The sequence below is a fragment of the Kosakonia sp. SOY2 genome (assembly GCF_027109175.1).
In the GTDB taxonomy this organism is placed as follows: domain Bacteria; phylum Pseudomonadota; class Gammaproteobacteria; order Enterobacterales; family Enterobacteriaceae; genus Kosakonia.
The window spans coordinates 1-56,309 of record NZ_JAPVXH010000003.1; the positions used below are offsets into that span (position 1 = coordinate 1).

Sequence of the window (56,309 nt, forward strand, 5' to 3'; positions counted from 1 at the left end):
AGTGGGAATATCCCGGCGGTCCCGTTTCGCAATACCAGGATCTTGTCTGTTTTCCAGCGGCGTATTAATAATGGCAGGGGTTAATGGATTAATTTTCATTGTAGGGCTCCTTCACGATCTTTGAGCGAGGTTATTTCTGTGCTTCGTTCTTTCTGGCGATATAAACTTCGATATAAGCACCAGGTGATATAGGTGCGTTGGGGTAAGGGACGATCATGATATTTTCATCGTTATCACAATCGGTATCATGAAATACTACCGACTGCTGACCTGCGTTTTTTATTAATGATGAAGAGATAGTATATTCCTGCGTTGCCAGCGATTTAACGTTTCCAGCCAGCACGGTCAGTGGCCAGTCAATATCGCACACATCTTCGATGGTTATATCATCGATAGCTGGCAATGTAGCGGGTGAAATAGTGCCACTGGATAACCTGGTAATATCATCGAAGATCTGCTTATACATTTTTTTGGAAAACGAACCGCCATATTCTGATGTGGTTTTCTTTGCGCTGGCTTTTTCTTTATTCGCATCTTTTTGAATTATCTTCGGCGTAATGATAATAAACCGTTGCCGATTTTTACTTTCCCGCAAGTTGAAGGTGGTATTCTTTTTTTCATGGACCGATAAACCGCCAATAATTAACGAATCACCCTCATCGACCGTTACCAGTGTGCTGAGATTGCCCGTCTTGTTATTATCTTCAGGCGCTGGCGTTGTCCCTTTGTTATACATATTGACTTTAATCTGCAACGCTTGCTGTTTGTCACTGGCGATAACACGGGGCGTGATTTGCAACACCGTACCGTTGGACGCAGTAGAGAGCGGATCATCTTTTGTCGCTGGTCGGTTTTGATTACTAAAATTAAAGACTGCGGGAAAATTCTCCATTGTTATCAGTGAAGGGCGAGCAGTTAACGACGCGCCGCCTCGTTCGACAATCCTTTGAATTTCAGCCTGAAATTTTTTCATCTCCTGGGCGTTAAGAACAGATTTGTTGCCGTTAATAACCTCATCGTAAACGCTGCCTCGGCGGCTTAAACGTTTTTCCTGCATGCCGGTGTTAAGAGCCTGGCGGTTATCCACGTCGATAACCAGGGTATCGATGGCGACCGATCTCAGCGGAACATCGAGCTTTTCAATGAGCTGCGCATACTCACTCCTTTTGGCGGGGTTGTCCTGAATGAGGATGGCATTGCTGCGTGTACTGACCACGATTTTCGGTTTGTCATCGCTGGATGCAGGCAGTGCAGGTGCCAGTGAAATGCGGTCAGTCAGCGCTGAAAATGAAGCGCCTAAGCGGTTATTAAATGGGGTTTTGCTTTCACCCGCCTCAAGCGCTGCCGGGTAATTGTAGCGCTGAAGCTGGGGCGAGGATTTGTTTGCATCTAATAGCTCCGATAATATTGTGCCAACCCCCGGAATGGTGATCAGTTCATTTTGATATTCAACCCGGATATCGGCCGCTTCAGCGAAACGCAAAGGAAAGAACATGGTTTCAAACGCGCCCCCTTTGTTTTTACTGGCATCAGGCTGTTCGGCAAACATTTTTATGAGGTTCACATATTCGGTTGGGCCACTTACCAATATTTCAGCGCTCTCCGGCAGTTCTCCCCAGCCAAATCGCTTATCCAGCAGACCTATATCCGTTAACGCTTTTTTAAGACTATCAATCGACTCGCCAGACACTTTAATCTTTAGCGAGTGCTGATCTGTTTTACTGCTGACGTATAATTTATCCTCGAAAATAAACCACTGTAAATTATATTCAAGCGCCAGGCGTTCAATAAACTGCTGAGCCGTATTAGCGCGTAGTTTATTCTTTACCGCTGCCGAAATTTTTGGATCTATAACCAGGCGTAGCGAAAATGCATGAGCAAAATCCTCCAGCACTTTATTTAACGGCGCTGGGGTGTTTTGATACGAGAATTCACTACTGTTTAATATGGCGGGCACAGCCGCCACGGCGTATTGATGTATAAAAGCTGTTAATAATATCAGGGTTAGTGTTGCGCAGCGTTTAAATAATCTGGCGCAATGCGAAAGAGGTGAATAAAAAATACGCCAGTAGAATTTCATACATGTCACCTGTTAGCTTATCGACCATCGTTAATAATTGAGCGAGCCAGGTTGTGATTGAGCGTCACTTCCTGGTTTGCAGCCCAGGTGGCAGAAGAATATTGTTTCATATGTTGATGAAACGTGAGCCAGTCGCCCATTGACATACCGTTCATATTTTTGGCAGAGGTCTGAAAATCACTGCTGGCTTGTTTTAATTTACTATCTAACTGGCTACGCACAGAATCCATTTTTAGCATATCGATTATCCCTGTTTTATTTATAAAGACGCAGATCCGGCCGGAAACCAAACAGCATGACGCTGGCGCGTTGTTCACCGAAACGGGCAATTCTGGGTAAGAAAGCCCATTGTTCTCCGCCGAGATATTTGGCAATTCGTTGGCTGGCAAGGTTAGATGCCATAATCCAGGCGACCATGGTTTCAAACCCATATTCACGGCCAAGCAGCAGCGCCGCCAGCCCAAGATGCACGCCAAGCCCGCTGCCGCAGCGATCCGCGCGCACATATAAGGCAATTTCCCCGGTTTGCCGGCAAGCTAACGTTCCCCAGCTAAAGCGGTTGATTGACAGCCAGGCGATAATTTCCCCTTTGCGCTCCAGTACGTACACCGGCAATTTATCTTGTTGATAAAGCTCGATATAAAACCCCAGTTCTTTCTCGGTGATCGGCCTTGTTACGGGAGAATTCGCACCGGTATTCGCTGTCTCATTAAAAATCATGGTCATGGCTTCAATATCGCTTTTTTGCGCCACCCTGAGCCCGCGGGGCAGCCGTTTTAAGATTCGCTCATCTAATTTCATTTCCATTAATTACCCTTCTTCCTGATTATTTTTCAGTATTTTTCGAACTCTGGAGAGCCTGGAACGTATTGTTCCAATCGGAATACCTAATTGCTCGGCGGCGTCGTTATAACTGGTGTCTGAATCCATAATATGGTAGATGACATTTTGCATTTTGAGCGGCAATTTATCGACCATAGCAATGGTTTCAGAAAGTTGTATTTTATGTTCGTTAATATAGTCAGGATTGAATATCTGATCGGAAATTAAAAAATTAACATCATCCAGCGCCACCATCTCAGGTTTATTAAATGTCTTTTTAAAATGATTTCGCACCAGGTTAGACGCAATGCCAAATAACCAGGTTTCTTTACTGGACGCACCAATAAACTTATGTTGATTGCGAAATGCTTCAAGGTAAGTCATTTGTACCAGATCATCTACATCACTTTGATTGTAAACCCGACGGCTGATGAATTTCCTGAGTCTGGTGGTAGTGTTTGCGACTAACTCATCTATATCGAATGCGTTTTTATCCGCTGATTCATTATTAACATTGATGGGTAACTTCCCCATAAAAATTCCCTTTGTATTATCCAGTTATTCCTTGCTCACTTATGAGTGGCAATGAAGTGAAAATCTGCCTGGTTAATTTGCAGAATATTTCAGGTACGTCTTCAGAGTGGTGGTCTGCTTTTATGTGCGCGGGTGGAGGGGAAATGCACGCTCTACATCACGTGATACGCTTTTAGGTATTTTCTTTTGCGCGCATTCCTGTGTTGAGAACACTAACGTAAAGGTGTTGTCTTTTGATTGATTTGAAAAATGTCGATTGCCGACGCGTTAGCTAATACAGAGATGATTATCGATGGTTAATAAAACTTACTTATTCGATCAATGTGAAAATATGTGGCGTTCATGAGACTGTTTTTTACGAAACTGGCCGTTCGAATGGTAAACCAGACTGAACTCATTGGTGCGGTTATTGTCATAACGATTGTCTTTATGATGGTTTTGCCACTGCCGGTTTTTATTATTGATACCGCACTCTCATTGAATATCTGTATTGCCACCTTGCTGGCCATCCAGGCATTATTTATGCAGCACCCGTTGGCATTTTCTACGTTTCCGGCAGTTTTACTGCTGACAACCATGTTCCGCCTCGCGTTATCCGTTGCCACGACGCGCATGATTTTATTGCAGCATGATGCGGGTCATGTTGTTGAAACTTTTGGTAATTTTGTCGCGGGCGGCAACCTGGCTGTAGGGTTGGTTATCTTTTTGATCCTGACGCTGGTTAACTTTCTGGTCATTACAAAGGGGGCTGAACGCGTCGCGGAGGTTTCCGCCCGTTTTAATCTGGATGCGATGCCGGGTAAGCAGATGGCCATTGATAGCGATTTACGCTCGGGCCTGATTGATACGGCAGACGCGAGGGTGCGCCGCGAGCAACTGACCAAAGAGAGCCAGCTTTTTGGCGCCATGGACGGGGCGATGAAATTCGTCAAAGGTGACGCCATTTCCGGGATTATCATCGTTTTTATTAACTTAATCGGCGGTTTTTCCGTCGGCATTTTGCAGCACGGCATGCCCGCCGCCGACGCCATGCATATCTACTCGATTCTGAGCATTGGTGATGGCCTGGTGGCGCAGATCCCGGCGCTGCTGATCTCGCTTGCGGCGGGCATTATTATTACGCGTGTTAATTCCGATAACGCGGCTTCCAGCGTCAATATCGGCGGTGAGATCATCTGGCAATTAACGCGCCACCCCAAAGCCTGGATCTATTGCGGCATCATTATGGCGCTGTTTGCGGTGGTGCCTGGCATGCCAGCAATGCTTTTCTCTACCCTCAGTTTGCTCTGCCTGACGTTAGCCTTCCTGCTTACCCGACAGGAAAAGCCCAGGCTGGAAATGGCGGGGCAACCTACTCCATCGATTGTCGGCGCTGAGCCTGATAATTCAACAGAACTAATGGGTTATGAAAATGTTCGCCGCTTTTTCCCGCTGCGTGCCTACCTGCTGCAATTTCATCCACAGCATCAGCAACAACCGGGGTTTGAACAACTACTCCAGCGCATCTATGCCCTACGTAACGACACTGTTTTTGAATATGGCCTCACGCTGCCCTCTTTCGAGCTTGAGGGTAATGCGCAACTGGCGCCCGATGAGTTTCGTTTCTGCGTGTATGAAGTGCCGGTTATTCGCGCAACGTATGATCCTGCTAAGTGCGCCGTCAACGCCAGACTGGTCGCAGAAGATGAAGGTACGCCCGGGCTTGAAGAGCGCGAAGAGCAAGGCTTGCGGTGGTTTGACGTTGACGATCACCGCTTATCACAGTACGAGACCGAAAAACGCACTTCGGGCGATCTGATCCTCGCCAGAATGCGGCGGGCCATTCTGTCAACGGGGTGGAAATTTGTCGGCTTACAAGAGAGCAAAGCGCTGATTGACTGGCTACGAAGCGAGCAGCCTGAGCTGGCTGATGAACTCGAAAGGTGCTTGCCCATCGCGTGGTTTTCGGCGGTTTTGCAGCGGCTGGCCGCAGAACGTGTCACCCTGCGACCGCTGCGCCTGATTGCCGAAACATTGATTAAACATAGCCGCCATGAATCCAACCTGATGGTGTTAACCGAGCTGGTTCGCCACGCGCTGAGAGAGCAGATTTGTTACCAGTACAGCCAACATGAAACGCTGAATAGCTGGTTACTGGCACCCGCCACGGAAGCGGTGTTCCGCCAGGCATTAAACGCGGCGGGCGCGCAGCCGATGACGCTCTCTGCGGTGATGCATGAAGCGTTACTTGCCCGTTTAGCGCAGTGCTTTCCCACTGATGAAGACGCCCCTTGTGTGCTGCTTGTCGAGCCTGAGTTGCGCGGCCCGCTTTCCGGTCTGCTACGGGAGTCGTCCACGCCTGTTCCGGTACTCGCCTTTTCGGAGCTTATTCCCTCGATAAAAGTCCAGATCCAGGGGCGGATCGATCTTGAAGCAGAAAACCACGAACCCGCAGAACATGCAGCAGATTGAGGAAAAACAGCATGCTCTATGAACTGAGAGTGCTTAGCGGCCTGAATAGCGGCGCACTGTTACCCTTGACCGGTACGCAGTGGTTGATTGGATCATCGCCCGATGCGGACATGGTGTTATACGACGCGGCGATTGCGCAAAACCATTGCCGGCTGCATGCGACGGATAACGGCTGGCAAGTGGAAGCCCTGCAAGGCGCGGTGCTGACGAATGAAGGTCGTCGCGTTGAACACATCGATAACCTCGAACCCGGTACGCCCTTCTCGCTGGCGGGGATTTGGTTATGTGTGGCGCAGTCAGACACGCCGTGGGAAACGGAAAGCGCTCCCGCTGCGCAAGCCGACAGCCAGCCGGGTTCGCACGCTCCGGTGGCTGAAAGACCGCGTGGTCGACTGAATAAAGCCGTGGCTGCGGTTTGTTTTATTCTCGCGATAGCCGCGTTCGGGCTGGGCGGTTTTTCTGGCAAAGACGCGCGGCCGGCGGCGATTTCTGCGCCGGTGCCGAAGCCGCAGAAAACGTTTCTTGAAACTGCCGCGCAAACCCGCGAAATGCTGGCTTCACTGCTTCAGCAGGCCGGTTTAGGGCAACGCGTCGATCTGGAAATAACCGGCAATGACAACATTGTTTTGCATCTGGTCGGCGATGATAAGTTACAGGCTGAAACGCAGGCGCTACTGCAACATTTTGCCCAGCGGTACCAGAGTGCTGCGCAAATCTCTGTGGATATTGTCCAGCCGCCGCCACCGCTGCCTTTTCGCATTGCCCTTGTGGTAAAGGGTGAATCCCCGTATATCGTGACCGACAACGGGCTGCGGGTGTTTATCAATGATGAGATTAGTGGCATCAAACTTCTCGCCATTAACGAAGAAAAGCTGATCTTTCAGGGTAAAACACGGTTTGAGGTGCCCTGGTGAGCGACGGCTGGCAAGAGGAACTTGCCCGCTGGCAGCAGGCCACACAACGCCAGCTTGAACAGACAGAGCCGGTAAACGTTATCGGCTCGGTGACCGGGATTAGCGGCATCGTTTTACAGTGTTATCTTCCGGGCGCGCGCTTAGGAGACTTATGCCTTTTGCCGCGCACGTCGGGCGACCCGATTATGGCTGAAGTAATTGGCTTTGATTCGCAGGAGGTTTCACTTGCCGCCCTGGATACGCTGGAAGGCATTAAGCCCGGTTCAGAGGTCCATCCTTTAGGTTTGCCCCACAGCATACAGGTCTCGCCAGCGCTGAAAGGGTGCGTATTCGATGGGTTTGGTCGGGCTCTTGGTGGGCAGGGGCAGGCCGCTTTTGTCGACACCTTAACCGCGCGATCTGTACCGGTGATGCATAACGCCACGCCGGCGACCGATCGCCTGTGTATTGATACGCCGCTCTACACCGGGCTCAGCAGTATTGACGGTTTGCTGACGCTGGGTGCAGGCCAGCGGGCGGGGATTTTTGCCGGGGCGGGATGCGGTAAAACAACGCTGCTGGCGGAGCTGGCGCGAAATATACCGTGCGACACCATCGTGTTTTGCCTGACGGGTGAGCGCGGGCGCGAGCTGCGTGAGTTTATGGACAGGGAGCTGGATGAAGCGCTACGTCAGCGCACCGTGCTCGTGTGCGCCACCTCGGATCGCAGCAGCATGGAGCGTGTGCGCGCTGCGTTTACGGCCACCGCCATCGCCGAAGGGTTTCGCCTGCAAGGGGAATCCACATTGTTAATTGTTGATTCGCTGACACGTCTTGCCCGCGCACAGCGCGAAATCGGGCTTGCCAACGGCGAACCGCCGGGGCGCAATGGCTTTCCTCCTTCGGTTTACAACCTGCTCTCGCGGCTGGTTGAACGCAGCGGACATACCCGGCAGGGCACTATCACCGCGCTGTATTCGGTACTGGTTGAACAAGATTCGATGCACGACCCGATTGCTGACGAAGTGCGCTCTTTAGTGGACGGGCATATTATCCTTTCGCGCAAACTGGCCGATCAGGGACATTATCCCGCCATTGATGTGGCAGCCAGCCTGAGTCGGGTCATGAATAATATTACGGGAACTGAACAGCAAACTATTGCCACACATATAAGGCAATTAATGACGGCCTATGCCGATATTGAAATGTTAATTCGTCTGGGAGAATACCAGACCGGCAGCGATCCCTTTACCGATTATGCGGTCGCGGTTAAACCGGCACTGGATAATATTCTCAAACAATCATTACGCGCGCCGCGAGCGCCTGAAATAACCTTAAATCAATTACGGGAGATCGTGGCGAATGCTCCGGGTCCGCAAGGTGTTTTATAACGCAGAGGATGAAAACACTGCAGATGAATCGCTAAGGTTAACTTCGCTGCTGCGCCAGTTATTATCGCTTTATCATTACCGGACGATAAAAACGGAACTGGCGTGGTTAAAGCAACAGCGCGAAATGGTAAAAATGGCGCAACAACTTGACGCGCTTAATCGGCACTTACAACATATCGCCCACTATAATCGTGATTACTTTTCCGCGATGAACGACCGTAATACACAGCGCGCGTTATCGTTAATGGATATGCGAAAGTGGCTTGAAAAAGAACAGGGAATGGTGCAGCAACAGCAGGACGCCATTTTGCGGATTAAGCAGCAAGAAACAGATTATCTGCGCCAGTGCGATGAAGTCGCTGCGCACTTTCAGCAGGTTATCGGAAAAAGAAAACGGCAGGAAAAGTTTCGTTTTATCCTTGAACAACTGCATGCCATTTAGTATTGGGCAAAGAGCCATTATTGATGAATAAAGCTGCGCTGTTATTTCCTCCTGTCAGTAAAGATGAGGTCATCGCCCGGCAATATCTGGATCGACAACCGATATTGAATTTTCAATGTAATGGCCAGCAAGGGCAGTTACGACTCTTTCCATTGCAGGCGGGAGAACGATTGCCGGATAAACCGATATGTTTTGCCAGTCAATACGGGAAATTACGCCTTTATAATGCGGAGCCTTTGTTGAACCTGTTATCGCTTTGTCCGTTATTAGCTGAAAATAATAATACCGCGGCGCAGTGGTACTGGGATGTGTATAACGCCGCGCTCAGTCAGGAAATTAAAAATATAGTCGGTTACTTGCAGCCTGCTGAGGAAAGCCATGAACCGGAAATTTATTGTTGGATTGAAATAAAAAATAGCGAGCAATATGAAAGAGGATTAATGGCGCTGTCGCCGTTAACATTAATTCGCCTGCTTCAGCATTCGGCATGGCACTTTTCCCCGACGCGGCAAAATAAGCAGTTTTTACTCTCTTTCCCGTTGATCCTGGCCTCAACGGAGCTTGCGGCAGACGCGTTACGGCATTTACGCGTTGGCGACATTGTGCTGCCAGAAAATCGGCTTTTTAACCCGGCAGGAGCAGGGCAACTGCAAATCGGCACACAGTGTTTCTCTTTACAGCAATGCGCCCCGCTGGCGCATAGATTTACGATTGTTTCCCATAAGGAGATAGAAATGGAATTCACCCCTGTTGATACGGCACTCCCGCAGTCGGGCGCGACGCTTCCCCCGGAGCCTTTATCGCGCGAGATCCAGGCACAGTCCCATGAAATGCCGGATCTTTCCTCTGTTCCCCTGAGGATAACGCTGCGTGCCGGAACGCTAACGTTAACCCTCGACGCGCTGCAGTCGCTACGGGCGGGTTCGATACTGACATTCACGGATTTTACCCCCGGTCAGGCGGCCATTTATTATGGCGAGCGCCCGCTGGCGCAGGGCACTTTGGTGGATGTTGAAGGTGTGCTGGGGCTGCAAATTACCCGCATGGAGCGTTTCTGATGGATATTCAGCAGATCAATCCCGCGGCGCTGGCACTGTTTATCGCGGCGCTGACGTTGTTGCCTTTGCTGATGATTATCTCCACCTCGTTTCTTAAAATTTCCGTTGTTTTGCTGATTGTACGCAACGCGTTGGGCATACAGCAGGTGCCTGGCAATATGGTGATCTACAGCATTTCGCTTGCCGCAACGCTGTTTATTATGGGGCCGGTGTTTAATGACATGACCCAGCGCGTGCGACAAATCTCACCGGATAAAATCGATGTCGCCGCGATTTATGCTCACTACCCGACGGTAATTGCGCCGCTGCAAAGCTTTTTACAGCGCAATATTGATGCAGATACCCATGTTCGTTTAACGGAAGCGGCAAAAAAACTATGGAAAGATCAGGCGAACAATCCCATAACGAGCGATAACCCTGTGCTGATATTAAGCGCGTTTGTCCTTTCGGAATTACAGTCCGGTTTTAAAATTGGTTTTTTAATTTATATTCCCTTTTTAGTGATAGACCTCGTTGTATCGACAGTGCTGATGGCATTGGGAATGCAAATGGTGGCACCGATGTTTATTGCTATTCCGCTTAAATTATTGCTTTTTGTTTTGATTGAGGGGTGGAGTCGTTTGCTTGAAGGGTTATTTTACAGCTACATTTAGCGATGAGAATAAATATGTATATTGTCGAGTTGCTCAAGCAGGGATTAATACTGGCGATGATGATATCGGTTCCGCCAGTAGTGACCGCTGTGGTGGCGGGTATTATCATTGCGCTGCTGCAATCGGTGATGCAATTACAGGATGCAACATTACCTTTTGCGTTGAAAATGGTGGCTGTTGGCGTCATTCTGGCTTTTTCTGGCCACTGGATGCTGCAAAAAACAGTGCAATTGAGTATTAACTGTTTTGACTTAATCAGCCAGATAAGAGCCTGGCAATGACGTTTGTCTCTTTCGACTGGTTAGGTGAGGCGTTAATGGCTCTGGTGAGTGCCTGTGCGCGTATTTACCCCTGCATGGCGATTATTATTGCTTTTTCTTTCCGGGAGATCAGAGGCGCGGTGCTCTACAGTATCGCACTGGTATTTACTTTGCTTCCCGCTACCACCTTTTATGCGCAACCCGATTTTGGCAATATCAAAGGCATCATGTTTATTATCATGATGATAAAAGAGTCGCTGCTGGGTATGTTTTTAGGCTTTCTGTTGGTTGTACCTTTCTGGTTATTCGAAAGCGTCGGGGTTCTGTTTGATAATCAGAGCGGCGGACAAATGGGTGAGCAAATTAACCCGGCGATAACTAATAGCGGATCTTTTTTTGGTTATGTCTTTAAAAGTATTTTTCTGCTGATTTTTATTCATTTTCACGGTTTCGCTTATCTCATTGATATTCTCTGGCGCAGCTACACCTTCTGGCCGATCGATAAACTTTTCTTCACTGACACAGCAGTAACCTTTAAACAGTGGTTAGCTTTTCTCGCAGACATATTCTCTTTTATTGTTATTTACAGCGCGCCTTTTGCTGTGCTGATGCTGATGATCGAATTTAGCGTGGCGATACTGAGCCTTTACAGCCCGAAAATGCAGGTCACCAGCGTGACCATCCCGTTAAAAATTATTATCGGTTTGTCCTTCCTGGTGATGTATATCCCGACATTACTGCATCTTGCGGAGCAGCAATTATTGCAGCCTGAGCGCGTCGTCCCGATGATTTCTTCCACGCTTAATCTGACGGCGGATTAAGCGATGGCGGAAAAAAACGAGCAACCCACGCCGAAAAAAATCCGCGATGAGCGTAAGAAAGGGAATGTTTTTAAAAATGAAGGGGTGCCGCTGCTGCTGCTGATCACGCTGGCGATGGAGTTTATTTTTATCATGATGGAGCGCGGTTTCGATCGTCTGCAACAGCTCTTCATTGTGGCGCTGAGCTTCATTACGCTGCCGTTTATTACAGCGGCAAAGCGGTTAACGCAGTTGCTGGCAGTCGAATTGAGTATTTTCCTGGCGCCTGTTCTGGGCGTGGCGATAGCGGCAAGGTTATTAGGAAACTGGCTGCAATTTGGCTTTCTCATCGCGCCTGAATCGGCGATGCCAAAATTTGAACGCCTAAACCCGCTACAAAAAATTCAGCAAATGTTCTCCTCCAGAGAGCTCGCAGAGTTGGTAAGCAGCCTGCTGAAATTCTTAACTATCGTCTATGCCAGCTACAGTGCGGTTTATCCGCATATCAACGAAATCGTCTTTCTGGCGGCAAGCCCGCTGATGCGCGTAGCGCAGGTGCTGCGTAACCTTGTTAGCGACATCTTTCATCACATGTTGATCCTGCTCGCTGTCTGGACGGCGCTCGATTTCGGCCTGCAAAAATATCTGTTTATCAAGACGCAAAGGATGAGCCTTGAGGAGGTGCGCCGGGAAAACAAAGATACCGAAGGCGATCCGCATATTAAATCGTACCGCAGAAGCCTGATGATGAGTCCGCCGCCGGTGCCCGTCGATGTGCCGCAGCCCGGGGAGGTGTTAAAGCTGGCGGATGTGGTGCTGAATGATGCCGCATCTCGGGTGGTTCTTCTGCGTTACGAACAGCAAAACATCGCGCTACCGCATATTCTTTTTAAACAGCAGGGCAAAGACGCGGTATCCGGGCTTCTTGATCGCGCCCGCGCGTTGAACATTCCGGTTATCGACGCGCCGCAGCTGGTTCATCTGCTGATGCAATACGAGAGTGGGCAGGCCATTCCACGCCAGGCGATTGCCCACACGGCGCATATTTACAACCAGCTACAGCAAATGAAAAAGCGCGAGCCAGAGACAGCGTGAGAGGTGTAAAAGAGGGGCGGTTTCCCGCCCCTCTTTGGTGCGACTTGAACCTGAATTACCGCAAAAACTTCAGGACAGCTTCAAGCAGTTGCAACAAGGCAACAATGAGTTTCAGGATCAGTATAAACATCTCCATTCCGCCCATACGCTTCTCCTCTGGTCAAGGAGCACTGGCTGACGTACCTTTCCGCTACCTGTTGCCAGCCTTATTGTTGGCGTAACGCAGTGTGCTCTTGAGGGGTTAAGGCACTGACGGCACCACCCGTTTCAGCCAGGAATTCTTGCGCCGTTGAACGCGGCCCCTCACGCTGGTTCGCAAGGTCATTATATATTAATACTGTTTATATATACAGTATTTATTGGCGGAATTTTCGACATTGATCCATACTCAATGCGGGAAAAAACGCCTGAAAATTGCGCATCCGCAGGATTCGTCGTATAGTTGCGTGGTTGACGTAACGCAGTGTGTTTTGCGGCCACCAACCGCGAAAATGCTGACAAAAACCTCGCTCCGGCGAGGTTTTTTGTTTTCAGACGCCAGGTAAATAAACGTGATCGGCTGCGCAGTTTTCTGCGGGTGCGTAAAAAGCAGTTGTCGGCGAATGATTCCTGTGCTTGTATAAATCTCGTTAATAACACAACACACAGGCCCCTAATGAACGCTTCCACCAATCCGATGAACCTACTAAAAACCGCGCATAACGCCGCGGTGGTCGTCGTGCGTGTGGTGGTGGTCGTCGGCAATGCGCCGTAGGGTCCGGAACAACACACGATTCCAAAACCCCGCCGGCGCAAACCGGGCGGGGTTTTTCGTTTAAGCCTCTCCTGGAAAGCCGGCTCAGAAGAAAAGGACTGGAGCATGGCAAGTTCGGGCAGCACATCGCAATCCACGCGCTATACAGGCGCGCAGCTGATTGTTCATTTACTGGAACGTCAGGGCATCACCACCGTGACCGGCATCCCCGGCGGTACCGTTTTGCCGTTATACGACGCGCTAAGCCAAAGTAAACAGATTCGCCATGTGCTGGCGCGTCACGAGCAGGGCGCGGGTTTTATCGCGCAGGGCATGGCGCGTACGCAGGGCAAACCGGCGGTTTGTCTGGCGTGTAGCGGGCCAGGGGCAACCAACCTGGTGACCGCCATTGCCGACGCGCGTCTCGATTCGATCCCGCTGATTTGCATCACCGGCCAGGTTCCGGCCTCGATGATTGGCACCGATGCGTTCCAGGAAGTGGACACTTACGGCATCTCTATCCCCATCACAAAACACAACTACCTGGTTCGCGACATCAGCGAACTGCCGCAGGTGATTTGCGATGCGTTTCGCATTGCGCAGTCCGGTCGCCCAGGCCCGGTGTGGATAGATATTCCTAAAGATGTGCAGACGGCGGAAATTACCCTCAGCGAGCTGCCGGAACCGGGTCATAAAGCGCCAGCGCCCGCCTGGAACGCTCAGGATGTTCACGCTGCCGCAGAGATGATCAATGCCGCCGAGCGCCCGGTGCTGTATCTGGGCGGTGGAGTGATTAACGCGCCGCAGCAAATTCGTCACCTGGCGGAAAAAGCCAATATGCCCACCACCATGACGTTAATGGCGCTCGGCATGTTGCCAAAACAGCACCCGCTGTCGCTCGGGATGCTGGGAATGCACGGTGCCCGCAGCACCAACTACATTTTGCAGGAAGCGGATCTGCTGGTGGTGCTTGGCGCACGTTTTGATGACCGGGCGATTGGCAAAACTGAACAGTTCTGCCCGAATGCCAAAATTATTCATGTGGATATCGACCGCGCGGAGCTGGGCAAAGTGAAGCAGGCGCATGTGGCAATCCAGGGCGACGTTGGCGACGTGCTCGATGCGCTGATCCCGCAAGTCGAAGCCCATTCCCGCCACGCCTGGCGCAACACCGTGGAACAGCTGCAAAAAGAGTTTCCCGGCGCGATCCCGCAAGCGGGCGACCCGCTCACCCATTACGGTTTGATCAATGCGGTCGCTGCCTGCGTGGATGACAGTGCGATTATCACCACCGATGTTGGTCAGCATCAGATGTGGACGGCGCAGGCTTACCCGCTGAACCGCCCGCGCCAGTGGCTGACTTCCGGCGGGCTGGGCACCATGGGCTTTGGCCTGCCTGCGGCGATTGGCGCGGCGCTGGCAAATCCGGAGCGTAAGATCATCTGCTTTTCCGGTGATGGTAGCCTGATGATGAACATCCAGGAGATGGCCACCGCCGCGGAAAATAATCTCGATGTGAAAATTATCCTGATGAATAACGAAGCGCTGGGGCTGGTGCATCAGCAACAGAGCCTGTTCTACAAATCCGGCGTGTTTGCCGCAACCTATCCCGGCATGATCAACTTTATGCAGATTGCCGCTGGTTTTGGCCTGCATACCTGCGATTTAAACGCCGAGTCCAACCCGCAGGCTGCGTTGCAGGAGGTTATCTCTCGTCCGGGCCCGGCGCTGGTGCATGTGCGTATCGACCCGCAAGAAAAAGTTTACCCGATGGTGCCGCCGGGCGCGGCGAATACAGAAATGGTGGGGGAATAAGCCATGCAAACAACTGATAATGTCATTCTCGAACTCACCGTGCGCAACCATCCGGGCGTGATGACGCATGTCTGTGGGCTGTTTGCCCGCCGCGCGTTCAACGTGGAAGGCATTCTTTGTCTACCGCTACAAAGCGGCGAGCAGAGCCGCATCTGGCTCCAGGTGGCGAACGACCAGCGGCTGGAACAGATGATAAGCCAGATCGATAAGCTGGAAGATGTGGTGCAAATTATCCGCCACCAGACCGATCCTGGCGTATTCAACAAACTCGGTCTGTTCTTTGAGTAATCGCCGCACTTAACGCTGGCTGATGTCGAACAGCAGATTGCGTAGCCACTGATGCGCCGGATCGCGGTGGCTGCGTTCGTGCCAGGCCAGGGTTTTGGTAAATCCCGGTATCGGCAAGGGCGCTTCACGCATACACATGCCCGGTGTCAGGCTGGCGAGGCGCTGCGGCACCACGGCAATCATATCGCTGACGGTTAACATCTCTGGCAGGATCAGGAAGTTATTCACCGACACGCCCACGCGGCGGCTTTTACCGATTGCGGCCAGCGCGTTATCCGCCACGCCGCGAAAACGTTCTCCATCCCACGATACCAGCGCGTGCTCCAGCGCGCAGAAGCGCTCCAGTGTCAGCGTATCTTGCGCCGCATCCGGGTGGTCGGCGCGCATCATGCAGACAAAACGTTCCTCAAATAGCGCCCGGCTGTGCAGTGCTTCCGGCGTGCTGTGCGGTGTCATTAACGCCGCATCCACTTCGCCGCGCTCAAGCTGGCTTACCAGTCGCTGCGGCTCCACGGGTTCAACGCGGATGCGGATCCCCGGCGCGTGCTTTTTCAGCTCAGCAATAAACGGCACGATCACCACTTTAAGCGCGTAGTCGGTTGCCGCCAGCGTCCAGATAAATGTGGCGCTGAGCGGGTCAAAGGCGGTGGGTTTCAGCAAGCGGTCGATATCGGCAAGGATCTGTTTAACCGGTGCCGCCAGGGCCTGCGCACGCGGCGTGGGCACCATGCCATGCGGCGCGCGGATAAACAGCGGGTCGGCAAAATAATCACGCAGTCGCGTCAACATGCCGCTCACCGCCGGTTGCGTCAGCGAAAGGCGGGCGGCAGCGCGGGTGACATGGCGTTCATCAAGCAAGGCATCGAGCGTTTTCAACAGGTTAAGATCGAGGTTTCTGATATCGTTATTCATGATGATGACCAGCCAGAGCGATAATAAAGATTATCGCATTTACGGCTGTCCGTAGCGGGTAATTTCCCCGTATGATGAGCCTCTTTTGCGCTTCGGGAGCGGTTATGATTTGGTTGATGTTGGCAACGCTGGTGGTGGTTTTTGTGATTGGTTTCAGAGTATTAACTTCTGATTCTCGCCGCGCGATTCGCCGCCTCACCGACCGACTCAACATTCAGCCCGTGCCGGTGGAATCGATGATCGACCAGATGGGCAAAAGCGCCGGTAACGAATATTTAAGCTACCTGACGCGCCCGGACGAAGCGCACCTGCAAAACGCCGCCCAGGTGTTACTGATCTGGCAGGTGTCTATTGTCGATAGCAGCGAGCAGAACCTGGTTTACTGGCACCGGTTGTTGCAAAAAGCGCGGCTGGCAACACCTGTCACCGATGCGCAAATCCGCCTGGCGCAAGGGTTTCTGCGCGAACTGGAACCGGACAGAGCCGATCTCAATAATTTCCAGATGCGCTATAACGCGCTGTTTATGCCCGAAGAGGGCGTTCACTGGCTGCACTGATATCACGCAGCGTGATGATACTCATCAAAGATAGTCATTAGATTTATAACACCGCGCGGCGCAAAGTGGCCTCGTTCATCCATGACGAGGTACACCATGACGCAATCTCTGACGCAAAGCGCCATTGTCTGGCCGCAGGATTACCTGCCAGGCACCACCGATAATTTTGTCTCCAACGAAATCATTGTCGCCGGGCTAACGGCACATGAGATCTGGGCGCAACTGAACGATACTCGCCTGTGGCCGACTTACTACAGCAACGCGCAAGACATCCGTTTTCACGATGGCAGCGGCCCGTTATTAAGCGCCCGTGCCCGTTTTCGTTTCACTACCTTTGGTTTCCCGGTCGAGGCGCAGGTGTGTGAATATGTGCCGCCGGTTGAAGGCCAGGCCGCGCGTATCGCGTGGTATGGCTGGGTGGAAGGGGATGCGCAGTCGCGTCTGGATGCGATTCATGCCTGGTTGTTTGAGGATTTACCCGGTAGCCGCGTGCGCCTCCTGACCCAGGAATCGCAAACCGGTGTTCCGGCGCGGCAACTGGCGAGCGCGGTGCCAAACCCGATGATCAATGCTCACCAGGAGTGGATTGTCGGCCTGGCAACGGCGGCGCGTAACGCGCGGGCTAAAGAGTAAACCGTGCTGGTGTCGCGGCATAAACCTCATCGCAGTCATGCCGCGACTCCATATACACACTGGCGGACACGCTTTGTGCCTGGCGGTTGAATTCATCGCCGCCACAGAGTTGCCAAATTGTTAATTGCGTCACACATTTTGAATGTTACACTGCGCGACTTTCACGAATAAAAACTAAGCAGGTAACCAATGAGTGAGCAATCTGTAACGCAATCTTCTACGGATACGGTAAGTCGCCCGAACTGGTCGGCGGTATTCGCCGTGGCGTTTTGCGTGGCTTGCCTGATAACCGTGGAGTTTTTGCCGGTAAGCCTGCTCACGCCAATGGCACTGGATCTGGGGGTGTCGGAAGGTCTCGCCGGGCAAACCGTCACCGTGACGGCGTTTGTTGCGATGTTTGCCAGCCTGTTTATCACCACGGTTATCCGTGCCGCCGACCGCCGCTATGTGGTGATCGCGTTCGCGGTGCTGCTTACGCTTTCCTGCCTGCTGGTGTCGTTCGCCACCAATTTCACCCTGCTGCTGCTGGGTCGGGCCTGCCTTGGTCTGGCGTTAGGCGGTTTCTGGGCGATGTCGGCGTCGCTAACCATGCGGCTGGTGCCGATGCGCGTTGTGCCAAAAGCGCTGTCGGTGATCTTTGGCGCGGTGTCGATTGCGCTGGTGATCGCGGCTCCGCTCGGTAGTTTTCTTGGTGGCATTATTGGCTGGCGCAATGTGTTTAACGGCGCGGCGCTGATGGGCGCGGCCTGTATCATCTGGGTGTGGCAGGCATTGCCGTCGCTACCGGGGAAAACCGAGCACCATGAGAACATGTTCGGCCTGCTCAAGCGCCCCGGTGTACTGGCCGGGATGATCGCCATTTTTATGGTCTTCGCCGGGCAGTTTTCCTTTTTCACCTATATTCGCCCGGTTTATATGAATCTCGCCGGGTTTGATGTAGACGGGCTGACATTAGTGCTGCTGAGCTTCGGTATCGCCAGCTTTGTCGGCACGTCGTTCTCCTCGGTGGTGATGAAGCGCTCGGTGAAACTGGCGCTGGCGCTGGCACCGTTAACCCTGGCCATTAGCGCCCTGGTGCTAATTCTGTGGGGCAGCGATAAGGTTGTCGCGGCGGGCATCGCCATTATCTGGGGGCTGGGTTTTGCGCTGATCCCGGTGGGCTGGTCAACGTGGATCACCCGCACGCTTGCCGATCAGGCAGAAAAAGCCGGTTCCATTCAGGTGGCGGTGATCCAGCTTGCCAACACCTGCGGCGCGGCGATTGGCGGCTTTGCCCTCGATCACTACGGTTTACTTTCGCCGCTGGTGCTTTCCGGTAGCCTGATGCTGTTAACGGCGCTGCTGGTGGCCGCGAAAGTGCGGGTAAAAGCGTAAACCAGTCGGCTTATGCGGCGCGTATTTTGCGCCGCGAATCCCAGGAAATCAGCAATACCGACGAGACAATCAGCAGCGTGCCGAGCCAGTCCGGCAGCGAAAACGCCACGCCGAGGAGCGCCACTGACAGCAGGGCGCTGCTCAGCGGTTCGGCGCAACTCAGAATGCTGGCTTTCGAGCCGCCAATCATCTGCGCGCCTTTCAGATAGAGGCTAAACGTCAGCGCGGTGCCAATCACCACCAGGTAGAAGAACGCCATCAGCAGGCGGCCATTCACTACAACATCATTTCCCTGCCCGCCAAAGAAGGGCGTCAGCATCAGTCCCGCCAGCAACATACTCCAGCCGACAATCGGCAGCGTGCCGTAACGGGCGATAAGCTGCGAAGGGTAGGTAGTGTAAAACGCGGCGGCAAACGCCGAGACAATGCCCCACAGCAGCGCTTCAGGCGAGATAGAGAGCGACGTCAGATTGCCGTGCGTCACCAGTAAAAATGTACCGATAAGCGAAGTGACAATCGCCGACGCCACGGGGAAGGTGGGGCGCGCTTTGCGCACCAGCGCGAACCACGCCACGATAATCGTCGGCGAGAGAAATTGCAGCACCGTCGCGGTGGCGGCGTTGGATTTTTCAATCGTCAGCAGGAAAGTGAGCTGCACGGTTAGCGCGCCAAACAGCGAGAAGAACAGCAGGCTAAAGGCGTCTTTGCGGTTTTTCAGGATGGCGAAAATTTTGTCACCGTGGACAAACGACAGCGTTAACAAAATCACGCCGGTGAACAGCAGTCGCGTCATCGTCAGCCACGGCGAGGAGATATGACTTTTCTGCATTATGTACTGCGCGCAAACCCCGGAACTGCCCCATAAAACGGCGGCGGCCAGGACGTAAAACATCCCTTTCTTGCTCGAACCCATGTGCTAACCCAACTCTGTGATGCTGATGACTTATCGTAAGGCCGCGCATCATAACACATGTACAGAGTTTAACCGGAGGCGGCATGAGGGGGGACCGCCTCCGGTTTTGTTACCTTACCACCAGGCTTCCCACATCGCGCCGATGTTGAACGAATCGAGCGTCGAGTCGTTGGTGCCGTTCACGCGTGCGGTGCGTTTGTTATCCACTTCGCCGCCGGTCACGTAGAAGCGCAGCATCGGGCGGAACTCCGGTCCCATCGCGATAGAGATGTTCTGCGACAGGGTTGCTTTCCAGCCGTGGTTATCGCCGCCGTCATCATAATCTACGCGTTGATAACCCAGTTCCAGCCAGGTGGAGTGCACATCGTTCCACCAGTGCATCGGGCGGACAATCGCGCCATAGTTGCGGCGGTTATCCGCTTTGTTGGCGCTGTTGTCGTAGTCGTGGTACGCGAGCAGGTAGTCCACCTGCGTCTGCCGGGAGAATTTGTAGCTGCCTTCGAAGCTGGCGTAAATCGCGGTCAGATCGTCGGTTTTGTTAAATACGCTGTTATCCGCGTTATCGGAGTAGCGCGCGATCAGTTTGTTAATGCCGTGGTCGTAGGTGTGGCTCAGCACCGCACCACCTTGCCAGGCTTTCAGACGGGCATCGCTTTCAATCGCTTTCGAATCAAAACCGTAGTTAGCGTAAATTTCCAGATCCAGCGGGCCGACTTTCATGCCATGGATTTTGGAGGTCACCGCATAGTTACCTTTATCGCCGACGTTGGAGCCGCCAGTACAGGTGATGCGTGACGGGTTGGCTTCATCTTCCAGCACTTCCGGGCTACAGGATGCCACCGAACCAACAGCCGCGACATCAAACTGCACGCCGCCGATATCGAAGTTTTTCACCCCGGCGCCCTGGCCGTCGTGGTTCATCCAGAAATAGTCGTTGATGCCCTGTTGTGGACGCTGGTGGAAATCACGCCCTGCCCAGAAGTAGGCGTTCGGGTTGGATGCCAGCAGGTTGGTCACCCCGGCATAGGCTTTTTTCAGGTTAACTTCGTCGCCCCAGTGGTCGAACATCACGTTGACGTCCCAGATTGCGCCGTTGTCGCCTTTAAAGGCTTTGGAGAGCTGGAATTCACCGCCGTTGCCTTCGTTGCCCAGACGACCAATCGCCGACGCGCCGTTATAGGAGCCATCAACGCCAACATATTTCTGATCGCCAGACTGGAAGTGCGCGCCATAACGGGCGTAACCGCTAAATTTCAGGCCGTAAGGCACCGCCAAATCCGGGGTTTGCGCCGCGCTTTGCGGTTCCACCACCACATCCGCTTTTTTATTCACGGCGGCGTCCATTTTCGCCTGGCGTTCCGTCAGCGCTTTATCCACCGCCTTGGCGACGATGGCATCGATTTGCTCTTGCGTGAACTCTTGTGCGAAGACGGAGCCAGAGCAAAGGGTGGCCGCAACCGCCAGCGCCACTGGAAGTTTTTTATTAATTCTCATGGTTATCTCAATTTAGTAAGTTATTCTCAGACAATAACCATCCCGGGTGACCGGGCAGAGATTATTGCCATCACCATTACGAACTGCTTTTATTTTTTAAATGCGGGTACAGCTTAATTAAGATTTACCGTAATCAATTCTCCGTTAATTATTGCCGATATAAAGTGTGAAGCTGAATTATCTCTTCGGATAACTCACGCGCTAATAATGATGTCATTAAATGATCCTGCGCGTGTACCATAATTAATGTCATCGGTTGCCGGGCTTCGCCCGCATCCTGTTCGATTAATTTGGTTTGCATGTGATGCGCCTGGCGCGAGTAGCCATCCGCCTCCTTCAGCAACTGGCGCGCTTCGTCAAGATTGCCTGCCCTTGCCGCGCGCAGCGCTTCAAAGCACAGGCTGCGCGACTGTCCGGCGTTGACGATAATTTCCATTACCGCTTCTTCGAGTTCAATCATTGTCATTTAATCCTGAGTAAAACCATTATTTTCAGCGGTGGCGGCAAACCACTCTCCACTTTTCTTAATGGTACGTTTTTGCGTTGCCAGATCTAATTGCACAAAACCGTAGCGGTTTTTATAGGCATTACACCATGACCAGTTATCAATAAATGTCCACATATGGTAGCCAAGGCAATTACACCCTTCGCTAATTCCTTTATGCAGCCAGATAAGATGATCGCGAACAAACGTAATACGATAGCTATCGTTTATTTGCCCATCTTCAATAAAACGCTGTTCGTTCTCGACGCCCATACCGTTTTCGGAAATAAAACAGCGTGGGTTACCGTAATTGACGCGTAAGTTCGTGAGAATATCGTAAATACCCGGCTCATAAATTTCCCACCCGCGATACGGGTTCATTTTGCGCCCTGGCATTTCGTAATAATCAAACAACCACTCCGGCATAAACGGCGCATCGGGATTGACCGCGCTGTCCCGGCACTTTACCCGCCGTGGCTGGTAATAGTTAATGCCGAGCAGGTCGATTTTCCCTTCTGCAATCAGCGAGATATCGTCCGGCTGGCAGGCGGGCAACTGGTCATACTCTTTGAGCAGCGCCACCAGGTCAGCGGGATACTCGCCGCGCAGTACCGGGTCGAGAAAACTGCGATTGAACAGCAAATCGGCATAGTGCGCCGCTTTCACATCCGCCGGGTGCTGCGAACGTGGATAGGACGGCGTCAGGTTCAACACAATGCCAATCTCACCGGCGTAAAACCCGGCGCGAAATGCTCTCACCGCGCTGGCATGCGCCAGTACCGTGTGGTACGCCACCGTGGCCGCACGTTTAAAATCCACCACGTTCGGGTAATGGAAATCGTACAGATAACCGCCCTCTACCGGCACAATCGGCTCGTTAAAGGTGAACCAGTGATGAACCCGATCACCAAACAGCTCGAAACAGATTTGCGCGTAGCGGCTGAAAGCCTGCACCACTTCCCGGCTTTCCCAGCCGCCTTTTTCCTGCATCACCATCGGCATATCGAAGTGAAACAGCGTGATAAACGGCGTAATACCCTGCGCCAGCAGCTCGTCGATGACCTCGTTATAGAACGCCACCGCCTGCGGATTCACTTCACCATCGCCATCCGGGATCAGCCGTGACCAGCTGATAGAAGTGCGAAAGCTGTTGTGCTTGAGCTGCTTTAACAGCGCGATGTCCTGCCGCCAGTGGCGATAAAACGTCGAGGTCTCTTGCGGCCCAATCTGCTGGTGAAAGCGCCACGGTTGGCTGGCAAACCAGGCATCCCATGTGGTTGCGCTTTTACCGCCTTGCTGGCTTTCCCCTTCGGTTTGCAGCGCAGAGCTGGCGCTGCCCCACCAGAAGTTTGCGGGAAATACGTATTTCATTACCGACTCCTTTTCGTTACTGCGAATGCGTTACGGCTTAGTTACTGCGGACGGTTTCCGTCATCGGCGCGCTGCTCTGCGCTTTTTCTTCTTCTGCTTTCATTAATGAATGCTCGTAAGCACGCAGGAACGGCAGATACATCAGGGCGGACATCACCATACAAATCAGGCACATCACCACCGGGCTAAAGGCCCAGTTCGCCGCCCAGGATGCACCGATAGGCGCAGGCGTTGTCCACGGTGTCAGGGAGACGACTTGCGCCAGCAGACCCATTTTGGTGGCGGTGTAAGCCAGCACGGCGTTCACCAACGGCACACAAACAAACGGCACAAACAGCATCGGGTTCATGATGATCGGCGCGCCGAACAGAATCGGTTCGTTGATGTTAAAGAAGCTCGGTACGACGCCCATTTTGCCGATGGTGCGCAGATGCGCGACGCGGCTACGCAGCAGCAGGAATGCCAGCGGCAGGGTGGAACCGACGCCGCCAATCAGCAAGTAGTGATCCCAGAAACCTTGCAGATAAACGTGCGGCAGCGCAGCGCCCGCAGCCAGTGCGGCCTGGTTGGCGGAGAGGTTTGCCATCCAGAACGGGTTCATGATGCCGGTAACAATCAGCGAACCGTGGATACCGGCGAACCAGAAGATCTGGCACAGCAGCACGGAAAGCAGAATGGCAGGCAGGGAATCGGACGCGGAGACCAGCGGTTCCAGCACGTGCATAATCGCCTGCGGCAGAATCATGCCGGTTTGCGCTTCAATAAACAGGTTCAGCGGGTGCAGCGTACCAATGATCACCAACACCGGAATGAGGATTTCAAACGAACGGGCAACGCCGGTCGGCACCTCTTTTGGCAGACGAATGGTGATGTTGTGCTGCTTAAGCCAGGCGTAAACGCGGGTGGAGTAAATCGATGTCAGCAGCGCGGTGAAAATGCCCTGCCCGGAGAGATACTGGGTAGAAATTTTGCCATCGGCATACGGTGCGGCGACCAGCAAAAACGCCATAAACGCCAGCAGACCGGTCATTACCGGGTCGAGGTTAAACTGGCGACCGAGGCTCGCGCCGATCCCGACGGAGATAAAGAAGGTCATTACTCCCATGCTGAGGTTAAACGGCAGCATCAACTGCGCGCGGTATTCGGTGGAGAAATCGAGCCACGCGCGGGCGAAACCAACGGTGGTGTCGGCGGAAAACGGCGGGAAGATAAACACCAGCATAAACGAGCCGATGATCATAAACGGCAGCGCGGCGGTAAAACCGTCGCGAATAGCGATAACGTACTTCTGTTGCCCGAGGCGACCGGCCAGCGGCGTAATGCTTTGCTCAATAACCGTAATCATTGATTGATATAAGGAACTCATAAGAACACCTTTTTAATGCGCCGCTTCTATGAGCGACAGTGCATAGTCCAGTACCTCATTGCCACGTTGCATTCCGTAGTCCATCGGGTTGATGGGTTGGACCGGAATACCCTGAGCGGCGGCCTTTTCTGACAGCGTGTTTAACATGTATTTGACTTGCGGTCCGAGAAGCACGACCTGGTAACGCGGAAATTGCGTGTCGAACTCCGCGACGCCATACGCGTCGATCTCTACCGGTATATCGCGTTCCTTCGCGGCTTCCAGCATTTTCCTCACCAGTAAGCTGGTGGACATACCGGCTGAACAGCACAACATAATCCTGAACATCGTTAACCATCCTCGAAGTGTAAAAAGTTATTGCGGGATCGATTGGATATCATATGGAAACCGGTTTCCATTTGTTCGCCGCAGAAGTGTGATAGCTGTCAATGTCTATGAATTATCTGATGCCGTAATTGGATTTGCGTCACGGAATTTGGCACTCTGTTGAGAACAAAAAGCGCAAAATGGAAAATCGGTTTCCATCAAAAAGCGAAACCGTTATACTGCGTGTGGCTATATATTAGCCGTTGAAGTATTTAGATTTTGCGGGCGCAATGTGCGTCTGTCAGGGGAGAAAGATGTCTACAATCAACGATGTATCACGTTTAGCTGGGGTGTCGAAAGCCACAGTCTCACGGGTGTTGAGTGGTTCGCGCGGCGTTAAGGAAGCCAGTCGCCTCGCGGTGCTGAAAGCGGTCGAAGAGCTGAATTATCGGCCCAATGTTATCGCGCAGTCATTGCTCAGCCAGTCGACAGGCTGCATCGGTGTTATCTGCGCCCAGGACAATATCAACCAAACCACCGGCTACCTCTACGCGCTGGAAAAGCATTTAAGCCAGAGCCAGAAACATCTGCTGCTGCGCTTCGCCAACACCAAAGCGGAAGTGATGAGCGCGCTGGATGAGCTGACCTGCGGGCTGTGTGACGATGTGCTGATTATCGGCGCGCGTTTTCCGCTCAAAATTGACGACGAAAACGTCATTCTGGTGGATTGCGTTGAGTCTGCCGACGCCACGCCTAACTGTATTCAATTTGATCACGCCTTCGCCGCCGAAACGGCCTGTAACTACCTGATTAGCCAGAGCCGCCGACAAATTGCGCTAATCCACCCGCGCACCGCCGCAGCCGATCAAGTGCTGCACGGCTATAAGCTGGCGCTGGAAAATAATTTCCTGCCGTTTAACCGTAACCTGGTGTTTATGGATGACACTTCGTCCTCTGTTGCGTTGCAGGTGCTGCTCAATAACGCAACTACCCTGAATTTCAACGCGTTGCTGGTGGCGGATGAGCAGGAAGCCCAGCGTGTAATCCCGCAATTGCAGGCGTTTAATAAATCGGTGCCGGGCGACATTATGGTCTTCAGCCTCGCCGGTTCACTGCATTTGCCGGGCATTCCTACTATTCCGGCTATCGAATATTCGATGGACGCGATGGCGGCACGTATTGTCGCCTGGCTAAATGAAAAAACGCAGAGCGTGCTGGGTGCTTACCGGGTGCGCGGGGATTTAATTATTCCCGATGTCAGCAAACGCTAATCGCTATTTTGAAAGCCTCCGGTTGGGGGCTTTTTTATTTCCCGCTTCTAATTTTCGTCCTTAAGTTAAATAAAAAACCGCTTTAAGGTAAATCGCATTTTTACTACAAACAATTCTCTCTCTGTGCTTGTTACTGCCGATAATCCATTAGAACATCGTAAAAACGCGTAATCAAAGTGGGGAGCGGAAGATGAATAGACTGCAGACCATTTCTGTCGCACTGGCACAGAAGATGGATCAGTTGCAAGCGAGAGAGAACATCCAGCTTGCCATCGCTGCCTGCCAGTATGCCTTACACGTTTCGGGCTGGAAGGATGCCAATGTGGATGAAGCGTTCTCAGGGTTGCAACGCAACGGTACCCTGACTGAACCTGAATTGGCGTTCTGCAGAAAGCGCGGCGAGGCACTGGATAACGACTATTTCATTAAGCAAGAAAACGGCGAGACTGATTCTATCATCTCATTTAGCCGCGCCCGGGTAGTATCCGCAATACTGCTTTTGCATGCTGGCGAGTACGCCGAATCTGTATATGAGTCATTGATTTCTTTAGATGATACTGCGCAGTTACTGGCGGTACTCTATGAAAAAGGATAAGTAATGAACAGCTTAAATATTGATTGGGTGCCTGAGTTCGGTACGATCCATACCTGGTTTGCCGCCGATAAACACGGCCGTATTGCCGTGATGGTGAATAACTGTTTTGGCGATCTTCCCAGAGCGTTATTACAAATAACAGATGTTGAATCGCTGCTGGAAAATATGAATGAGTTTATATGGGAAGAGTCGCCCATTTTTGATGCGTACCCAGAGAATAAAAATGGCGCATTTTCCGTGGATTTATTTTCCCATATAAGATTCAGAAGTCACCCTGATAAAGCACATATTACGGAAGAGCTTAAACAGGACTGGCAGCGGTTAGGGTCGCAAAGTGATGTTAATCTGGCTATCAATAAAGGGATGTTTCTTTATTTTGGTGTAGAAGGTTCCAATCCCGGTGAGAATTACCCTGTCGGGTATGAAGGTACGACGCAAATGGGCGATTACTTTCGCTTCTTAGTCCCTACAGTGTTCGCATCGGTTGATGATTTTCCTCAACCGCTTCGCCGGGGTATTGCCGTTTCGACCATTATTGATTTCGAAAAAGACAGGTTACTGGATAATCGTCAAATCAATACCTGGTTTCCCGCCATGTTCGCGAGCCACTAAAATGCGCGGCGACGGTACTATCCCGATGGATGAATCACTCCTGGAATGCGATCTGGACTGGTTTGGCGTTGCGCCGGATGGTTCACTCGCCCATTTAGCTACTGCTGGCGTTGGCCCCGTTCCGGTGGAATTTAGTGGCTCTGTTGCCAACTATGAATTGGTTTTCGACTATTTTGCTTCGCTGCAACCGATGTCAGATATTAAGGTGATTGAGGAAAATCTGGAGACGTTTGCTAATGAGGAGCAGCGCCAGCGCTATCTGGCCTCATTTATTGCCATGTCGCGTAAAGGGTTGTTGAGTTATGATTTTAAAGAGAATGCGTATATATTGGTTGTGCGCCCAATAGTGCCGATGAAATATGACCTTCTGCCTGAAAATATAAAAAACACCCTCCCTTTTATTTAATATATCAATACGTGTGATGGCCTTGCCTATGAAGAAGAATGAAATCTATATTGAAATGCTATCGCTGGCTTTACCCTATATCAGAAATATGCAGTCGCAGGGTGCGGAAATAAAAGCACAGGACACATCCTGTTTTTTTGAGGCGGAATTACTGCATAATCTCATGCCGACACTGCTAATACCCGACGTTGTTGAGCATGACATTTGGTTTTTAAATCACCAGGCGAGGTATTATGTTGTAAACTGCAACGCAGATATTTCTCCGAATTATCATCAGCATCTCAATTCTATTAAGTCTATATTCTCGCTGGTTCCGCCTGAATTGCGGGCAGCGCTACAGTGGCAAGGCCCCTAAGCGAAACCCCGTACACAATGTGCTGTTTCCCCGAGGTTTAGCTCAAGCAGAAAAAATAACCGCTGCCGGGAACGGCTTAAGGCACGCTCTTACATCGCCCGCGCAGCGCGGGTTATCAGCCATTTAGCTAAATCCCACCAATCGTTAGCCATAAGTTTGCTAAGGACGTTTAGCTATAAGCCATACGTTTTCGTTGTTAGACAGGGTGCGGTGCGGCTCTTATCGTTCGTCATTATTTGTAAATTCCACGCAATCATTTGATGAGGGAGCAATTTTGGCCAGCTTCGTGAATAGCTTAAAAACAAAACCCACGCGCTTCACCCTCGCGCTGAAAATCGCGCTACTCAGCAGTGTGGTGGCGTTCTCGTCTGCCTCGTTCGCCGATGAGATCTTGAAAGAAGGTATCACACCGGCGACAGACGCCAGCCAGATCCCGGCGGCGGCGAAGCTGCGCAAAGACACGGTGGTAGCCGGTATTTCGGAGCCGCAGGGGATTTTTAACCCCTACTTCTTCGTCAATGGTTGGGATGAAAACGTCACCAACGTCATCTTCTCGCGCCTGATCGACTGGGATAGCCACGGCAAACTGGTGCCGGGCCTTGCCGAAAGCTGGACGGTTAGCCCGGATAACAAGGTCTACACCATCAAGCTGCGCCCGAACCTGACTTTCAGCGACGGCTCGCCGCTGACCGCCGAAGACGTGGCCTTTACCCTGACGGTGCTTTACGACCCGAAATATGATGGCGACACGGATATCACGCTGGCGAATATCGCGGGCGGCGCGGAATACAAAGCCGGGAAAGCGGACAGCGTCAGCGGTCTTAAAGTGATTGACCCGTTAACGCTACAGGTCACCACCACCCAGCCTGGCGCCACGACGCTGGCGAAAATCGGCGGGCCGGTGCTGTCCAAAGCCTATTACGGCAAGGGCTATCAGCGCGGCAATCTGGATTACCTGCGCACACTGCACGGCAAACCGCTGGGCAACGGGCCGTATGTTTATGAGAAATACATTCCAGGCCAGGAGATACGTTTCCACGCCAACACTCATTTCTACCGTGGTACACCGCCAACGCCGCGCTTTATCTACCGCGTGACCAATCCGTCCACCAATTTCCAGCTGTTCCAGACCGGCGAGACGGACTACGATGCGTTCACCTCGCGCCCGGATGATATTGAACAGCTGAAAATGCTCGGTTTCGCCAATATCAACCTGTACGGCTCCAGCGATTACAGCAAAGTGGAATTCAACGTGCGTCGTCCGGCGTTGCAGGACGTGAAAGTACGCCAGGCGCTGATTTACGGCCTTGATCGCCAGAAGCTGATTGATGTGGTGTATCAGGGGTACGGCAAAGTGGCGATTGAGCCAATTGCGCCGATCTCCTGGGCCTATAACACGGAAGGGGTTAACCCGTACAAATTCGACCCGGCGCAAGCGAAAAAACTGCTGGATGAAGCGGGCTGGAAACCGGGGCCGGACGGCATCCGTGTGAAAGACGGTAAACGTCTGGAACTGACCTTGCTGGTGAGCAAGAAAGTGCTGAACGACGCGCTGATCCCGATTGCCAAAGAGAACTGGCAACAGATTGGCGTGCTGCTGAAACCGCAGGTTGTCGACTTCAACGCCCTGATGGCGCAGCGTAAAGCCGGCAATTATGACCTTGCCTCCTTTAGCACCAGCACGTTAAACGATCCGCATGATGGCGTGTGGGATTACTACAGCACGGAAGCGAAAGAGTCCGGCTATAACAACCCGCAGGTCGATAAGCTGATTAACGAAGGTAACGCGGTGCTGGATGTGGAAAAACGTAAACCGATTTACCACCAGCTCTATAAAGTGCTGGCGGATGATCCGCCGGCGATCCTGCTGGGCAACCGCGAAATTTTGTCGGCCAGCAGCGCCCGTGTCACCGGTTTTAAACCGGATATCTACAACGGCCTGACCGGCAGCCTGCCGGATGTGAAAATCGTTAAGTAACACCATCACAACTGCCGGGGCGTCCCGGCAGTTGCCATGAGAACGCTATGCGAAATTTTATCCTGAGGCGACTGCTGCAAACCGTACCCATGCTGCTGCTCGCTTCGCTGATTATCTTCATGCTGTTTGCCAAAACGCCGGGCGACTTTATCGACGGCAACGTCACGCTGACCGCCGCCCGCGCCGCGGAACTGAAAGCCATTTACGGTCTCGATCAACCGCTGTTCACCCGCTATCTGCACTGGCTCGGCCAGTTGTTACGTGGTGATTTAGGCTTCTCGTTGCAATACCAAATCCCGGTGAGCCAGTTGCTGAACCAGTACATCTGGAACTCGTTCCTGCTGGCAAGCGTGGCGCTGGTGTTTTACTGGGGCATTGGCCTGGCGGTAGGTATCGCCTCGGCGCTGAAACCCAACTCGTTGTTTGATCACCTGGTCAGCGTGGTGGTATTCGCCGCCATGTCTTTTCCGACCTTTTTCCTCTGCCTGCTGCTGATTAAGTGGTTTGCGGTGGATCTGCACTGGCTGCCGGTCGGCGGCATGACCAACACCGGCAGCGACGAAGGCGGCTGGGCGTGGGTGATGCAGGTGGCGGCGCACCTGGTGCTGCCGGTGCTGGCGCTGGTGATGTTGCAGGCGGGCAGCCTGACGCGCTATTTCCGCGCCAGTATGCTTGATGTGGTGAAGATGGATTTTATCCGCACCGCGCGCGCCAAAGGGTTGCGCGAACGGACGGTGATTTTTAAACACGCGCTGCGTAATGCGCTACTGCCCATTATTACCCTGCTCGGGTTTGAACTGCCGGGGCTGTTTTCGGGCGCGATCATCACCGAAAAAGTGTTTAACTGGCCGGGCGCGGGGCATATTCATATCGATTCGCTGGCGGCGCGCGATTACCCGGTGCTGATGGGCTTTACCCTGTTTCTGGCGGTGCTAACCATTCTCGGCAACCTGATTGCCGATGTGCTTTACGCGTGGGCTGATCCGCGTATTCGGGTGAGGTCGTGATGTTCGGTTCGCTTTTTTCAACCAATCGCCGCCTTCGTAAAGCGGAAATCCCGGCGCTGGCGCAGGCCACGCCTTCACCGTGGCGGCAAGCCTGGAAAGCGCTGCGCCATAATCATTTAGCCATGTTGTGCCTGTTTTTGCTGGTGGTGATGACAATCTGGTGCGTGATTGGGCCGCTCTGGTCGCCGTGGAAAAATGACGCCACCGACGCGCTGATGATCAACAAACCACCCGGTGCGGAGCACTGGCTGGGCACCGATTTTCTCGGCCGCGATGTCTATACCCGCCTGCTGCTGGCGGGGCGCATTTCATTGATTATCGGTCTGCTGACCATGCTGCTCTCCGTGGCACTCGGTTATCTGCTGGGCGCGGTTTCGGGCTATGCGGGCGGCTGGACAGACAAACTGATTATGCGGCTGGCGGATCTGGTGATGACCATCCCGAGCTTACCGCTGCTGATTGTCGCCGGTGCGATGCTGTCAGAACTCGATTTCTCCGCAGAATCACGCATCTACATGGTGGTGATCATGCTCAGTTTGCTGGAGTGGCCAAAGCTGGCGCGGCTGGTGCGCGGGCAAATTCTCTCCCTGCGCGAGCGCGATTTTATGCTGGCGACGCAGGTGCTGGGGTTGTCGTCGCGTCGCCGTCTGTTTGGTCACTTATTGCCGAATACCATCCCGATTCTGGTGGTGATGGCGACGATGGCGGTGGCGAACGCCATTCTGATGGAGTCCGCGCTGAGCTACCTCGGGCTTGGCGTGGTGCCGCCCACGCCATCGTGGGGCAACATGATGGACGCCGCCAACAGCCTGATCGATTTTCAGCGCCGCCCGTGGCTGTGGATGCCGCCGGGTATCGCCATTTTTATTACCGTGATTGCGATTAACGTGTTGGGTGACGGCCTGCGTGATGCGCTGGATCCGAAGATGAAACGGAGCGTGAAATGAGCGAACCGCTGGTCACCTTTAATCAATTGTCCCTCTCTTTTGCCGGCGAACAGGGGCGCGTGCGCGCCGTGCAGGACGTGTCGTTCACTATCAACGCCGGGCAAACTATCGGCGTGGTGGGCGAGTCCGGCTGCGGCAAAAGCGTCACCGCCATGTCGCTGATGGGGTTGTTACCACCGCAAGCGGCACGAATCGACAGCGGGCAAATCTTGTTTCAGGGCACCGATCTGCTGCGCCTGAAGCCGTCAAAAATGGCGGATCTGCGCGGCAACCAACTGGCGATGATTTTCCAGGAGCCGATGACCGCGCTTAACCCGGTTCTGACCATTGGCGAGCAGCTTTGCGAACCGTTGATCCGTCATCGCGGTGAAACGCCCAAAGCGGCGTGGGAGCATGCCACGCAGTTAATCACCGAAGTGGGGCTGGCGCGGGCGGAGAGCCTGATGAGCAGCTACCCGCATCAGCTCTCCGGCGGCATGTTGCAACGCATCATGATTGCCATGGCGCTGAGCTGCCAGCCAAAACTGCTGATCGCCGACGAACCGACCACCGCGCTGGATGTTACCGTACAGGCGCAAATCTTGCGGTTGCTGCGCGACCAGGCGCGGGCGCATGAGATGGCGCTGATGCTCATTACCCACGATTTAGGCGTGATCGCGCAAATGGCGGAACATGTGGTGGTGATGTACGCCGGGCGCATCGTTGAACAAGGCCCGACGGCCGATGTGCTGCGTAACCCGCTGCATCCGTACACGAAAGGGCTGATCGCTGCACGTCCCATTCCGGGCGATCGCAGGCGTCGGCTCTACTCCATTCCCGGCCAGGTGCCGGATCTCGCTGCGCTGCCGCCATACTGCGCCTTTTACGATCGCTGCGAGCGGGCGACTGACGCATGCCGGGCGGGGATCCCGCCGCTTATCGGCCAGACGCGGCAAGCCGCGTGTATTCACAGTACGCTTCTGGAGCCAACCGCATGAGCGAGCAATATGTCATTGAAGTGGAAGGGCTGAAAAAGCACTTCCCGTTGCGTGACGGGCTGTTTGGCCAGCAAACCGGAGAGTTACGCGCCGTGGACGGCGTCAGCTTTAAGATTCGCCAGGGGACGATTTTCGGGCTGGTGGGCGAGTCTGGCAGCGGTAAAACCACCGTTGGCCGCACTTTGCTTGGGCTGTACGACAAAACCGCAGGCAGCGTGAAGTATCGCGGCCAGGAGCTGCAGGATCTGAGCGCGAAACAGATGCGCGCGCTGCGCCCGAAAATCCAGCTGGTGTTTCAGGACCCGTACAGTTCGCTGAACCCGCGTATTCGCGTGGGCGATGCTATTGGCGAAGCGATGCTTGAGCATAAGCTGTGCAGCCGGGCGGAGCTGCGCGACAAGGTGCTGGACGTGATGAAGATTTGCGGGCTGGCGCCGCAGCATTACAACCGTTTCCCGCACGAGTTTTCCGGTGGGCAGCGCCAGCGTATTGGCATTGCGCGCGCGTTGATCCTCAACCCGGATTTCATCATCGCCGATGAGCCGATTTCGGCGCTGGATGTCTCCATTCAGGCGCAAATCATTAATCTCTTTGCCGACCTGCGCGACGATCGCGGCGTGACGTTCCTGTTTATCTCCCATGATTTAGGCGTGGTGGAACACCTGTGCGATGACGTCGCGGTGATGTACCTCGGGCAACTGGTGGAAACCGCCAGCCGCGATACGCTGTTTAACCAGCCGCTGCACCCTTACACCCAGGCGCTGCTGGCGGCGGTGCCAACGCTCGACCCGAATAGCGAACCCGTCGCTGTGGTGCAGGGGGAAATTCCCGATCCGTCGCGCCCGCCGTCCGGCTGCCGTTTCTCGTCGCGCTGCCCGCTGGCGACCGCCCAATGCCGCGCTGAAATCCCGGCGCTGCGTGAAGTGGAACCAGGGCATCATGTGGCGTGCCATTTGGTGGAAAGGATTGAGTGACAGCAATCGTGAGGGGTATTATTGAGCACTCTTCGTCAACCTGGCACATGTGATGCAACATCCATTCGACATGATAATAAAGGGGGCGAATCTTCCTGGCCCCCTTTTTACACAGAAATTTTCCCGCTATTTCTTTTTTGATAACGACATCTGTACATCAGATTGGTTGATAACGGCAACGCAGCAAATTATTCGTGCCTGCTTTGGCGAGACGGGTTGCGCGCATGTTTTCGCCAGCACCAGCTATACGTATTTAGGCGTAATAGATTCTCGCGAAGACTGGCTGGTGAACATCGCCGGGTTGTGCAAACAGATGCATGATAGCCGCGAATATGGCGGCTTTATCATCGTGGATGCGCAGAAGCAGTGGGCACTATTTCAAAATACCCCTGTCGAAAACGGCGTACTGGGGATTAACAGTGATAAGGACTTATCGGCGCTGAATGACACGATTTATGACATCTTTGTCGATTGCGAGATCATCAAAGGTTGGCTAAATGGGAGCGGTCAGCGAGAGAGAAGTTTAGTCGAGAGTATTGGCTTTGATTATTTAACCGCATTACTAAAATATTACGATAAATAACTCTCTGCCCGGCGATAACTATTTTTATTTTCTCCTGGCAAGCGAAACGGTAATTTCACAGGCAATGTTTTGTGACCCCAAATAACCGTTTCGCTGACATTAAGAATTACTGCCTATTTTATTTTTCTGCTCTGGTCTGTTCTATGCTTATCAGTTCTGTCTGAACCTTATAAGGACCAGGATATATGAGAGCACTGACTTATCACGGCGCGCATAAAGTTAGCGTTGATAACCGCCCCGACCCGGTTATCGAATCTTCAGACGATATTATTCTTCGCGTTACCGCAACGGCAATTTGCGGCTCGGATCTGCATCTTTATCACGGGAAAATACCGGGCACCAATCACGGCGATATATTCGGTCATGAATTTATGGGTGAAGTGGTGGAAACAGGGCCGGGTGTTCATGCCGTCAGTAAAGGCGACCGGGTGGTGATCCCTTTTGTCATTGCCTGCGGGGAGTGTTTCTTCTGTAAACTTCACCAGTACTCGGCTTGTGAGCAAACCAATTCCGGCAAAGGCGCGGCGCTGAACCGCAAAGGCATCACGCCGCCTGCGGCGCTGTTTGGTTACAGCGATTTGTACGGCGGTATTCCCGGCGGCCAGGCCGAATATGTGCGCGTGCCGAAAGCGAACACCGGGCCATTTAAAGTGCCGGACACCCTGACCGATGAGAAAGTGCTGTTTCTCTCCGATATTCTGCCTACCGCCTGGCAGGCGGTGAAAAATGCCGAGGTGAAACCCGGCTCCAGCGTGGCGATTTACGGTGCCGGGCCGGTCGGTTTACTGACGGCGGCCTGTGCGCGTCTGGAGGGGGCCGAACAGATCTTTATGATTGATGACAGCGATTACCGGCTGGCTTTTGCCCGCGATCGCTATGGCGTAATACCGATTAACTTCGATAAAAATGACGATCCCGCGGCCTGGATTATTGAAAACACGGCGGGTCACCGTGGTGTGGACGCCGTTATCGATGCCGTGGGATTCGAAGCCAAAGGCAGCACTACCGAAACGGTGCTCAGTACGCTGAAAATCGAAGGCAGTAGCGGGAAAGTGCTCCGTCAGGCGATCGCCGCTACGCGCCGCGGCGGGATTGTCAGCGTGCCCGGCGTGTATGCCGGTTTTATCCACGCGTTTATGTTTGGCGATGCCTTCGACAAAGGGCTGACATTCAAGATGGGCCAGACGCATGTGCATGCGTATCTGCCGGATTTGCTACCGCTGATTGAGTCTGGTCATTTGAAACCGGAAGAAATCGTCACACACCATCTGCCGCTGGAAGAGGCCGCTCGCGGCTATGAGATCTTCGATAAACATGCCGAAGATTGCCGCAAAGTGATCCTCGTGCCGGGCCTGAATGCAGAAAAAGCGACGATTTAACCTGTCGCTTTTTCGCTAACACCGGCGGGAAGTAGTGTGACGTGCCATGCCTCTCCCGGCGGGGAGAGGCATGCCGTAGCGCAGGTGCTTAAATAAAGGTGAAAATCTCGTCGCGCGGCAGACGTGATTTTGGCAGCGCGGCGTTGAAATCGCTGTCGCTGCGAACACCGAGTGACACCAGCACCACGCTGGTCAGCCCTTTTTCACGCAGGCCGAGGGCAAGATCCAGTTCGCGCTGGTCGAACCCTTCCATTGGCGTGGCGTCAATACCCAGCATCGCCGCACCGAGCAGCAGGCCGCCCAGCGCCAGATAAACCTGTTTTTCCATCCACTGCGGCAGATCGCGCTGCTCATAACGGTGAATCGCTACGTACGAACGGCGGCCCTTATCCTGACCCGCTTTTGCCGCTTCGTCTTTAAAGCGACCATCTTTCTGCTCCTGCTCCAGCACATTTTGCAGGTGCTGCTCATCAAGATCGCTGCGGATGCACAAGGCAATAACGTGAGACGCATTGACGATTTTCGGCTCGTTATAGACGAACGCCGCGGTGGCGGATTTTGCCATTGCCGCGCGGCCTTCCGGCGTGGAGGCGACAACAAAGTGCCACGGTTGTGAGTTCACCGAAGAGGGGCTGTTTCGCAGCACGTTGAGCAAGGTATCGATTTTATCCTGCGGCAGCGTTTTGCCAGGTTCAAAGGCTTTCACGGTATGGCGGGCAATTACCGCATCATCAAGTGTCATTGTCGTTCTCCTGCGCAATAGATGAAAAATTCGGGGCGGACCGTCCCGTAGAGTGTGACGAGAATAAACAGAAAGCGACACAAGATAAATCGGTGTAAAAAGGCAGCACTTTCACTCACCGAGTGAAAATGGAGTTTGCCAGGGCGATGTTTTCTGGCAAAACAGAGGAGCCACTCGCCTGTTATTAATCCTGCGGAGAAACCATGATTCGGCTGGAAGATGTCACGCTGTTCGTCCGTTCAGCGCTACTGGGAAGTTTTTCAAACGCGGCGCGCGAAGCCGGGCTGTTGCCAGGCCAGGTGAGCGCGGCGGTACACCGGCTGGAGCGCGATCTGGATAAACGGCTGTTTGTACGATCCACACGCAGTTTGCGCCTTACCGCCGAAGGGGAAAAATATCTCCCTTTCGCCCAGGAGATGCTGGCTGTCGTCGCCGCCGGTGCGGAGAGTTTGCACAGCGGCGATAAAGAGATTCAGGGTGAACTGCGCGTGGCGGTGCCTTCCGATATTGGCCGCAATGTGCTGCTACCGCTGATTACGCGCTTTTGCGAGCAGCACCCCAAAGTGTCGCTGCGGCTTTCGCTTTCCGATCAAATCAGCGATGTCTTTCGCGATCCGGTCGATATCGCCATTCGTTACGGCGTGCTGGATAACAACAGTTATGTCGCCTTGCCGCTGGCGGAAGATAACCGTCGTGTGCTGGCGGCGTCACCGGCTTACCTGGCGCAGCACGGACGCCCGCACACCCTTGATGACGTGGTTAATCACCACTGTTTACTCTTCACCATGAACAGCCAGGTGTATGACAAATGGAGCTTTCCGGAAAACGGCATGCGCCGCCAGTTGATCGTCAAAAGCCGGATGCTGTGCGACGACGCCGATGTTGCCCGGCGTTGGGCGCTGGAAGGTATGGGCATTATTTATAAATCGTGGATCGATATCAGCGCCGATGTGCTGGCAGGCCGGCTGGAAGTATTGTTGCCGCAGCATCCCGGCGAACCCACGCCGCTGAACCTGATTTGCCCGCATCGCAAACAGTTTTCCCCGGCAATTCGCCATTTGCATAGCGTGCTGCGTGAACATCTGCGGCCGATCACCGCGTTGCTGCAAACTCACCCGGCCTTTAAACCGCACGGATGACCAAAAAATGTACGCTACTGCGCGCCAGGATTAACCTCTTTGCACAGGATATTACGCACTCTTACGGAGGTATCAGCACATGGCTTTACGTTCACTGGGCACAACAGGGTTACAGATCCCGACACTGGTTTTCGGCGGCAACGTTTTTGGCTGGACGGTCGATGAAAAGCAGAGCTTCAGCTTGCTGGATGCGCTGCTGGAAAGGGGTTTTACCGCTATCGACACCGCCGATGTTTACTCGCGCTGGGCACCGGGCAATAAAGGCGGCGAATCGGAAACCATAATTGGCAACTGGCTGGCGGCGCATCCTGGCACGCGCGACAAAGTCACGCTCTTTACCAAAGTCGGCGCCGATATGGGCGAAGCGGGTAAAAAAGGCCTTTCCGCGCGCTGGATCACGCAGGCAGTGGAAGATTCATTACGCCGTCTGCAAACGGACTATATCGATCTCTACTTTTCTCACTGGCCGGACAGCGAAACCGCCTATGACGAAACACTCGGCGCGTATGAAAAACTGCTGAAAGCCGGGAAAATCCGCGCCATTGGCGCATCCAACCTGAATGCTGAGCAACTGAGCGAATCGCTAAAAGTGGCAGACGCCAACGGCCTGCCGCGCTACCAGGTGTTGCAGCCGGAATACAATCTTTATGACCGTTCCAGCTTTGAAGGCGCATTGCAGGATTTAACGATACGGGAAAACATTGGCGTGGTGACTTATTACAGCCTCGCGTCCGGTTTCTTGTCCGGTAAATACCGCAGCGAAAAAGATTTGAGCCAAAGCCAGCGCGGCCAGGGCATTGCCAAATATCTGAACCCGCGTGGTTTCGCCATTGTTGAGGCGCTGGAAAGCGTGGCGGCCAGCCATAACGTGAAACCCGCCGAAGTGGCGCTGGCGTGGCTGATTCAGCAACCGGGTGTTACCGCGCCGATTGCCAGTGCCACCAAACTGGCGCATATCGACAGCTTTGTCACCGCCGTGTCGTTAAACCTCTCTACTGATGAAGTCGCCGCGCTGAATAAAGCGGGTGCCTGATCCCATTGCCCGGCGGCGCCTGCTGCCGGGCTGTATAACCTTGCGCAGTTGCGCGATAACCGCGCGCCATCCCAGACTCGCATACTTTTTAAAAAACAACGCAAAGCAAACCGCTTACTGGCGGCGCGAGCGGCACGAAGGTGTTGCGTTTTTGCAAACGCCGGATCTTAGCCCTGAACCCTCATGTTTCTCATCGAACCGGCGTCGATCACGCGGATACCTGCGCCATGAACGCAGCGGTAACGCCCAAAAAACACCTGAGTGACACGCCCTGTCAGGGCGATCATTTATCTTTCCCTGAGCGAAATCATGGCATTGTGTAATTGTTGCGCTTTGGGCAGAAATTTCATTTTAGTTTTTCGCGTTCCTGCCGTTAACCACTATGAAAAAACAAGGTTTTACCTGAATAACAGGGCCGTGGCGCGAAGGTCAGGCCGTAACCGTTAACGTCTTCTGAGACTTTGTATTCCGGAACCCGTCACAATGAAGGAAAGTCACGACAGAAAACACGACCCGTTGATTGAGCGGCTGTGCGAGATCTTCGCGGCGTTGTATCAGGGAAAGATCATCGATAAGGCGTGGTTGTGCGAAAAATTCGGTATTACTGAACGTACGGCTTATCGCGATCTGGCTCGGCTAGGGCATATTCTCGATCAGGTTTCGCCGGGGCGGTATAAACTCAGTGTCCATCTTCTTCCTGCCTTACATAACGGCCATTTGGCGGAGTTCGCCGATTTTACCGGCGTAGCGCACCTTTTTCCGCGTAATGACGGTCAGTCACTGCGCAACAGTATGCAGCACCGCGGCAATATTACCTTTCACGCGCCGAGTAGCCGGGAGAACCGGCAAATCGAAGATCTGCTTAATCAGCTTAATCACGCGATTACCGGCCATTGCGAAGTGGAATATCTCTATCGCGATAAACCCCGGTGCGCACAGCCCTATCGGCTGATTAACCAGTACGGCCTCTGGTATCTGGCGGCGGTGGAAAACGGGCGGCTGAAAGCGTTTGAAGTGGCGCGAATCGAAAACCTGAAAAGCACGACGCTTAATTTTGAACCCCACGCCGAGGTGCTGGCGGAGCTGGAAAACAGCGTCGGCATTCGCTTTGGTTCAAGGGTTGAAGCACTGCTGCGCGTTTCAGCCCACGCCGCCGAATATGTCACCCGTCGGGCGCTGTTTCCGGCACAACGCATTGTTGAACAGCATGATGACGGCAGCTTGACGCTTGCCACCGCCATCACCGATCCGCACACGCTGTTTCGCTGGTTGCGCTACTGGCTGCCGGATATTGGCATTCTTTCTCCGGCGTCGCTGCGCGAACAGTTCGAGCAGGATCTGCACCTGCGCTACGCCCACGGCGTGGCGCAGAGATAGCGTCCGCGTTTATCGCTCTTACTGGCTGGCACCTTACGATGTTGGGCCAGTAATCACGGGCCACGCCGCGAATACGCCACTAAGCGGCGGTTGTTCAGGTGCTCAACCGTGATACTGCTCGTCGGTAACATGCTCAAGCCAGGTAACCGGGCTGCCATTGAGTGATTCGGCAATGGCGATATGGGTCATTGCGTTTGTGGCTGTTGCGCCGTGCCAGTGCTTCACATTTTCCGGGATCCAGACGATATCGCCCTGGTTCATCTCCTGGACGGCTTCGCCTTCGCACTGAATCCACCCTTTACCGTGGGTAATAATCAGCGTTTGGCCCAGCGGATGGGTGTGCCACGCGGTACGAGCGCCGGGCTCAAACGTCACCGTCGCACCGCCAACGCGTGCGGGTTCATCGGCTTTAAATGGCGCGTCGATACGTACGCGGCCGGTGAAATAGTCCTGCGGCCCTTGCGCAGAGGGAACCGATGCACTGCGGATGATTTTCATGCTGCTCTCCCGTGTTTGAATACGTTTTAAAGCGTAGCTGGCAGGTGAGAAACCGTTGCAGGCAGACAGCGCCCGTGCCACCAAAACCGCGACTGACACCGGTAATCAGCAAGGTTTTCTGTGCCATATCCGCTCCGCCAGGAAAAGTGACCGGGCGATGATAATCCTCACCGACTACCGGCACTATTGGAATAAATCGGCATGAGCCTATGAGTAACGCTCATCAATGGCGGCGCAGCGCCATGACGGCGCTGGCAAGGGTAAACAGCGCCATGATCCACGCCATCGTCCACGGCGTTCCGTCGCGAAACCACGTCAGCAGCAGCGACGAGATAATACCGCTGCCATATTGCAGCGAGCCAATCAACGCCGAGGCGGAACCGGCGATAGAGGGAACAGCGTCGAGCGCGGCGGCGGTTGAGGTGGCGGCGATGATGCCGTTCATCGAGAAGAACAGGAACACCGGAATGATCACCGCAGCAATACCGCCGAACTGCAACTTCACCGCCAGCGCCAGAGTCACCATTGCCAGCGCGGCAATGGTAACGGCAATTTTCAGTAATTTATCCAGCGGATGGCGTTGTACCAGCCGCCGGTTCAGAAAGCTCACCCCCATTAAGCCGACAATATTGATGGCAAACAGCCAGCCGTAATATTGCGGATCAATACCGTAATAGCGGATGTAAACGAATGGCGAACCGGTAATAAAGGCATAGGCAGAGACGTAGAAAAAAGTCACACACAGCGTGTAACGCATAAACGCGCGGTTACGCAGCAGCGCGAAGTAGTTACGAAACGCGCCAGACAGCGAGGCTTTGGTGCGCTTTTCAGCAGGTAAGGTTTCCGGCAGGAAATAGAGCGAAAGAAACATCAGCGCGCCAATCCCCGCCAGCAACCAAAAAATGGCATGCCAGCTGGTGATTTGAATGATCTGCCCGCCTGCCAGCGGCCCAACGATTGGCGCAATCGCCATGATGATGGTTAACGTTGAGAGCATTTGTGCCGCGCGGGTGCGGGCAAACAGATCGCGGATCATCGCCCGCGCCAGCATTGGGCCGGTACAGGCACCGAAAGCCTGAAACACGCGCCAGAACACCATCTGATGGATTTCTGTGGCGAGCGCGCAGCCGGCAGAACCGATGACAAACAACAACATGCCAATAAACAGCGGCGTGCGGCGGCCGATCGCGTCACTGACCGGACCCCAAACCAGCTGCGCCAGTGCGAAGCCGACCAAAAAACCGGTGATGGTCAGTTCGATATCACCCCGGAGCGCTTTCGCCATCTGGGGCATCGCGGGTAGGTAAATGTCCGTCGACAGGGAGGTAAAGGCCATCAGCGCGCTGAGGATCGCGAGAAATAGCGGCCCGTGGAGCTTGTTGTTCATAAGATCCTGATTAAGTCATGAAGGGAACGCCGGCAAAGGCGGAACGGTATCTTAATCAGTGCGGCACAAATGATAACGCCATTAAATCATAATGACGTTATGAGCCAGATTCATGAATGGCGCTCGCTGACCGTCATGGTGAAAATAACGGGCTGGCTGCTTTCATTAGCATAGTGGTGTGCGGTGTCGGTTTGCGCCACGGCGGAACAACCTTCGCCAATAATAAGCGCCGTTTGCCCAACCTGAATGTGCAGCGTGCCGCGCTCAACATGCAGAAGCTCAACGGTACCGGAAGGGTGGCCTGGCGAGGCGAACCGTTCGCCGGGGAACATCTCCCAGCGCCACATCTCCAGCATATCCGGCCCGCTGGTGCCTGCCAGCAACCGCGCAGTGCCGCCATTTTCACCCTGCCACAATGTGGGGATCTCATCTTTTGCTATCAGGTGCGCGGTCGGTTTACTGGCGACATCGACAATATCCGCCACGGAAATGCCCATCGCGGCGGCGATTTTACACAGCAGGGCGATGCTCGGGTTAGCGAGACATTTTTCGATCTCAACCAGCATGCCTTTGCTGACACCCGCGCGGCGTGAAAGCTCATCCAGCGAAAGTTTTTGTTGCTTACGAAACGCTTTAATACGCGTTGCCACCGCTTCACTGACGCGATGAACATCGGCGCCGGAATCGGTCGTTTTATTGACTTTTTTGGTCATAGGTCGATACTTTGAAATAAAATGGTCACTAAAAAGGATTATCCGATGCTTTCCGTTCAGCCGTCAATCGATGCTCGTCTTGCCGTCATCGCTCCTAGTTTTCGCGCGCTTAGCGTTTATGTTGATGCCGCGCCGCTACTGAACCCGCAAGTGGGCGAAGCGGCACTGGCAAGTGCGTGTGAATTTGTCGAGGCGGGCGGCCCGATCTGGGCGGAGGCGCATCTGACGGCATGGGATGAGGTCTTTAAGCGCTTTGGCGCGAAGCCAAAACGCACGCCCTGTTCGGCGCTGGCGCTGCGAAAACGCGTGCAGCGCGACGGCGTGGTACCTGCAATTGACCCGGTGGTGGATCTCTATAATGCCATCAGCCTGCGCTACGCTATTCCGGTCGGTGGCGAGAACATTGCGGCTTATCACGGCGCGCCGCGTCTGACGCTTGCGGACGGTACGGAGCTGTTCGACGTGATGAAAGAGGGCGAGCTGGCGCACGAGTCACCGGAGCCGGGGGAAGTTATCTGGCGCGATGACACGGGCGTAACGTGCCGCCGCTGGAACTGGCGGCAGGGCGTGCGCACCCGCCTGAGCGCTGCCGACAGCCAGATGTGGTTTATCCTCGAAAGCCTGCCGGAAATGCCGCTGGACGCATTATGTGAGGCAGGCGACGAACTGATCGCCGGATTGCAACGTATGATGCCGGGCTGTCGTGTTGAAAAAACCAGGCTCGGGTTTGATCTCTGAAGGGGGAAGAATGGATTTCACAGGATTGAGCGCATTTCCGCTGTCGCCGCTGCGCGACGAACGGCTGGATGAAGCGGCTTATGTGAAGCTGATTGAACGGCTGCGTGTCGCCGGAGTCGATTCGATTGGCGCACTGGGTTCGACGGGGTGCTACCCCTATTTCAGCCGTACGGAGCGGGCCAATGCGCTGCGCCTGGCGACGGAACACTCCGGCGCGATTCCGGTGATTGCCGGGATTGGCGCGTTGCGCACGCGCGATGTGCTGTGGCTGGCGGAAGACGCGCAGAAAGCGGGCGTTAGCGCCGTGCTGCTGGCACCGGTCTCCTACCACGCGTTAACCGAAGAGGAAGTGTTCAGCCTGTTTGCCGCCGTCACGCGCGAACTCTCCGTGCCGCTCTGCGTGTACGATAATCCCGGCACCACCCATTTCACCTTTAGCGACGAGCTGCTGCTTCGTATTGCGCAGTTGCCCAACATTGGCTCAATCAAAATCCCCCCGATTTCCGCACCCGAGCGGGCTGCGCGCCTGCGCCCGCAAATTCCGCAGAGCATTACGTTGGGTATCAGCGGTGATGCCGTCGCGGTTGACGGTCTTAGCGCCGGATGCGGTGTCTGGTATTCGGTGCTGGGCGGCCTGTTCCCGCAAGCGGCGCTGGCCATTTCCCGCGCGGCGCAGGCCGGTGATTTAACGCAGGCGCGTGCGAACTCTGATGCGCTGCAACCCTTGTGGGATCTCTTTAAACGCTATGGCGGCAGCTTGCGGGTGATGGCTACCGCGGCAGAACTGCTGGGCTTAGCGGGTGCATCGTGTTTGCCTGCACCATTGCGGACGCTCACCGGCGATGCACGCCGCGAGGTGGCGGAAGTGATCGAGCAACTACGGTTAGCCTGATGATTACTCTTTGAACGTTACTTTTTGGTTTGTTGCATGGGGTATTTTGTATATCCCATTGGTTAACCTGGAGATTACGCCCCCAGCCGTTTCGCCACAAAGCGGGAAATCGCCGGGCCGGTTATCAGCACCAGGATAAACCGCCCGGTCTGCATCGCCATCACAAACGAGATATCCACCTGGCTTGACGAGGCGATAATCGCCACCGTATCCGCCCCGCCGGGGCTGGTGGCGAGGTAGGCGGTGAGCGGATCGATCCCCGCGAACTGCACCAGTAACCAGGCAAAACCGCAGCACACCGCGACAAGCGTCAGCACCGACAGCAGCACACGCGGCAGCGCGCGGGCGGCATAGCAGACAATCTCTCGCGTAAAACGCAAACCGATACTCCAGCCAATCAGCGCGTAAGAGAGCGCCAGCAACCACGGCGGTAACTCAAGCGTCAGCAAACCGCTATCTTCAACCATTATCCCCAGCGCTAACGTTATCAACATTGGCCCGGAGGGAATTTTGACGCAGCGGGCAATCAGATAACCAACCGCAATCACCAGTAATGTTGCGGCAAACGGCAGCCAGCGCACCGGGGCAAACAGGGTAAAGGCGGCGACTGCGTGATCCGCGCCCTGTGTCCCCATCCACATGCGTGTCACCAGCACCGCGACCAGCGCCACGATCATCACCCGCAGATACTGCATAAACGCCACCAGGCGGACATCCGCGCCAAAGCTCTCGGCCATAATCGTCATGGCCGCCGCCGCGCCTGGCGACGATCCCCAAATCGCTGTTGAACCCGGGAAAACCTGCAATTTCGCCATGATCCAGCCAAGAATGGCGCTGGCGAAAATAACGGAGAAAATACAGCTAATAAACAGTGGCCAGTCGGCGGCGATGCGGCCAAACACGGATGGCGGGATCGCATGCGCAATCATCGCACCGACCACCGCTTGCGCGGCGGCGAAGCATTTTTTACTGACGGTAACGGGCCGGTTAAAGATGGCGAGAAGAATGCCGGAAAACATCGGGCCCAGCAGAAGCGCGGCGGGCAGATGGATCAGTTCCATCAGAGCAACGAAGAGCAATGAAAGGACGATAAGCTGTAACCAGTTGCGAAACCAGGGCGCGTGAGTCGCCATCAGCGGCACTCCCTGCACGCCACAGCAGCGGCGGTAAGATCAATCAACGGCATAACGCTTCCCGAAAATAACATGTTGAAAAGCAAGGTACGGTCTTTGAATGTAAGGGTTCTTTATCAACCCTGCAAACATGTCAGTACAAAAACCATTTTTTATTTATGGTTACTACCAGTGAATTTATGATTTTCAGCCACGCTGCGTCGATATACAGTCTAAAATGATTACCAGACAAAACGGAAATTCAGACACTTTTTAAAGTACTGCTAAATGTGCCTTTTTTAGCAGGCTGATATTTATCGATTATGAGAATATATTATATTTTACCAAAATACCGATACGTTTAAATATTAATTTAAAGGTATAGACTTTACTGCTATTGCGCATTTTTATGAAAATTCCTAAACTGTTACAAACAGCCTTGCGTTATCCATCCTGAGTAGCTAATTTTTTATTATTCTCTGCCATAGAAATATTTCACAAGTAGTCATTTGATTTACTTGGTTTTTTTTATATTTCATGGGGCTGTTTTTACGTAAATTTTTTAAAGCGCAAAAAATAATACTTTTAGGTGATTGTTTAGAAAGATTTTATTCTTCCTGAACGTAACCTTTTATTCTTGTCATCATGCTTGATTCATGGATTTTATTGCTTTATTTATGGACTAATTGGCTATAACTCAGACTTGGGCGTTTGCTCTCTGTGGGTAAAGACCCATGGCGGTAGCGTGTGCTTTAATTAATGTCTGTAGTTAATTATTAGTGCAAATATTATTGAATATAAAAGGGGTCTTTTTATAACGTATCTTTAGATATATGAACCACGGGAATATAAGTGAGCGTACAATCGCTGTCGCTGACAAGTTACATGGTCTGGAGGTTGGTTATGTATATCATCTCTCAGGATAGCTATTTTGTCATGGGCATGGATAAGCTATTAAAAGCCATTAATCCTCATGCAACGCATACGTTAGTTGCATTTGATCGGGGAGATGGCAAGATATTATTTTTTAGTATGAACTCTCTGTTATATATTTTAGGTGATGAACAAGGATTTAACTCTTTTATCTGTACGCGTTTTATTGCGATTGATAAAAATTCTTCAGTATCATTGCTTCGTCACGAGATCAGAAAAATACTTAATTTCCTCAAGGGTCATGAGGATATTTATTCTTTTCGCGAAATCCATATTAGTGCGACAGAATATAAAATTATGGTACGTTTTCTGAATTATCAGTCCAGCGATACGATTGCAAAAGCGCTGGGACTTGATAAGAAAATTGTCAGCAATTACAAAAATGCCATTCTGCGTAAATTGGGTCTAAACAGCATGGCGGATCTCATTCATATCTATAACAACTGGAACGATTGTTTCTGCTGTATGGATGGAAAGATTATGCCGGATGCAACTTTTTTGCCCCGGATGGATACCAACGAATTAAAGATGATTAGGCGCGGGAATAAACCGACTCCTGATCCTGTTGCTCTGCATCTCTGTGCTGATAATTCATGGCGGATACCAGCGATGAGAACAGACATGTGTCCTTTATTGATTAATGAGCAATAGTGAATTGCTTTTATTGCCGTATATTGAAAATTTCTTTGCGCTTATCCTGCTTCGCATCGGGTTGTTAACCGCAACCACACTGACCGAATCAAGAAAGGATAAGCCACCATGCTATTCGATAAATACGCCCTGAATGCGCTCGCATTGACTAACCGTATCGTTATGCCACCGATGACCCGCTCCCGCGCCGGAACGGGTGATGTGGCAACCGATATGATGGCGGATTACTACGCGCAGCGCGCCAGTGCCGGGCTGATTATCAGCGAAGGCACACAAATCAGCCAGCAGGGTCAGGGCTACGCCTGGACCCCCGGTATTTACAGCGATGCGCAGATCATTGGCTGGAAAAAAGTGACCGATGCCGTGCATCAGGCTGGCGGCAAAATCTTTGCTCAGTTATGGCACGTGGGGCGCGTTTCCCATACCGTTTTGCAGCCCGGTAACGCGGCGCCGGTTTCTTCGTCGGCGATTCAGGCCGAAGGCGTAAAAGTGTTTGTCGATGTGGAAGGGCGCGGGCCGGAAAACGGCGTGGGTGATATGGTGCAGCACTCCATGCCGCGTGCGCTGTCAGTGGATGAAATTCCCGCTATCGTCAACGATTACGCCCAGGCCGCGCGTAATGCGATTGCCGCCGGTTTTGATGGCATCGAATTACATGGCGCGAACGGCTATCTGATTAACCAGTTTATTGATTCGCAGTCTAACCTGCGCGACGACGAATATGGCGGTTCGCTGCAAAACCGCCTGCGCTTTATGAAAGAGGTGGTGGAAGCCGTTTCGGCGGCGATTGGTAAAGAGCGTGTCGGTATTCGCCTGGCGCCGCTTACCACGCTGATGGGGTCTCGTGACGATACGCCGGAAGCCACTTATCTCGCGGCGGCGAGCGTACTGAATGCGATTGGCATTGCATACATTCACATCGCCGAAGCGGACTGGGACGACGCGCCGGTTATGTCGGCTGCGTTTAAAGAAGCGCTGCGCATTATTTTCCACGGCACGCTGATTTACTCTGGCAAATACACGCCGGAACGCGCCGAAGAGGCGCTGGCGAAAGGCTGGGCAGACTTAATTGGTTTTGGCCGACCGTTTATCGCCAACCCGGATTTGCCGTACCGCCTGCAACATAACCTGCCGCTGAACGAACCGATCAGGGAGAAATTCTTTGGCGGCGGCGCAGAAGGCTACCTGGATTATTCGCTGCTGAAAGCGTAATAACGAACGGGGGCAAATGCCCCCGTTTTTACGTGCTGCAAACCGCCGTCAGAAATCATAGGCATTAATAACTTTCATTAATGCCGCGTCATTCTTGTATTTTTCCCGCAGCGTTTTAAGCTGCACCACGGCTTTGCCGCAGGTGGCTTGCAGGCTGGCATCCAGCTCTTTCTGACGCTGCTCGTCAAGGTCTGAATCCTGCTCGCCGGCGAAATGCTCACACTCTTCAGCAAGGTTGCGAAAATCCTGAACGTCTTTCGGCAACGGGGCGGCAGCAAAGCTGGTGTTGAAAATAAAGGCGGTGGAGAGAATAAAAAGGAAACGCTTCATCGGTTGTTGTCTGTGGAATGTCGAGGCGCTTATCTTACTCCTTAATAATGGCGTTGCAGAGAGGGGAACGAACGACTTTTTACGCGTTGTTTTGCGGGCAATATTTAACCGATGCAGCTGCTTTTTACCGCGTTCTTCCCATCGTAAGACAACTTACTGGTTGGTCTTTTTATTTCCTTCCGCCCCGGCAAATACAGCCCGTGGGCAGGCTGTATTTGGCATGCTGCAAATCGACAGGATTTAGTCTGGCCGTGATTGCAGATACGCCTTTTTCATGACGTCCTTCACTTCCCTGAGCTGCTTGCGCGTTTTATCCAGCGCCGTCGCCAGCCACTCCTCTTTATCACTGTATTTCACCAGCACGATGCAGCCCTGCATCACTTTCACCAGAATGTGTTGCCCGGTATTAAACCCGGCATCGCGTAACCACTTGCCGGAAAGCGTGATGCTCGGCGTGCTCGCGTCACCCTGATTCGGGCGATATCGCACAATTACGTTGTGCTCGGTTCCGGCGATGGTGAAGTCTGAGGTAGAATGCGGATCAGCCATTATCAACTCCTTGATAGTTGGGGATGGTTAGACGCTCCGGTTGTGTTGCTGCACTTTCGGAGCGTTGTTTAGATAGGAAGGATTCCTTTTAGGTGGCCTCCTATAAGGTGAGAATAGTTAAATAGGTGGCCCCATGTCAACCATATCTCGCGAGAAAAAACCGAAAGGTGGCGGCCAGTCACCGCAGTTTAAAATGCGCATCGATCCGGCCTTGAAAGAACAGCTTGATGCCGTGGCGGCAGAAGAAGGGGTAAGCCTCGCCAGTTGGTTAAAGGAACTGGCGAGGGAGGCTTTACGGGCTAAGGGGATAGAGCCGAAGGGATAATACCTTCGATATCCTCATATCATTATTTTTGCTTCCATTCTATCATTGAGGGCAGTTCATACTACTTTTTGAGCAGGTCTCTCTTCATATTAAGAGAGAAATTATTATTTCCTGGTCGGCAAGGTAGTAGAAAATCAATTGCTTTAATTGCGTTAGATGTTTTGATATCTAATTTAGAAAATATAGTGTTTTTAATGGCTATTTTTATTGCTACGTGTCGACTGAAATTATGTGTGATATAGTGATTCGGTTTTTTCAATATAATCACTATATTAATGTATATTGAGGATGTGTCATGGATAGTAAAGAATTTATTGAAGCGCTAAAGACAAAAAAAGCGTTAATTGTTCACTTTTCAAATCACGCAACTATGTCAAGAAATCCTCAATTTCCTGATGACCTTAAAACAGTGATCGATTCGCCCAGTTCAAATCCATTATCTTGTTGCATTGTCTGGCCTGGCCATACGATGAGTCTACCCGGTAGCGTTGGTGTAATAATTGATCCTGCTTCATCTAATATATATGGAATGTGTGCAACAGATGCTGGAACTTCAATTAATAATGGGGAAATAAATTCATTTACAACCGCCCCTTCTCAGGAAGTTTTAGAAGAAATATATGCTTTTTCAGATCCGTATAACGAATGTGTCGTTATGAACCCTAAGGTCATAGGTATTTATATTGATAATATTAATCATATAACTGTCAGGAAGGAACAGATATTGCGATGTGATGATTATATTGAAACTAATATCGGTCCGGTGGGGGGATGCTTATCAGAAATTTTCGATTCTTTTGAAGATCTCAGTATTTTTACTTTCATAGATGGCGAAATCGTTTCGCTCAACAGGCAAACGCCGTATTTATAATTCATCTCTAACTTTTGGCGGAAGATCACAGGAGTCGAACCTGCCCGGGACCGCTGGCGGCCCCAACTGGATTTGAAGTCCAGCCACCTCACCGGAGATGACGATCTTCCGCGCCTGCATTGCTACATGGAGGCGGGGCGCATTATAGCTACTTTCAGGCATTTACCACATACCTCCGTCATAAATTTTCTCATTGTGCTTCCCCCGCAAACGATTGTTTAAGATAAATCCTCATCTTTTCCAAGGCTTAGCAATTCCCCCCTTCTCAGATAATCGCGATCGCAGAAAAGAATAAGGCTCATCGGCTCGCTCAATTTCGCCAAATCTGGCTTAAATTCCGTCGCTTAACGACATCTGAAAATGCTTTCTGTCCGCTTTTCCGCCGGAAAGGAAACAAAAGTGGACAGTCAGATTTTTATCGTAAAAAAAGGTGGACTGCGGGATAAGCGATGCTAACGACCATATCGTTTTACGGGAGAAGCGCGAGGCAAATACCATTCCTGCAGGCCGAAGCCAATCGGCATTACCTGAACAATACCGCGCCAATCGCGGATGGGCAGGAAGCCCGGAGGCTCAGCAGAGAAACGTTGCGGTGAGCAAACCGCAACGCGCTAAGTGATGAGTGTGTGCTTTGTATAGCCCCTCTCCCGTGCGGCAGAGGGAAATATGGGGTATTTAAGGAGCGGGCTGAGGGGCGGAGGTCGGTGTGGATTCCGCCGGAGGCGCAACAACGCCGCCGGATACCACACCGCCATGCATGCTCTGTTTGATTTGCTGTTTCTGCACGTTAATGGCAGAAAGTTCGGCGTTCACCGACGGTTTAAGCGGCGCATCGGCGCGCACGCTGCCGCTGGCGGTGAGCTGGAGATTACCGTCGCCGCTGATGGGCAGCGCCGGCCAGCCCCACTGCTGCAATACATTCACCGGCACGCCGCGACCGTTCAGGTTGAGGTTCACGCTACGATCCGGCGTTTGCGCAACCACCGCTTTGGCTTCCAGCAACCCTTGCCCGGTAAAGGCGCTTAGCTCGCTGATGGTGACGACATTGCTGTTGGCGTTCAGCGCCAGCGACGGGCGGCGCACGTCAACGCGATTAAACGTTGCGGCAGCGGCGTTCAGCTTCGCCGTTCCGCCCCATACGCCCCATTTGCGCTCGCGCACCAGTTGCAGGTTATCGCCGTAACCATCCAGCGCCGTTATCTGCCACGGGAAAGCCGGATCGATATCAATCACCAGATTGCGGCTGGCGCTGAATTTTTTCAGCGTCACGGTGTTCAGCCACGCGGGCAAATCATCCATCCATAGCTGCTTCCAGTTTTCCGGCAGCGTATATTCCAACCCGGCAAAGGCGGTGTCGTCCAGCACCAGCGCGTGACCTGCGCGATACCAGTTGCCGGACGTGCGCACCATGCCGTTTTCCCAGCGCGAGGTGAACTGTTGCAGCGCAATGCCCTGCGGTGAGAAGTTAGCATTGAGGATCGGGTCGAACAGATGCAGCGAGCCGTAAATAAACTCGCTGGCGTTCATCGACAGCCTGCCGTCCTCGCTTTTCCAGTCGCCATTCATCAGCGTCAGGTTGCGCAAACTCAAATCGAGATCGGTGACCGCCCAGCCAGGCCCTTGCAAACGGGCATCGGTCACTTCAACGCGGCCAATTTGCAGCGACGGCAATGTCGTCAAGGGAGTAAAGAAATCGAGCAACGACTTGTCGCTTTGCAGGCGGATATCATTCAGCCGCAAATTATTCACCACCCAGCTGCCATCGTCGGCGCGCTGCGCATCCCCGGTCAGAGAGCCACGCGCCATATCCGCACCAATGGTGGTCAGCGTGACGACATCTTTATCGATACTGCCCTGAATGAGCACATTACTGGCGGGAACGCCGTTTAACGTCAGCGAACCGGCGCTCATCTGAATTTGCGCTTTGCTGCCCAGTACACTTCCCGCGACGGGCTGCCACGGCGCAACACCGCCGGTGACACGCTGGGCGCTGAGATCCCAGCCGGTGGTCGGGCTGTTAAACGCCATATTGTTTAATTGCAGACGGTCGGCCTGGAACGGCAGCGGTGCGGCCGCCGGGGAGAGGTTCAGCGTGCCGTCCTGCAACAAAATGGTATCGACATGCAGAGGGTCGGTAATTTGTCGGCTGCTCAGCCCGATATCCACCGTTTTGGCGACCAGCGTAGCCGGTTTGCCTTTACGGCCAAAATTCACGCCTTTCAGCAACACATGGGAAGGGGAGGAGAAGCGGTGATCCATTGCTTCGAAAGTGAGGTGATAGTCACTGTTGTCGTTTACCCACTTGCTGACCTGCGTTGCGCCCCAGCGGGTTTGCAGCAGGAAATAGCAGGCGATGACCGCCACAAGCAGGGCGATAACAACGACAAGGAGCAGCTTTCCAAGAAATTTCATGATCTTCCATCCCCAGTTGCCAGTCTGGCAGTTATGCACGATTTATGCGCAATGCTCAAGGGCGGAATGATGAAAGGGCGTTACGGCGGCAACGGTTTTCGCCCCGTTGCCGCCGGGTTTATCAGTTTTTCTCTGGTGGAAAAATCAGATTCAGTACAATCGCGGTGATCCCGCCTGCGGCGATACCGGAAGAGAGCAGGTTTTTCAGCCAGTCCGGGGCAAATTGCAGGATTTGCGGCTGCTGAGAAACACCGAGGCCAACGGCCAGCGACAGCGCGATAATCAGGATCGCGCGGCGGTTCAACGGCTCGCGGGAAACAATGCGCACACCGGATGCGGCAATCGTACCGAACATCACCAGCGTTGCACCGCCCAGTACCGGCTCAGGCAGTTGCTGTACAAAAGCGCTGACCGCCGGGAACAGGCCGAGCACCATCAGCATCACCGCAATGAAGAAACCGATATAGCGGCTGGCAACACCGGTCAGTTGAATAACGCCATTGTTCTGGCCGAAGCAGGAGTTCGGGAAAGTGTTGAAAACAGCGGAAACAAACGAGTTGAGACCATTTGCCAGTACGCCACCTTTCAGGCGTTTCATATACAGCGGGCCAGCGACGGGCTGCTCGGAAACGTCAGAAGTGGCGGTGATATCACCGATGGTTTCAAGCGAGGTGATCATAAATACCAGCATTAGCGGCAGCAGCAGGGTCCAGTCAATGCTCAGACCGTAGTAAAGCGGCGTCGGCACCATAAAGGACGTTGCCGGTGCGCTATATGCCGGCAGCATGCCCATAAACATCGCCAGCACATAGCCAACGGCCATGGCGATCACCAGCGACGCGATACGTAAATAGGGGTTGCGCTGACGGTTAAGCAGAATAATCAGTCCCAGCACCACGCCTGCCAGCAGCAGGTTTTTCGGCGCGCCAAAGGTGTGGTTGCTCATCGCGGCAAAACCGCCGCCTACGGATGTCAGACCCACCTGAATCAGCGACAGGCCGATAATCATGACCACCACGCCGGAAACCAGCGGGGTAATAATGCGACGCGCAAACGGCAGGATGCGGGAAACGACCATTTCGGTGCAGCTGGCCAGCATCAGGGTGCCGAACAGCGCAGCCATCATCGTGGGCACATCCGCACCGCCGGTTTTCAGCGCGGTACCACCCATGATCAGTGGCGCAACAAAGTTAAAGCTGGTGCCCTGAATCGAGAGCAATCCGGAGCCAACAGGTCCCCAGGCTTTGATCTGGATAATAGAGGCGACGCCAGAGGCGAACAGCGACATGCTGATAATGTGCTGAGTGTCCTGAGCCGGTAAACCCAACGCCTGGCAGATAAGCAGCGCGGGCGTGATAACGCCAACAAACATCGCCAGCAGGTGCTGGAGCGCGGCAAACAGGGTCTGCGGCAGCGGCGGGCGATCTTCAAGGCGGTAGATCAGTTCGCTGGGTTGAGTCTGCGCAACCGGTTGCGCACTTTCTGACTCGATGGTGTTTACGGACATCTCAAGCAATCCCCTGATGGAAAAGCGCTGATTTTATCGGACTGTTTGGTAAAAGCAAACGGTTGCTATGCTAAAAACATACTTTTCTAAGGGGTGTTCGTTTTGCGGGATAAGGTTCTAAAACTCAGGCGTTGGAGTAGCGTTCTGTTTCCGGCATCCAGCGGTCGATCAGCGCTTCGGCAAGCTGCGGATAACGCTCATGAATATGGCGGGCTACGCGCTGTACTTCCGGGATCATCGCCTGATCGCGCAGCAGGTCGGCAACTTTAAATTCCGCGTTGCCGGTCTGGCGGGTACCAAGCAGTTCGCCGGGGCCGCGAATTTCCAGATCTTTTTGCGCAATCACAAAGCCATCATTACTGTCGCGGAGCACTTGCAGGCGTTTTTGCGCGGTTTTTGATAATGGGGATTTGTAGAGCAGTACGCAGTGGGAGGCCACCGCACCGCGCCCAACGCGGCCACGTAGCTGGTGGAGTTGCGCAAGTCCGAGCCGCTCCGGGTTTTCGATAATCATCAGGCTGGAATTTGGCACATCCACGCCCACTTCAATCACCGTAGTAGCGACCAGCAAATGCAGCTCGCCCTGTTTGAATGCCTGCATTACCGCCTGTTTTTCTGCCGGTTTCATGCGGCCATGCACCAGGCCAACATTCAGCTCCGGCAACGCCAGTTTCAGCTCTTCCCAGGTCGCCTCCGCCGCCTGTGCTTCCAGCAGGTCGGACTCTTCGATCAATGTACAAACCCAGTAGGCCTGGCGGCCTTCGCCGGTACAGGCGCTGCGTACGCGATCGATAATCTCGTTGCGGCGCGTATCGGGGATAGCGACGGTAGTGACCGGCGTACGGCCCGGCGGCAGTTCGTCGATCACCGAGGTGTCGAGATCGGCGTAGGCGGTCATCGCCAGCGTGCGTGGGATCGGTGTTGCCGTCATGATCAACTGGTGCGGGTGAAAACCCTGCTGCTGGCCTTTTTCCCACAGCGCCAGCCGCTGATGAACGCCAAAGCGGTGTTGTTCGTCGATAATTACCAGCGCAAGACCGTTAAACTGCACTTGTTCCTGGAAAATGGCATGGGTGCCCACCACCATTTGCACCTGACCGCTGGCGATTGCCTCTTGCTGTGCCTGGCGCGCTTTGCCTTTTTGCTTGCCCGCCAGCCAGCCCACTTCCACGCCGAGCGGCGCAAACCAGTTGCGGAAATTGTTAGCGTGCTGCTCTGCCAGCAGTTCGGTGGGTGCCATCATCGCCACTTGTTTGCCATTGGCTATCGCCCGCAGCGCTGCCAGCGCGGCAACCAGCGTTTTACCGGAGCCCACATCGCCCTGCACCAGGCGCATCATCGGCATATCCAGCGCCATATCGCGCTCGATCTCCGCGACCACGCGCGCTTGTGCGCCGGTTGGTTTAAACGGTAGCGACGCCAGCAGGCGGTTTTTCAGTTCATCTTTGGCGCTGAGTGGTTGCGCATGATAACGCTGCGCGCCGGCACGCAACGCCAGCATACTGAGGTTGTGCGCCAGTAATTCTTCAAGGATCAAACGGCGCTGCGCCGGGTGCTGCCCGCTTTCCAGATCGCTTAATTGCAGTGACGGCGGCGGGCGATGCAGCGTATGCAGCGCCTCTGGCAGGCTCATCATGCCTTGCGCCAGCTCCGGCGGCAGCAGCTCGCTGATGGCGCACGTCGCCAGTAGTTCCAGCGCCTGGTCGGTGAGCTTGCGCAGTGTCGCTTGTTTGATACCTTCGGTGGTGGGGTAAACCGGTGTCAGGGTTTCCTGCAATTCCGGGGTGCTGAGATCGCCCTGTACACGGTATTCGGGATGGATCATTTCCGCGCCATACTTCCCGCGTTTCGCTTCCCCATAGGCCAGCACACGGCGGCCAGTGGCGAGGCTGTTTTTCATCGCCGCGTTGAAGTTGAAAAAGCGCATGGTGAGAATGCCCGTGCCGTCGCTAATCTGGCAGGTCATCATCCGGCGACCGCCGAAGGTGATATTACAGTTCAGCACCTCGCCCTCCACCGTGGCGTAAACGCCCGGCAGCAGATCTGCAATCGGGTAAAGCTGGGTGCGATCTTCGTAGC

The 56,309-nt window shown here is 53.4% G+C and carries 58 protein-coding genes and 1 tRNA gene (1 of these 59 running past the window's edge); 36 read left to right on the forward strand and 23 right to left on the reverse strand.

What is annotated here, in order from left to right; translation table 11 throughout:
• Window positions 1–130: 130 nt before the first annotated feature.
• From O3S68_RS16875 to O3S68_RS16890, 4 genes are read right to left on the reverse strand one after another with little or no spacing between them, the layout of a single operon-like run.
• The gene (locus O3S68_RS16875) at window positions 131–2,080 is read right to left on the reverse strand and encodes a secretin N-terminal domain-containing protein (protein ID WP_269232033.1); all 1,950 of its coding nucleotides are present in this window, start codon (window positions 2,078–2,080) and stop codon (window positions 131–133) included.
• Between the two features lie 17 nt (window positions 2,081–2,097).
• Entirely contained in the window at window positions 2,098–2,319 is a 222-nt protein-coding gene (locus tag O3S68_RS16880; RefSeq protein WP_020455818.1) for a hypothetical protein, read from the reverse strand.
• Between the two features lie 16 nt (window positions 2,320–2,335).
• Window positions 2,336–2,887 carry a GNAT family N-acetyltransferase gene (locus tag O3S68_RS16885; RefSeq protein WP_269232034.1) on the reverse strand — a complete coding sequence of 184 codons (552 nt, stop codon included), beginning with the start codon at window positions 2,885–2,887 and terminating at the stop codon, window positions 2,336–2,338.
• Between the two features lie 3 nt (window positions 2,888–2,890).
• Window positions 2,891–3,436: an RNA polymerase sigma factor gene (locus O3S68_RS16890; protein WP_020455816.1), complete on the reverse strand. Its 546-nt coding sequence runs from the start codon at window positions 3,434–3,436 to the stop codon at window positions 2,891–2,893.
• Between the two features lie 333 nt (window positions 3,437–3,769).
• On the opposite strand from O3S68_RS16890, the gene sctV reads away from it, so the two are divergent.
• From sctV to O3S68_RS16935, 9 genes are read left to right on the forward strand one after another with little or no spacing between them, the layout of a single operon-like run.
• A complete protein-coding gene (gene sctV, locus O3S68_RS16895) occupies window positions 3,770–5,887 on the forward strand; it encodes a type III secretion system export apparatus subunit SctV (RefSeq protein WP_269232035.1) in 2,118 nt (705 codons plus the stop codon).
• A gap of 11 nt (window positions 5,888–5,898) precedes the next feature.
• Complete coding sequence (locus tag O3S68_RS16900) at window positions 5,899–6,801, forward strand: FHA domain-containing protein (RefSeq protein WP_269232036.1); 903 nt, start codon at window positions 5,899–5,901, stop codon at window positions 6,799–6,801.
• Window positions 6,795–8,171 carry a FliI/YscN family ATPase gene (locus tag O3S68_RS16905; protein WP_442913171.1) on the forward strand — a complete coding sequence of 459 codons (1,377 nt, stop codon included), beginning with the start codon at window positions 6,795–6,797 and terminating at the stop codon, window positions 8,169–8,171. Before O3S68_RS16900 ends, O3S68_RS16905 begins: the two co-directional genes overlap by 7 nt.
• Complete coding sequence (locus O3S68_RS16910) at window positions 8,161–8,613, forward strand: hypothetical protein (protein WP_269232038.1); 453 nt, start codon at window positions 8,161–8,163, stop codon at window positions 8,611–8,613. Before O3S68_RS16905 ends, O3S68_RS16910 begins: the two co-directional genes overlap by 11 nt.
• A gap of 23 nt (window positions 8,614–8,636) precedes the next feature.
• A complete protein-coding gene (locus O3S68_RS16915; RefSeq protein WP_269232039.1) occupies window positions 8,637–9,671 on the forward strand; it encodes a FliM/FliN family flagellar motor switch protein in 1,035 nt (344 codons plus the stop codon).
• Window positions 9,671–10,324: a type III secretion system export apparatus subunit SctR gene (sctR, locus tag O3S68_RS16920; RefSeq protein ID WP_269232040.1), complete on the forward strand. Its 654-nt coding sequence runs from the start codon at window positions 9,671–9,673 to the stop codon at window positions 10,322–10,324. The genes O3S68_RS16915 and sctR overlap by 1 nt, the downstream gene beginning before the upstream one ends.
• A gap of 14 nt (window positions 10,325–10,338) precedes the next feature.
• Entirely contained in the window at window positions 10,339–10,605 is a 267-nt protein-coding gene (locus tag O3S68_RS16925) for an EscS/YscS/HrcS family type III secretion system export apparatus protein (protein ID WP_269232041.1), read from the forward strand.
• The gene (locus O3S68_RS16930; RefSeq protein WP_020455808.1) at window positions 10,602–11,405 is read left to right on the forward strand and encodes an EscT/YscT/HrcT family type III secretion system export apparatus protein; all 804 of its coding nucleotides are present in this window, start codon (window positions 10,602–10,604) and stop codon (window positions 11,403–11,405) included. Before O3S68_RS16925 ends, O3S68_RS16930 begins: the two co-directional genes overlap by 4 nt.
• 3 nt (window positions 11,406–11,408) lie before the next feature.
• Window positions 11,409–12,479, forward strand: coding sequence for an EscU/YscU/HrcU family type III secretion system export apparatus switch protein (locus O3S68_RS16935; protein WP_269232042.1), 1,071 nt, complete (start codon window positions 11,409–11,411; stop codon window positions 12,477–12,479).
• Between the two features lie 55 nt (window positions 12,480–12,534).
• On the opposite strand, the gene tisB is transcribed toward O3S68_RS16935, so the two are convergent.
• Window positions 12,535–12,624: a type I toxin-antitoxin system toxin TisB gene (tisB, locus tag O3S68_RS24310; RefSeq protein ID WP_017458115.1), complete on the reverse strand. Its 90-nt coding sequence runs from the start codon at window positions 12,622–12,624 to the stop codon at window positions 12,535–12,537.
• Window positions 12,625–13,134: 510 nt separating this feature from the next.
• Here tisB and ivbL point away from each other — a divergent pair.
• From ivbL to ilvN, 3 genes are all read left to right on the forward strand, one after another.
• The gene (gene ivbL, locus O3S68_RS16940; protein WP_110093690.1) at window positions 13,135–13,233 is read left to right on the forward strand and encodes an ilvB operon leader peptide IvbL; all 99 of its coding nucleotides are present in this window, start codon (window positions 13,135–13,137) and stop codon (window positions 13,231–13,233) included.
• Window positions 13,234–13,338: 105 nt separating this feature from the next.
• Window positions 13,339–15,027 carry an acetolactate synthase large subunit gene (gene ilvB, locus O3S68_RS16945; protein WP_045507399.1) on the forward strand — a complete coding sequence of 563 codons (1,689 nt, stop codon included), beginning with the start codon at window positions 13,339–13,341 and terminating at the stop codon, window positions 15,025–15,027.
• Between the two features lie 3 nt (window positions 15,028–15,030).
• Window positions 15,031–15,315: an acetolactate synthase small subunit gene (gene ilvN / locus O3S68_RS16950; protein ID WP_017458118.1), complete on the forward strand. Its 285-nt coding sequence runs from the start codon at window positions 15,031–15,033 to the stop codon at window positions 15,313–15,315.
• 9 nt (window positions 15,316–15,324) lie between these two features.
• Here ilvN and O3S68_RS16955 read toward each other — a convergent pair whose 3' ends face one another.
• On the reverse strand, window positions 15,325–16,227 hold the full coding sequence (locus O3S68_RS16955) for a LysR family transcriptional regulator (protein WP_020455804.1): 903 nt from the start codon (window positions 16,225–16,227) through the stop codon (window positions 15,325–15,327).
• Window positions 16,228–16,331: 104 nt separating this feature from the next.
• Between O3S68_RS16955 and O3S68_RS16960 the strand changes: the two genes are divergently transcribed.
• The 3 genes from O3S68_RS16960 (at window position 16,332) to nepI (ending at window position 18,791) form a co-directional block, all read left to right on the forward strand.
• Complete coding sequence (locus O3S68_RS16960) at window positions 16,332–16,784, forward strand: DUF1198 domain-containing protein (protein ID WP_045507402.1); 453 nt, start codon at window positions 16,332–16,334, stop codon at window positions 16,782–16,784.
• A 96-nt stretch (window positions 16,785–16,880) separates the two neighbouring features.
• On the forward strand, window positions 16,881–17,417 hold the full coding sequence (locus tag O3S68_RS16965; protein ID WP_269232043.1) for an SRPBCC domain-containing protein: 537 nt from the start codon (window positions 16,881–16,883) through the stop codon (window positions 17,415–17,417).
• A 189-nt stretch (window positions 17,418–17,606) separates the two neighbouring features.
• The gene (gene nepI, locus O3S68_RS16970; RefSeq protein WP_045507408.1) at window positions 17,607–18,791 is read left to right on the forward strand and encodes a purine ribonucleoside efflux pump NepI; all 1,185 of its coding nucleotides are present in this window, start codon (window positions 17,607–17,609) and stop codon (window positions 18,789–18,791) included.
• Window positions 18,792–18,801: 10 nt separating this feature from the next.
• Here the strand turns inward: nepI and O3S68_RS16975 are convergent, their stop codons facing one another.
• The 6 genes from O3S68_RS16975 to O3S68_RS17000 all read right to left on the reverse strand — a co-directional run bounded on the left by O3S68_RS16975 (window position 18,802) and on the right by O3S68_RS17000 (window position 24,746).
• Complete coding sequence (locus O3S68_RS16975; protein ID WP_044489528.1) at window positions 18,802–19,704, reverse strand: EamA family transporter; 903 nt, start codon at window positions 19,702–19,704, stop codon at window positions 18,802–18,804.
• Between the two features lie 114 nt (window positions 19,705–19,818).
• Window positions 19,819–21,198: a carbohydrate porin gene (locus O3S68_RS16980; RefSeq protein WP_269232044.1), complete on the reverse strand. Its 1,380-nt coding sequence runs from the start codon at window positions 21,196–21,198 to the stop codon at window positions 19,819–19,821.
• 148 nt (window positions 21,199–21,346) lie between these two features.
• Entirely contained in the window at window positions 21,347–21,658 is a 312-nt protein-coding gene (locus O3S68_RS16985; RefSeq protein ID WP_044489757.1) for a PTS lactose/cellobiose transporter subunit IIA, read from the reverse strand.
• Window positions 21,659–21,664: 6 nt separating this feature from the next.
• Window positions 21,665–23,053 (reverse strand): glycoside hydrolase family 1 protein, encoded by a 1,389-nt coding sequence (locus tag O3S68_RS16990; RefSeq protein ID WP_269232045.1) that lies wholly within the window; start codon window positions 23,051–23,053, stop codon window positions 21,665–21,667.
• Window positions 23,054–23,090: 37 nt separating this feature from the next.
• Window positions 23,091–24,419, reverse strand: coding sequence for a PTS cellobiose transporter subunit IIC (locus tag O3S68_RS16995; RefSeq protein ID WP_020455796.1), 1,329 nt, complete (start codon window positions 24,417–24,419; stop codon window positions 23,091–23,093).
• Window positions 24,420–24,431: 12 nt separating this feature from the next.
• A complete protein-coding gene (locus tag O3S68_RS17000; protein ID WP_017458127.1) occupies window positions 24,432–24,746 on the reverse strand; it encodes a PTS sugar transporter subunit IIB in 315 nt (104 codons plus the stop codon).
• Window positions 24,747–25,039: 293 nt separating this feature from the next.
• Between O3S68_RS17000 and O3S68_RS17005 the strand changes: the two genes are divergently transcribed.
• From O3S68_RS17005 to O3S68_RS17060, 12 genes are all read left to right on the forward strand, one after another.
• Window positions 25,040–25,996: a LacI family DNA-binding transcriptional regulator gene (locus tag O3S68_RS17005; RefSeq protein ID WP_020455794.1), complete on the forward strand. Its 957-nt coding sequence runs from the start codon at window positions 25,040–25,042 to the stop codon at window positions 25,994–25,996.
• Between the two features lie 190 nt (window positions 25,997–26,186).
• Window positions 26,187–26,591, forward strand: coding sequence for a hypothetical protein (locus O3S68_RS17010; protein WP_269232046.1), 405 nt, complete (start codon window positions 26,187–26,189; stop codon window positions 26,589–26,591).
• A 3-nt stretch (window positions 26,592–26,594) separates the two neighbouring features.
• Complete coding sequence (locus O3S68_RS17015; protein WP_269232047.1) at window positions 26,595–27,203, forward strand: hypothetical protein; 609 nt, start codon at window positions 26,595–26,597, stop codon at window positions 27,201–27,203.
• Between the two features lie 25 nt (window positions 27,204–27,228).
• Window positions 27,229–27,609: a hypothetical protein gene (locus tag O3S68_RS17020; protein WP_269232048.1), complete on the forward strand. Its 381-nt coding sequence runs from the start codon at window positions 27,229–27,231 to the stop codon at window positions 27,607–27,609.
• Window positions 27,610–27,637: 28 nt separating this feature from the next.
• Complete coding sequence (locus O3S68_RS17025) at window positions 27,638–27,964, forward strand: zinc ABC transporter substrate-binding protein (protein ID WP_269232049.1); 327 nt, start codon at window positions 27,638–27,640, stop codon at window positions 27,962–27,964.
• 274 nt (window positions 27,965–28,238) lie between these two features.
• Window positions 28,239–29,942: an ABC transporter substrate-binding protein gene (locus O3S68_RS17030; protein WP_097407278.1), complete on the forward strand. Its 1,704-nt coding sequence runs from the start codon at window positions 28,239–28,241 to the stop codon at window positions 29,940–29,942.
• Window positions 29,943–29,989: 47 nt separating this feature from the next.
• Window positions 29,990–30,949: an ABC transporter permease gene (locus O3S68_RS17035; protein WP_097399778.1), complete on the forward strand. Its 960-nt coding sequence runs from the start codon at window positions 29,990–29,992 to the stop codon at window positions 30,947–30,949.
• Window positions 30,949–31,896, forward strand: coding sequence for an oligopeptide ABC transporter permease (gene opp4C / locus O3S68_RS17040; protein WP_065369687.1), 948 nt, complete (start codon window positions 30,949–30,951; stop codon window positions 31,894–31,896). The genes O3S68_RS17035 and opp4C overlap by 1 nt, the downstream gene beginning before the upstream one ends.
• A complete protein-coding gene (locus O3S68_RS17045; RefSeq protein ID WP_269232050.1) occupies window positions 31,893–32,873 on the forward strand; it encodes an ABC transporter ATP-binding protein in 981 nt (326 codons plus the stop codon). Before opp4C ends, O3S68_RS17045 begins: the two co-directional genes overlap by 4 nt.
• A complete protein-coding gene (locus tag O3S68_RS17050) occupies window positions 32,870–33,847 on the forward strand; it encodes an ABC transporter ATP-binding protein (protein WP_045507426.1) in 978 nt (325 codons plus the stop codon). Before O3S68_RS17045 ends, O3S68_RS17050 begins: the two co-directional genes overlap by 4 nt.
• 52 nt (window positions 33,848–33,899) lie before the next feature.
• Window positions 33,900–34,430 carry a hypothetical protein gene (locus tag O3S68_RS17055; RefSeq protein ID WP_045507429.1) on the forward strand — a complete coding sequence of 177 codons (531 nt, stop codon included), beginning with the start codon at window positions 33,900–33,902 and terminating at the stop codon, window positions 34,428–34,430.
• Between the two features lie 185 nt (window positions 34,431–34,615).
• Complete coding sequence (locus tag O3S68_RS17060) at window positions 34,616–35,809, forward strand: zinc-dependent alcohol dehydrogenase (RefSeq protein WP_020455784.1); 1,194 nt, start codon at window positions 34,616–34,618, stop codon at window positions 35,807–35,809.
• Window positions 35,810–35,897: 88 nt separating this feature from the next.
• Here O3S68_RS17060 and nfsB read toward each other — a convergent pair whose 3' ends face one another.
• Window positions 35,898–36,551 carry an oxygen-insensitive NAD(P)H nitroreductase gene (nfsB, locus tag O3S68_RS17065; protein ID WP_020455783.1) on the reverse strand — a complete coding sequence of 218 codons (654 nt, stop codon included), beginning with the start codon at window positions 36,549–36,551 and terminating at the stop codon, window positions 35,898–35,900.
• 203 nt (window positions 36,552–36,754) lie between these two features.
• Between nfsB and O3S68_RS17070 the strand changes: the two genes are divergently transcribed.
• The 3 genes from O3S68_RS17070 (at window position 36,755) to O3S68_RS17080 (ending at window position 40,100) form a co-directional block, all read left to right on the forward strand.
• Window positions 36,755–37,690: a LysR family transcriptional regulator gene (locus O3S68_RS17070; protein WP_269232051.1), complete on the forward strand. Its 936-nt coding sequence runs from the start codon at window positions 36,755–36,757 to the stop codon at window positions 37,688–37,690.
• A gap of 79 nt (window positions 37,691–37,769) precedes the next feature.
• Window positions 37,770–38,723, forward strand: a complete 954-nt coding sequence (locus tag O3S68_RS17075; protein WP_269232052.1) for an aldo/keto reductase — start codon at window positions 37,770–37,772, stop codon at window positions 38,721–38,723.
• Window positions 38,724–39,206: 483 nt separating this feature from the next.
• Window positions 39,207–40,100, forward strand: a complete 894-nt coding sequence (locus O3S68_RS17080; protein ID WP_020455779.1) for a WYL domain-containing protein — start codon at window positions 39,207–39,209, stop codon at window positions 40,098–40,100.
• Between the two features lie 102 nt (window positions 40,101–40,202).
• Here O3S68_RS17080 and O3S68_RS17085 read toward each other — a convergent pair whose 3' ends face one another.
• From O3S68_RS17085 to O3S68_RS17095, 3 genes are all read right to left on the reverse strand, one after another.
• A complete protein-coding gene (locus O3S68_RS17085) occupies window positions 40,203–40,598 on the reverse strand; it encodes a (R)-mandelonitrile lyase (RefSeq protein WP_086872338.1) in 396 nt (131 codons plus the stop codon).
• 223 nt (window positions 40,599–40,821) lie between these two features.
• On the reverse strand, window positions 40,822–41,985 hold the full coding sequence (locus O3S68_RS17090) for a multidrug effflux MFS transporter (RefSeq protein ID WP_269232053.1): 1,164 nt from the start codon (window positions 41,983–41,985) through the stop codon (window positions 40,822–40,824).
• A gap of 110 nt (window positions 41,986–42,095) precedes the next feature.
• Window positions 42,096–42,698: a helix-turn-helix transcriptional regulator gene (locus O3S68_RS17095; RefSeq protein WP_269232054.1), complete on the reverse strand. Its 603-nt coding sequence runs from the start codon at window positions 42,696–42,698 to the stop codon at window positions 42,096–42,098.
• Between the two features lie 45 nt (window positions 42,699–42,743).
• On the opposite strand from O3S68_RS17095, the gene O3S68_RS17100 reads away from it, so the two are divergent.
• Together O3S68_RS17100 and O3S68_RS17105 are read left to right on the forward strand one after the other, a co-directional pair.
• A complete protein-coding gene (locus O3S68_RS17100) occupies window positions 42,744–43,436 on the forward strand; it encodes a B3/B4 domain-containing protein (RefSeq protein ID WP_269232055.1) in 693 nt (230 codons plus the stop codon).
• A gap of 10 nt (window positions 43,437–43,446) precedes the next feature.
• Window positions 43,447–44,328 carry a dihydrodipicolinate synthase family protein gene (locus O3S68_RS17105; protein ID WP_269232056.1) on the forward strand — a complete coding sequence of 294 codons (882 nt, stop codon included), beginning with the start codon at window positions 43,447–43,449 and terminating at the stop codon, window positions 44,326–44,328.
• 74 nt (window positions 44,329–44,402) lie between these two features.
• Here the strand turns inward: O3S68_RS17105 and O3S68_RS17110 are convergent, their stop codons facing one another.
• Window positions 44,403–45,461: an AbrB family transcriptional regulator gene (locus O3S68_RS17110; RefSeq protein WP_269232057.1), complete on the reverse strand. Its 1,059-nt coding sequence runs from the start codon at window positions 45,459–45,461 to the stop codon at window positions 44,403–44,405.
• 882 nt (window positions 45,462–46,343) lie between these two features.
• Between O3S68_RS17110 and O3S68_RS17115 the strand changes: the two genes are divergently transcribed.
• Both O3S68_RS17115 and O3S68_RS17120 read left to right on the forward strand, forming a co-directional pair.
• Entirely contained in the window at window positions 46,344–47,024 is a 681-nt protein-coding gene (locus O3S68_RS17115; RefSeq protein WP_269232058.1) for a helix-turn-helix transcriptional regulator, read from the forward strand.
• A gap of 108 nt (window positions 47,025–47,132) precedes the next feature.
• Complete coding sequence (locus tag O3S68_RS17120) at window positions 47,133–48,236, forward strand: alkene reductase (RefSeq protein ID WP_269232059.1); 1,104 nt, start codon at window positions 47,133–47,135, stop codon at window positions 48,234–48,236.
• A gap of 48 nt (window positions 48,237–48,284) precedes the next feature.
• Here O3S68_RS17120 and O3S68_RS17125 read toward each other — a convergent pair whose 3' ends face one another.
• The gene (locus O3S68_RS17125) at window positions 48,285–48,566 is read right to left on the reverse strand and encodes a hypothetical protein (protein ID WP_065369673.1); all 282 of its coding nucleotides are present in this window, start codon (window positions 48,564–48,566) and stop codon (window positions 48,285–48,287) included.
• A 240-nt stretch (window positions 48,567–48,806) separates the two neighbouring features.
• A complete protein-coding gene (locus O3S68_RS17130) occupies window positions 48,807–49,115 on the reverse strand; it encodes a SymE family type I addiction module toxin (RefSeq protein ID WP_020455769.1) in 309 nt (102 codons plus the stop codon).
• A 133-nt stretch (window positions 49,116–49,248) separates the two neighbouring features.
• Between O3S68_RS17130 and O3S68_RS17135 the strand changes: the two genes are divergently transcribed.
• Together O3S68_RS17135 and O3S68_RS17140 are read left to right on the forward strand one after the other, a co-directional pair.
• The gene (locus O3S68_RS17135) at window positions 49,249–49,440 is read left to right on the forward strand and encodes a toxin-antitoxin system HicB family antitoxin (protein WP_020455768.1); all 192 of its coding nucleotides are present in this window, start codon (window positions 49,249–49,251) and stop codon (window positions 49,438–49,440) included.
• 295 nt (window positions 49,441–49,735) lie between these two features.
• Window positions 49,736–50,311, forward strand: coding sequence for a hypothetical protein (locus tag O3S68_RS17140; protein WP_269232060.1), 576 nt, complete (start codon window positions 49,736–49,738; stop codon window positions 50,309–50,311).
• 15 nt (window positions 50,312–50,326) lie between these two features.
• Here O3S68_RS17140 and O3S68_RS17145 read toward each other — a convergent pair.
• From O3S68_RS17145 to recG, 4 genes are all read right to left on the reverse strand, one after another.
• Window positions 50,327–50,421, reverse strand: a tRNA-Sec gene (locus tag O3S68_RS17145).
• Between the two features lie 565 nt (window positions 50,422–50,986).
• Complete coding sequence (locus tag O3S68_RS17150) at window positions 50,987–52,723, reverse strand: AsmA family protein (protein ID WP_269232061.1); 1,737 nt, start codon at window positions 52,721–52,723, stop codon at window positions 50,987–50,989.
• Window positions 52,724–52,844: 121 nt separating this feature from the next.
• The gene (locus O3S68_RS17155) at window positions 52,845–54,230 is read right to left on the reverse strand and encodes a nucleobase:cation symporter-2 family protein (protein ID WP_020455765.1); all 1,386 of its coding nucleotides are present in this window, start codon (window positions 54,228–54,230) and stop codon (window positions 52,845–52,847) included.
• Window positions 54,231–54,354: 124 nt separating this feature from the next.
• A protein-coding gene (gene recG / locus O3S68_RS17160) for an ATP-dependent DNA helicase RecG (RefSeq protein ID WP_160268375.1) crosses the window boundary here: on the reverse strand, window positions 54,355–56,309 show its 3' portion. It continues 127 nt past the right edge of the window; the window shows 1,955 of its 2,082 coding nt (coding positions 128–2,082); the start codon falls outside the window, past its right edge; it ends in the stop codon at window positions 54,355–54,357.

Coding starts and splice junctions, on each gene's coding strand:
- O3S68_RS16875 (WP_269232033.1), bottom strand. CDS start 2,080: ATGAAATTCTACTGGCGTATTTTTTATTCACCTCTTTCGCATTGCGCC.
- O3S68_RS16880 (WP_020455818.1), bottom strand. CDS start 2,319: ATGCTAAAAATGGATTCTGTGCGTAGCCAGTTAGATAGTAAATTAAAA.
- O3S68_RS16885 (WP_269232034.1), bottom strand. CDS start 2,887: ATGGAAATGAAATTAGATGAGCGAATCTTAAAACGGCTGCCCCGCGGG.
- O3S68_RS16890 (WP_020455816.1), bottom strand. CDS start 3,436: ATGGGGAAGTTACCCATCAATGTTAATAATGAATCAGCGGATAAAAAC.
- O3S68_RS16900 (WP_269232036.1), top strand. CDS start 5,899: ATGCTCTATGAACTGAGAGTGCTTAGCGGCCTGAATAGCGGCGCACTG.
- O3S68_RS16915 (WP_269232039.1), top strand. CDS start 8,637: ATGAATAAAGCTGCGCTGTTATTTCCTCCTGTCAGTAAAGATGAGGTC.
- sctR (WP_269232040.1), top strand. CDS start 9,671: ATGGATATTCAGCAGATCAATCCCGCGGCGCTGGCACTGTTTATCGCG.
- O3S68_RS16925 (WP_269232041.1), top strand. CDS start 10,339: ATGTATATTGTCGAGTTGCTCAAGCAGGGATTAATACTGGCGATGATG.
- O3S68_RS16930 (WP_020455808.1), top strand. CDS start 10,602: ATGACGTTTGTCTCTTTCGACTGGTTAGGTGAGGCGTTAATGGCTCTG.
- O3S68_RS16935 (WP_269232042.1), top strand. CDS start 11,409: ATGGCGGAAAAAAACGAGCAACCCACGCCGAAAAAAATCCGCGATGAG.
- tisB (WP_017458115.1), bottom strand. CDS start 12,624: ATGGGCGGAATGGAGATGTTTATACTGATCCTGAAACTCATTGTTGCC.
- ivbL (WP_110093690.1), top strand. CDS start 13,135: ATGAACGCTTCCACCAATCCGATGAACCTACTAAAAACCGCGCATAAC.
- ilvB (WP_045507399.1), top strand. CDS start 13,339: ATGGCAAGTTCGGGCAGCACATCGCAATCCACGCGCTATACAGGCGCG.
- ilvN (WP_017458118.1), top strand. CDS start 15,031: ATGCAAACAACTGATAATGTCATTCTCGAACTCACCGTGCGCAACCAT.
- O3S68_RS16955 (WP_020455804.1), bottom strand. CDS start 16,227: ATGAATAACGATATCAGAAACCTCGATCTTAACCTGTTGAAAACGCTC.
- O3S68_RS16960 (WP_045507402.1), top strand. CDS start 16,332: ATGATTTGGTTGATGTTGGCAACGCTGGTGGTGGTTTTTGTGATTGGT.
- O3S68_RS16965 (WP_269232043.1), top strand. CDS start 16,881: ATGACGCAATCTCTGACGCAAAGCGCCATTGTCTGGCCGCAGGATTAC.
- nepI (WP_045507408.1), top strand. CDS start 17,607: ATGAGTGAGCAATCTGTAACGCAATCTTCTACGGATACGGTAAGTCGC.
- O3S68_RS16975 (WP_044489528.1), bottom strand. CDS start 19,704: ATGGGTTCGAGCAAGAAAGGGATGTTTTACGTCCTGGCCGCCGCCGTT.
- O3S68_RS16980 (WP_269232044.1), bottom strand. CDS start 21,198: ATGAGAATTAATAAAAAACTTCCAGTGGCGCTGGCGGTTGCGGCCACC.
- O3S68_RS16985 (WP_044489757.1), bottom strand. CDS start 21,658: ATGATTGAACTCGAAGAAGCGGTAATGGAAATTATCGTCAACGCCGGA.
- O3S68_RS16990 (WP_269232045.1), bottom strand. CDS start 23,053: ATGAAATACGTATTTCCCGCAAACTTCTGGTGGGGCAGCGCCAGCTCT.
- O3S68_RS16995 (WP_020455796.1), bottom strand. CDS start 24,419: ATGAGTTCCTTATATCAATCAATGATTACGGTTATTGAGCAAAGCATT.
- O3S68_RS17000 (WP_017458127.1), bottom strand. CDS start 24,746: ATGTTCAGGATTATGTTGTGCTGTTCAGCCGGTATGTCCACCAGCTTA.
- O3S68_RS17005 (WP_020455794.1), top strand. CDS start 25,040: ATGTCTACAATCAACGATGTATCACGTTTAGCTGGGGTGTCGAAAGCC.
- O3S68_RS17010 (WP_269232046.1), top strand. CDS start 26,187: ATGAATAGACTGCAGACCATTTCTGTCGCACTGGCACAGAAGATGGAT.
- O3S68_RS17015 (WP_269232047.1), top strand. CDS start 26,595: ATGAACAGCTTAAATATTGATTGGGTGCCTGAGTTCGGTACGATCCAT.
- O3S68_RS17020 (WP_269232048.1), top strand. CDS start 27,229: ATGGATGAATCACTCCTGGAATGCGATCTGGACTGGTTTGGCGTTGCG.
- O3S68_RS17025 (WP_269232049.1), top strand. CDS start 27,638: ATGAAGAAGAATGAAATCTATATTGAAATGCTATCGCTGGCTTTACCC.
- O3S68_RS17035 (WP_097399778.1), top strand. CDS start 29,990: ATGCGAAATTTTATCCTGAGGCGACTGCTGCAAACCGTACCCATGCTG.
- opp4C (WP_065369687.1), top strand. CDS start 30,949: ATGTTCGGTTCGCTTTTTTCAACCAATCGCCGCCTTCGTAAAGCGGAA.
- O3S68_RS17045 (WP_269232050.1), top strand. CDS start 31,893: ATGAGCGAACCGCTGGTCACCTTTAATCAATTGTCCCTCTCTTTTGCC.
- O3S68_RS17050 (WP_045507426.1), top strand. CDS start 32,870: ATGAGCGAGCAATATGTCATTGAAGTGGAAGGGCTGAAAAAGCACTTC.
- O3S68_RS17055 (WP_045507429.1), top strand. CDS start 33,900: ATGCAACATCCATTCGACATGATAATAAAGGGGGCGAATCTTCCTGGC.
- O3S68_RS17060 (WP_020455784.1), top strand. CDS start 34,616: ATGAGAGCACTGACTTATCACGGCGCGCATAAAGTTAGCGTTGATAAC.
- nfsB (WP_020455783.1), bottom strand. CDS start 36,551: ATGACACTTGATGATGCGGTAATTGCCCGCCATACCGTGAAAGCCTTT.
- O3S68_RS17070 (WP_269232051.1), top strand. CDS start 36,755: ATGATTCGGCTGGAAGATGTCACGCTGTTCGTCCGTTCAGCGCTACTG.
- O3S68_RS17075 (WP_269232052.1), top strand. CDS start 37,770: ATGGCTTTACGTTCACTGGGCACAACAGGGTTACAGATCCCGACACTG.
- O3S68_RS17080 (WP_020455779.1), top strand. CDS start 39,207: ATGAAGGAAAGTCACGACAGAAAACACGACCCGTTGATTGAGCGGCTG.
- O3S68_RS17085 (WP_086872338.1), bottom strand. CDS start 40,598: ATGAAAATCATCCGCAGTGCATCGGTTCCCTCTGCGCAAGGGCCGCAG.
- O3S68_RS17090 (WP_269232053.1), bottom strand. CDS start 41,985: ATGAACAACAAGCTCCACGGGCCGCTATTTCTCGCGATCCTCAGCGCG.
- O3S68_RS17095 (WP_269232054.1), bottom strand. CDS start 42,698: ATGACCAAAAAAGTCAATAAAACGACCGATTCCGGCGCCGATGTTCAT.
- O3S68_RS17100 (WP_269232055.1), top strand. CDS start 42,744: ATGCTTTCCGTTCAGCCGTCAATCGATGCTCGTCTTGCCGTCATCGCT.
- O3S68_RS17105 (WP_269232056.1), top strand. CDS start 43,447: ATGGATTTCACAGGATTGAGCGCATTTCCGCTGTCGCCGCTGCGCGAC.
- O3S68_RS17110 (WP_269232057.1), bottom strand. CDS start 45,461: ATGGCGACTCACGCGCCCTGGTTTCGCAACTGGTTACAGCTTATCGTC.
- O3S68_RS17115 (WP_269232058.1), top strand. CDS start 46,344: ATGTATATCATCTCTCAGGATAGCTATTTTGTCATGGGCATGGATAAG.
- O3S68_RS17120 (WP_269232059.1), top strand. CDS start 47,133: ATGCTATTCGATAAATACGCCCTGAATGCGCTCGCATTGACTAACCGT.
- O3S68_RS17125 (WP_065369673.1), bottom strand. CDS start 48,566: ATGAAGCGTTTCCTTTTTATTCTCTCCACCGCCTTTATTTTCAACACC.
- O3S68_RS17130 (WP_020455769.1), bottom strand. CDS start 49,115: ATGGCTGATCCGCATTCTACCTCAGACTTCACCATCGCCGGAACCGAG.
- O3S68_RS17135 (WP_020455768.1), top strand. CDS start 49,249: ATGTCAACCATATCTCGCGAGAAAAAACCGAAAGGTGGCGGCCAGTCA.
- O3S68_RS17140 (WP_269232060.1), top strand. CDS start 49,736: ATGGATAGTAAAGAATTTATTGAAGCGCTAAAGACAAAAAAAGCGTTA.
- O3S68_RS17150 (WP_269232061.1), bottom strand. CDS start 52,723: ATGAAATTTCTTGGAAAGCTGCTCCTTGTCGTTGTTATCGCCCTGCTT.
- O3S68_RS17155 (WP_020455765.1), bottom strand. CDS start 54,230: ATGTCCGTAAACACCATCGAGTCAGAAAGTGCGCAACCGGTTGCGCAG.